The sequence below is a fragment of the Halorussus salinus genome, from assembly GCF_004765815.2.
GTDB lineage: Archaea > Halobacteriota > Halobacteria > Halobacteriales > Haladaptataceae > Halorussus > Halorussus salinus.
The window spans coordinates 171,323-219,066 of record NZ_SBIS02000012.1; the positions used below are offsets into that span (position 1 = coordinate 171,323).

31 protein-coding genes, 1 pseudogene and 1 CRISPR repeat array (1 of these 33 cut by a window edge) are annotated in these 47,744 nt (G+C 55.9%); of the genes and pseudogenes, 15 read left to right on the forward strand and 17 right to left on the reverse strand.

Annotation, left to right across the window (positions count from 1 at the left end; translation table 11 throughout):
• The 9 genes from EPL00_RS21750 to EPL00_RS21790 form a co-directional block, all read right to left on the reverse strand.
• Positions 1 to 635, reverse strand: the 5' portion of a protein-coding gene (locus EPL00_RS21750) for a hypothetical protein (protein WP_162224305.1). The gene continues 280 nt to the left of window position 1, outside the view; the window shows 635 of its 915 coding nt (coding positions 1-635); it begins with the start codon at positions 633 to 635; the stop codon falls past the left edge of the window.
• A gap of 338 nt (positions 636 to 973) precedes the next feature.
• Entirely contained in the window at positions 974 to 3,562 is a 2,589-nt protein-coding gene (locus EPL00_RS21755) for a VirB4 family type IV secretion system protein (protein ID WP_135855296.1), read from the reverse strand.
• Positions 3,555 to 4,640, reverse strand: coding sequence for a hypothetical protein (locus tag EPL00_RS21760; protein WP_135855297.1), 1,086 nt, complete (start codon positions 4,638 to 4,640; stop codon positions 3,555 to 3,557). The genes EPL00_RS21755 and EPL00_RS21760 overlap by 8 nt, the downstream gene beginning before the upstream one ends.
• A gap of 2,011 nt (positions 4,641 to 6,651) precedes the next feature.
• A complete protein-coding gene (locus tag EPL00_RS21765) occupies positions 6,652 to 7,011 on the reverse strand; it encodes a hypothetical protein (protein ID WP_135855298.1) in 360 nt (119 codons plus the stop codon).
• Positions 7,012 to 7,061: 50 nt separating this feature from the next.
• Positions 7,062 to 7,364: a hypothetical protein gene (locus EPL00_RS21770; protein ID WP_135855299.1), complete on the reverse strand. Its 303-nt coding sequence runs from the start codon at positions 7,362 to 7,364 to the stop codon at positions 7,062 to 7,064.
• Positions 7,365 to 7,799: 435 nt separating this feature from the next.
• Positions 7,800 to 10,940, reverse strand: a complete 3,141-nt coding sequence (locus EPL00_RS21775; protein ID WP_162224306.1) for a carboxypeptidase-like regulatory domain-containing protein — start codon at positions 10,938 to 10,940, stop codon at positions 7,800 to 7,802.
• Positions 10,941 to 11,438: 498 nt separating this feature from the next.
• Positions 11,439 to 13,286 (reverse strand): hypothetical protein, encoded by a 1,848-nt coding sequence (locus EPL00_RS21780; RefSeq protein ID WP_135855302.1) that lies wholly within the window; start codon positions 13,284 to 13,286, stop codon positions 11,439 to 11,441.
• A gap of 1 nt (position 13,287) precedes the next feature.
• Positions 13,288 to 14,085 (reverse strand): hypothetical protein, encoded by a 798-nt coding sequence (locus EPL00_RS21785; RefSeq protein WP_135855303.1) that lies wholly within the window; start codon positions 14,083 to 14,085, stop codon positions 13,288 to 13,290.
• Positions 14,086 to 14,753: 668 nt separating this feature from the next.
• Positions 14,754 to 15,557 carry a hypothetical protein gene (locus tag EPL00_RS21790; RefSeq protein ID WP_135855304.1) on the reverse strand — a complete coding sequence of 268 codons (804 nt, stop codon included), beginning with the start codon at positions 15,555 to 15,557 and terminating at the stop codon, positions 14,754 to 14,756.
• Between the two features lie 886 nt (positions 15,558 to 16,443).
• Here EPL00_RS21790 and EPL00_RS21795 point away from each other — a divergent pair.
• From EPL00_RS21795 to EPL00_RS21820, 6 genes are all read left to right on the forward strand, one after another.
• Positions 16,444 to 16,818: a hypothetical protein gene (locus EPL00_RS21795; protein WP_135855305.1), complete on the forward strand. Its 375-nt coding sequence runs from the start codon at positions 16,444 to 16,446 to the stop codon at positions 16,816 to 16,818.
• A gap of 485 nt (positions 16,819 to 17,303) precedes the next feature.
• On the forward strand, positions 17,304 to 17,588 hold the full coding sequence (locus EPL00_RS21800) for a ribbon-helix-helix domain-containing protein (protein WP_135855306.1): 285 nt from the start codon (positions 17,304 to 17,306) through the stop codon (positions 17,586 to 17,588).
• On the forward strand, positions 17,581 to 17,862 hold the full coding sequence (locus tag EPL00_RS21805) for a type II toxin-antitoxin system RelE family toxin (protein WP_135855307.1): 282 nt from the start codon (positions 17,581 to 17,583) through the stop codon (positions 17,860 to 17,862). The genes EPL00_RS21800 and EPL00_RS21805 overlap by 8 nt, the downstream gene beginning before the upstream one ends.
• A 153-nt stretch (positions 17,863 to 18,015) precedes the next feature.
• Positions 18,016 to 19,224, forward strand: coding sequence for a DNA adenine methylase (locus tag EPL00_RS21810; RefSeq protein ID WP_135855308.1), 1,209 nt, complete (start codon positions 18,016 to 18,018; stop codon positions 19,222 to 19,224).
• Between the two features lie 456 nt (positions 19,225 to 19,680).
• Positions 19,681 to 20,355, forward strand: coding sequence for a DUF7504 family protein (locus EPL00_RS21815; RefSeq protein WP_135855309.1), 675 nt, complete (start codon positions 19,681 to 19,683; stop codon positions 20,353 to 20,355).
• A gap of 2 nt (positions 20,356 to 20,357) precedes the next feature.
• A complete protein-coding gene (locus EPL00_RS21820) occupies positions 20,358 to 22,424 on the forward strand; it encodes a hypothetical protein (RefSeq protein ID WP_135855310.1) in 2,067 nt (688 codons plus the stop codon).
• 427 nt (positions 22,425 to 22,851) lie between these two features.
• Positions 22,852 to 24,536: direct repeats of the CRISPR family, unit length 30 nt; unit sequence TCTTCAACCCCACAAGGGTTCGTCTGGAAC.
• 177 nt (positions 24,537 to 24,713) lie between these two features.
• Here the strand turns inward: EPL00_RS21820 and EPL00_RS21825 are convergent.
• Complete coding sequence (locus tag EPL00_RS21825) at positions 24,714 to 25,058, reverse strand: winged helix-turn-helix domain-containing protein (RefSeq protein ID WP_135855311.1); 345 nt, start codon at positions 25,056 to 25,058, stop codon at positions 24,714 to 24,716.
• A gap of 201 nt (positions 25,059 to 25,259) precedes the next feature.
• Between EPL00_RS21825 and EPL00_RS21830 the strand changes: the two genes are divergently transcribed.
• Positions 25,260 to 28,967, forward strand: coding sequence for an NACHT domain-containing protein (locus EPL00_RS21830; protein WP_135855312.1), 3,708 nt, complete (start codon positions 25,260 to 25,262; stop codon positions 28,965 to 28,967).
• A gap of 351 nt (positions 28,968 to 29,318) precedes the next feature.
• Here the strand turns inward: EPL00_RS21830 and EPL00_RS21835 are convergent, their stop codons facing one another.
• Both EPL00_RS21835 and EPL00_RS21840 read right to left on the reverse strand, forming a co-directional pair.
• Positions 29,319 to 29,588 carry a MarR family transcriptional regulator gene (locus tag EPL00_RS21835; RefSeq protein WP_135855313.1) on the reverse strand — a complete coding sequence of 90 codons (270 nt, stop codon included), beginning with the start codon at positions 29,586 to 29,588 and terminating at the stop codon, positions 29,319 to 29,321.
• A gap of 413 nt (positions 29,589 to 30,001) precedes the next feature.
• Positions 30,002 to 30,271: a MarR family transcriptional regulator gene (locus EPL00_RS21840; RefSeq protein ID WP_135855314.1), complete on the reverse strand. Its 270-nt coding sequence runs from the start codon at positions 30,269 to 30,271 to the stop codon at positions 30,002 to 30,004.
• A gap of 335 nt (positions 30,272 to 30,606) precedes the next feature.
• On the opposite strand from EPL00_RS21840, the gene EPL00_RS21845 reads away from it, so the two are divergent.
• The 8 genes from EPL00_RS21845 (at position 30,607) to EPL00_RS21880 (ending at position 36,363) form a co-directional block, all read left to right on the forward strand.
• Entirely contained in the window at positions 30,607 to 30,933 is a 327-nt protein-coding gene (locus EPL00_RS21845; protein ID WP_135855315.1) for a helix-turn-helix transcriptional regulator, read from the forward strand.
• Positions 30,930 to 31,325: a hypothetical protein gene (locus EPL00_RS21850; protein ID WP_135855316.1), complete on the forward strand. Its 396-nt coding sequence runs from the start codon at positions 30,930 to 30,932 to the stop codon at positions 31,323 to 31,325. The genes EPL00_RS21845 and EPL00_RS21850 overlap by 4 nt, the downstream gene beginning before the upstream one ends.
• Positions 31,325 to 31,702: a helix-turn-helix transcriptional regulator gene (locus tag EPL00_RS21855; RefSeq protein WP_135855317.1), complete on the forward strand. Its 378-nt coding sequence runs from the start codon at positions 31,325 to 31,327 to the stop codon at positions 31,700 to 31,702. The genes EPL00_RS21850 and EPL00_RS21855 overlap by 1 nt, the downstream gene beginning before the upstream one ends.
• Positions 31,702 to 31,875, forward strand: coding sequence for a hypothetical protein (locus EPL00_RS21860; protein ID WP_162224292.1), 174 nt, complete (start codon positions 31,702 to 31,704; stop codon positions 31,873 to 31,875). The genes EPL00_RS21855 and EPL00_RS21860 overlap by 1 nt, the downstream gene beginning before the upstream one ends.
• Before the next feature lie 313 nt (positions 31,876 to 32,188).
• Positions 32,189 to 33,250: a hypothetical protein gene (locus EPL00_RS21865; RefSeq protein ID WP_135855318.1), complete on the forward strand. Its 1,062-nt coding sequence runs from the start codon at positions 32,189 to 32,191 to the stop codon at positions 33,248 to 33,250.
• A 923-nt stretch (positions 33,251 to 34,173) separates the two neighbouring features.
• Positions 34,174 to 34,494 (forward strand): hypothetical protein, encoded by a 321-nt coding sequence (locus tag EPL00_RS21870; protein ID WP_162224293.1) that lies wholly within the window; start codon positions 34,174 to 34,176, stop codon positions 34,492 to 34,494.
• Positions 34,495 to 35,104: 610 nt separating this feature from the next.
• The gene (locus tag EPL00_RS21875) at positions 35,105 to 35,977 is read left to right on the forward strand and encodes a ParA family protein (protein WP_135855320.1); all 873 of its coding nucleotides are present in this window, start codon (positions 35,105 to 35,107) and stop codon (positions 35,975 to 35,977) included.
• A complete protein-coding gene (locus tag EPL00_RS21880) occupies positions 35,974 to 36,363 on the forward strand; it encodes a hypothetical protein (RefSeq protein ID WP_135855321.1) in 390 nt (129 codons plus the stop codon). Before EPL00_RS21875 ends, EPL00_RS21880 begins: the two co-directional genes overlap by 4 nt.
• Positions 36,364 to 36,924: 561 nt before the next feature.
• Here the strand turns inward: EPL00_RS21880 and EPL00_RS21885 are convergent.
• From EPL00_RS21885 to EPL00_RS21905, 5 genes and pseudogenes are all read right to left on the reverse strand, one after another.
• The gene (locus tag EPL00_RS21885) at positions 36,925 to 37,440 is read right to left on the reverse strand and encodes a hypothetical protein (RefSeq protein WP_135855322.1); all 516 of its coding nucleotides are present in this window, start codon (positions 37,438 to 37,440) and stop codon (positions 36,925 to 36,927) included.
• Between the two features lie 2 nt (positions 37,441 to 37,442).
• Entirely contained in the window at positions 37,443 to 45,500 is an 8,058-nt protein-coding gene (locus EPL00_RS21890; protein ID WP_135855323.1) for a hypothetical protein, read from the reverse strand.
• A gap of 478 nt (positions 45,501 to 45,978) precedes the next feature.
• Complete coding sequence (locus tag EPL00_RS21895; RefSeq protein WP_135855324.1) at positions 45,979 to 46,899, reverse strand: hypothetical protein; 921 nt, start codon at positions 46,897 to 46,899, stop codon at positions 45,979 to 45,981.
• Between the two features lie 86 nt (positions 46,900 to 46,985).
• Positions 46,986 to 47,348 (reverse strand): helix-turn-helix domain-containing protein, encoded by a 363-nt coding sequence (locus EPL00_RS21900; RefSeq protein ID WP_162224294.1) that lies wholly within the window; start codon positions 47,346 to 47,348, stop codon positions 46,986 to 46,988.
• A gap of 181 nt (positions 47,349 to 47,529) precedes the next feature.
• Positions 47,530 to 47,744 (reverse strand): annotated as a pseudogene (locus tag EPL00_RS21905) (hypothetical protein); the annotation flags it as partial.

Consider the following 47,744-nt stretch of genomic DNA (forward strand, 5'->3'; position numbering starts at 1 on the left):
TAGTATGTCTCGAATACTTCCGCGACACCGCGGGCGTGGCGCTCGGCAATCTCCCGATACGGCGAAAGTGCAAGGACACGAATCCGAGTGTAGAAGCCGGGTTGTCCGCGCTGTTTCGCAATCTGCTCGCCCGCTTTCTTCATCTTCCGCGAAGCGTCCTTCACTTCGACCTCGCCTGCGACTTGACGACTGAGGCTGTCCTTCAGTCGGCCGTCCTTCAGTTCCATACCGCGGTCCTCGACGTCGACTCCGAACGGGAGTTTCTGACTCCACGTCCGCTTCGCTGGCTTGAACACTACCTGCACCAGCATCCGGCAGTCGTCGCTGGCGACCTGCTGGCCGTCGCTCGTCCGCTCCTCTTGGACGACCATCTCGCTTGTTAATGGGCCGTAGGGGTCTTCCTCGAACGTCTCGACACCCTCTACGGGCGTCTTGATCGGAAAGTAGAACATCTTCCGGAGGTCCATCGTCGCCCCCGCAACGAAATCACCTTCTTCGACCTTGGGAAACCGCGTGTGGTAATTTTCGATTTTGCTACCGGGATGCTTGTCCAGTACCTGTTTCTCGAAGCGCTCGCGAAGAACTTCGTTGGCGGGCTTGAACAGGAACTTGACTTTCGACTCGTCGTACCACACCTCAAACGATTGGACCGGCGACTCGTTACGGTAGTCGAGTTGGCCGGTCCTGACCGTGTAGAGCGTATTGACGAGTTCACGGGCCGCATCGATTCCATCGTTCTCGGGACGGGGCGCTATCTTCGTCAGCGGGATGTTAGGTTGCCGGGCCTGAATCGTATCTGCGAGGTCGGCGTCCACGACGGTCGTCTCGAAGGACTCGCCAGTAATGCGGTCCCATACGGCGTCTTTTATTCGGGTCGTGATATCGCTGGAATTCATGTGTGAGGCTCCGGTCCCGGAATCGAACCGAGAAACTGCCAACCCGGAGCAGACGCATAGCCGAAATCGTCCGGGCGCTACGCGGTTGACTCCTCGGTGCGGGTGCCGAAGGTCCGCTGCACGTCCGCTGGGTCAACCTCAATGTCGAAATCGAGAACGCGGTCCATCTCGCGGAGCTTCTCGACCACCGCGTTCGCGATTATCTCGTCGGGATGTTGGTCCGCGTCTTCAGCACGCTCCAACACTCCGTAGGCTTCCTCGACCGACAGCAGGTTGAGGAGTGCTTCTTGATCGTCGGTCAGATGGCCGTCTGCGCCGGGGAAATCGCCGGACAACGGCTCACCTTCGTCCACGATGTGGGTGGCCTCGTGGTCGCCTTCGCGAAGCCTCTGCTGGAGTTTCTTGGCGAACGCGGACTGCCGGGCTTCCCGTCCGCCAGGCAGGTCGTCAAGTGAGTCTTCGTCGGTGTCGAAGTCAGCCACTGCGAGTTCGCCTTTGAGCGGTTCGATTCTGGCCGGGACCCACCGGTCGTTGAACTGGTAGAGTGCGTTCGAGTACCCGCCGTCGCCCGTGTTGGCATTCTTCACGAACTGGACCATCTGGTCGTTCAACCCGAGTTGGTCGGCCCACTCGTCAATCTCCGAAATTCTATGGAGGACCGTGAACGCCGAGTTGTTGATGATGGCCTCGGAGTGAGGGTGCTGGAAGAAGTCGTTGACGTCTTGCGTCACGAACCGGACGCTCGTGTCGAAGTGACGAGCGTGCCGAATCCGCTGGCCGAGCCACGCGAGACTCGTGCTGTTCTTCATAATCTTCTGGGCTTCGTCAATCACGAAGATGACGTTTTTCGGCGTCTCCTTCGCGCGTTCGTACACCATCGAGAACAGCAACTGCATCATGAGCGAGGTGCCGCCAGCCTGTTCCTGCTGGCTCAAATCAAGATAGATGATATCCTCGTTCTGAAGGTCGAACTCCGAGGACTGAGCAAGGTTCTCGTACTGGCCACCTTCCCGGAACGGTCGGAGGAACGTTGCGAGGTCCCGAGCGGCCTCCTCAACATCGTCTCTGTCCGCGTCTTTCGCCATCACGGCGTACTCACCCGGATTCTGCTCCATATCGTCGAGGACCTCGAAGACGGTCTGAAGCGTCGGACTCTCACGATGATGGGTAGCCGGGTCGCTCGTGATTCCCTTCCGCTCGTAGGCTGTCCGAACTGCGTCTTGGAGGAAGAACCGTTCATCGTCAAGCTCGACGTTCTCGATGTTCGCGTACGTGTCGAACATCCCCATTACTTCGTCAATCTTCGCTGAGAGCGGGTCCTTGTCTTCACCCGTTACTCGGTCCTGTTTGTGGTCTGGCGGCTGGCGAATCTCCAGCGGGTTTAGGCCACGACTGCCACCGACTGTAATCCACTTCGCCCCGAGTGCTTTCGCAAGCCCGGTCAACCCTTCGAGCGGGTCCAGAAAGATGAGCATCGTGTCTTCGGTGGCCTCGCGCGTCCGGAGCGCGTTCAGTTTCGTATTCAGGCTCTTGCCCGCACCGGAATCGCCCATCCACGTATGGTTGTAATTCGTCTCACTCTCAAACGGATGCTTGATAATCGGGCTATTGTTGAACGCGTGTGACCCCCATTCGATCCCATTCTCCTCGATCAGAGTACTCCGAGAGAGCGAGGCGAATAGTGCCCCGACACCTCGTCCGAGGACTTGCGTGCTGAATCGATCATGGAAGTCGAGGGGGTTGCGGCCGTCCGGTGCAAGTGCTTGCAACGCCTGCTCCTGTCTCCCGACCGCGGTTTCGAGGCCGATATCCGCGGGTTCCCGCCAGAACGTATCTTTCAGTTCATCAGCCTGCCGTGACAGTTCCTCCTCGTCCTCGCCTCGTGCGGCCACCCAGAGCGAGATTTCCGCTGGACGTTCACCACTACTGATAGCGTCACGATAGGCGCGAAGCTTCCCGATCTCCTCGGAGGTCTCCTTCGTCGCCTCCTCGTCCTCGTCACTATCGAACACGCCACTCTGAACGGCTTCCAACCCTTCTTTCCGCATCTTCGCGTCACCCTTCGCCTCACGACGGTCTTTCGGCCGGACTTGAAGCGTCAGATCGAACTTGAGGTCGGGATTCTGGAAGACGTTCTGAAGCGCCCCCGGAGCGATAACATCACTGAAATCGTTTGGTTCGGCGAAAAATACGCGCCTGTAGGTGTCGCCAGTTCGGACCGACCGGTATGACTCGTCGATGTCGATAGGCGCGACTGCCTGCTGATGGAGACGGTCAACCTCGTCGCCCGGATCATCGGGCGCGGGCAAGCCGCCTTCCGGAGCTGTCTCTATAGTCTCGTCTTCGAACTGACTGACCTGCCGTGGCACACCCTCAGTCGCTGCTATCGAACCAGTAGCCGATTGGCTGGCGGTGGTCTTCGACTGAGAGGGGTCGGCTACTCCTTCATCGGTAGACTCCGCTGTGTCTCCGGACGTGGAGTCGTTGGACCGACTGTAGAGGTAGACCGCGAAAATGCTCGTCGCCACGAGGAGGTAGAAGCCGAGACCACTAAGCGGGACTGGGCATGTCGCGGACTTGCAGACCGACTGAGTCTGGGGAAGCCACCCGAACAGTCGAGTCCACACATCTGCTGGAAGTGATATAACAAGGGCAAGCCTAAGCATCGGAGTCCTCCATGCGGATACCGTCGCTCGCCGGTTCGTTGCGAGGCTGGACTGCATCGTTCGCGGCATCGACCTCACTCGGCCGCCAGAACCCACGCTGTAGGCCGAACGCTTCCGCGGTCGAGAGTTGGGCAAAGTCGTACTCTTCGAGTTCCCGGTTGAGACTGAGAACCTGTTCGAGGCGGCGATTCAGCTTGCGAAGCATCTCTGACCGCCGCTGGTTGTCCGAGAGATCTCCTTGTCCCGCGACGTAGTACTGGATGACCTCGAACACGACACCGATTTTGTTGATACGGGCGAGCTTTTCGAGAGCGGTCTGGTCGGTCGCTGACGAGGTGGTGACTTCGGTCTCCTCCAGTGGAACGATGAGATAGAAATGCGAGATCTGTGTTCCGGCGGCCTCGAACTGCGTTGGGCGTTCGGATAGTCGCTCCTCGAGCAACGCTCGCAGGTGGGGGTTCCCAAGGACATCGGAGTCGTCAAGTCGGTCGTCTAAATGTTGGAGATGTTGCTCGATTGGGAACGGTTGGTTGGTAACGTGGATGTCGTAGTCGAAGTCGATGCGGTTGTTGAACCATGTCGCGATGGAAACCATCGTCTGGTACCAGTCGTCGAACTCGGCGAAATCACGGTGGGGAGGGTCAAGTTCGACGAACGCGACGAGTGAGCCGTCTTCTAGCTCAAGAACGTGGTCGCGGGGATAGAACCGCGCTACACCAGTTAAATCTTGAGTTGACTCTGTAGTGTCGAACGCGCTGTGGTCGGCGTCGACCGCGGCTTCCTCGATGCTGTCGTAGTGGGTCGGGGATTTGGCGTAGTGAAGGAGTGTTTTCGTCCACTGGACTGCGGTCAAGTAGCTCGGAGCGGCGACGACATAGAGGCTTCCGAGGCCTAGAGAGGCAATTGGGAGGCTAAGACCGAGGTAGCCCATATCGAGGAAGAGCCAGCAAAGTAAGCCGATGCCTCCGGGCAGGAGGACCGTGTAGAAGTCGTGAGTGTTGATTTCGATAATTGGGACGACAGATGGCTGGCGGAACGTTGGGACTGTAACCTGTCCTAATTCTTCTCGGGTGGACATAATTGAATCTCTTCTCGATTATTCATCTATACTCCTAGTCTATGTAATTTAATTAGGTAAAATTAACTATCTACCCTATCATCGTAGCAACCGCCATGGCGGCCACGTCTCAGCCCCCGGCACCCGATTCAAAAAATACAACACGAGCAACAACGGCACGACGAGAGCAAGAATAGTACTGAGAACTCGTCCCAAGCCAACAGCGCCGAAGATTCCGGACCGAGGAAGAACGCGCGCTCGATCAGACAGATAAGCCACGTCCTCGGCCCACCACGACGCAGGCTCATATTTCGCAGTCACCAGTCCTGAGTTCTGTACCGTCACAATCGCCTCACCGGACTTGTTCGTCTCAATTTGAGCTCCCCGAAGACGTACGAATCCACCTCGGCCGGTCGTGTTGATCGGGTCGCCAGTCCGGTTCTCTCGGAGCGTCACACGAACATTCGCATACGTCGAATTCCAATCGGTCACTGAGAGAGTGAGATTTGCCTTCCGGACTTCAACCGGGCCCCCCGACTGTGTAATATCAGCCTCGACTCCTTGGACTACGCCCGTTGCAGATGCGGATTGACTGAGATTCGAGTATCGTACAGCGATAGTCCTCGTCGAATTATACGGCTTACTCGTCACCGGTACGGACACGTTCTCGGGAAGTGACGAAGCAGGACTCGAATATCGAGAACTGTCAAATGCCGATACCTCGTAGAGATTCGTCCCACGGCTGGTAGTCGTCGTCAGACCGAACCGACTCGGGAACGCCCGTACTTGAGCTGGTAGCGTCGGCGACGCACGCCACGAAGTCTCGTTCCGCGTCGAGGTACCTAGTCGGTCCCAGTCGGAATCACGCATCGAGAAGAACCGCCACTGAGTATGAATTGAAGCCCGTGAACCGAACTCGATACCGTTCCACCGGTCTGACGACTGAATAATCACGCCGCGGTCGCCATCCGGAAATTCGGCGGTTCGCAGGGCCGTCCGTAACTGGTAGACGGTTGCAGACACTTGGTCCGAGACTATCACACTGTCCGTAACCGAAGTCGATTCCGACGACCACCACGTCTCCGTGACCGTTTCACAAACCGTCTTAATACCATCACCCGTATCGATTTTCCGGCATTCCTCCTCGGATTCCGTATGCTTCGTGAGAACGGTCTTGTTCACTACAACTTCGACTTCGGCAACGAGTGAGATCGGCGTCCCCGAGGTAGTTTGGGTCCGGGCTGAATACGACATATTCACTGCATGTCCCGGATCATTAGCCGTTCCAATACGAGGTCCTGACCGCTGACAACCGCCCGCTTGCCGAGGAGCGCTCGGACCTTGAACAACGCAGGCTGACTTGATCTCGTGGTGGCGGAGCGTCCAAAGGACCTTCCTGCCGTCCGAGCCGTCCGTATCGTCCGCGGGCATCTGCACGCGATAATCGACGAGACCACGCACTCGTCCGTCAGGTGCGATGTAGTGGACCGTCTGATTTGGAGTCTGATAGAGCCGGGTCGATGGCTGAATCCGGTAGAGCGTCGCGTGAGCGTCCTGTATCCATCCCCGAGAACTCTGGCGGAGGGTAGCGTCTTCCGGATGCACTGACCGGGTACGGGTCGTCGAGAAGTTCCGAGCGTACGCAGCCCAGTCCCGCCGGTTCCACTGGCTCGGAAGCTCGGGTGGGGACGTCCAAATATAGTCAGTCCCGTTTAGGAGAGCCTCCATCGCAGTCCGGTTTTCCCCTGTCAGATTTCGATACTGAGATTGGTTGATGTACTCGTCGTCGTCCATCGCCCAGAGCTTTGCAGTCTCGTTCGGTGAAATTCCGTGGCCTCCTCCATTGGAAGGTTGGTCTGCAGTGACGATGTGACCGCTCGCGAGTAAGGTGGCAGCGATGGCGATTAGGACTACAAGCTGGCGCGAAGTGTCCGTATCTATGTTGATAGTAGGGGTTTGTCTCATCGTACGAAAATCCGGAAATTGGGTTGCTAAACAGGACAGCTATTGACCCCCAGCAATTCCACCCGAATTACCACGGGATGAAATTGATACACTTTGCAAGCGGGAAGCCTGCCTGCTTGGCGTACGTTACACCAATAGGTAGACCGATACAGATACTCGCGGCCGAAATCAGGGCTTCCCCGCGCCACTGCTTGAATTTCTTCTTGCGTTTCTTTCCGATGGGGAGTGAGCTGATGACGCGATCACCCAGAATAGCGATGACAGCGATTGGTGAGAAGCCGACGACCAACCCCCGAATCATGAGGTTGACCGAGTTCTTGAAAATGCCAACCTTACAGAGGAACGACTTGTCGTTTCCTGCTGCTGCTGGACCGACGAAGAGAAAGAGGAACACAAGTAGCTTCCCGTACAGTTTGAGGCTTTTCACCAGTGGTCGGCTTGTACTCCGTGTCATTTCCGATGTGGATGAAGTTTCTGTCATGTTTTGGATTCTTGCTGGGTGTTTGGTTCGTTCGGCTTGTCATGTTGGCCAGATCGAGGACTGAACTGGCAGAATTCTGTAAGGCTGTGGGCGCGGTCGAGGATCTCGTCGACCGTTACTTGGTCGCTCTCCTCGATGGCTTCGTAGTGTTGCTTGACTTCCCGCGGAGAGTAGCCGCTCCGTCGGATTTCGCGGTCGATGGCATCGCGGAGAAGACCTGCACCATTGACGCGGTCGGTCAGTCGCAGAAATACGTCTTGGTACGGGTCGACGCCGTTCGTTCGTGTTACTTTACCCATAATGCTTCTCCTGTTGAACAATGTGGTTTGACATTGGTATTCAGCAGTCTACCCAACTCCAAATAGTCTTATTTACGACAAATACTTTTATTAGGGAATTTTATTAACTAGAATTAGTAGACTCGCGGGAGAGGCGTCACTCAACGAGTTCGGGAAGACGATTCGGCTGGCGATCACTGATGAACTCTCGAATCTCGTCCATCATCGCCAACATCGGACACCGACCGTCCGGATTCGAACTACACATCGGACACGGACCCGGTGCAGTGACGTAGCTCGCGTAGACGCCGTATATCTCAATCAGAAGGTCTACCGCGACATCCACATCGTCTCGACCATCACGAACGGGTCTGGACACTCCCAACTCCGACCGCTCTATCCCATCTTCCGTAGAACGAACTTCGGTTTCTTCGGAGTATTGCATTGTTACGATACTTAACTCGAAGTGGTGTTGGTTCTGGCCACCTGTTCGAAAGTGCTGTACTGGTAGGTCAACCCACTTCCCTCGACGAATGCGTAGACCTGCGAGGAGTCGGCTGTCTTCACGCGAATTATGTTTTCGCCTTCGGTGAACCACTCTGCCGGTAACTCCGTGGTCACATTTCCGTACAGCTGGCCGTCAACGAGTTTCGACATGGGTATTCTTTTGGAATACCGTTCGTCGTTCGCATTCCTGACGACGATTTTCGGTTCGTAGGTCTGGGACCGCTCGCCGTCATAGCTCACCGAAGCAGCAGCCTTGGTCGTGACTCCATCGACAGGTTCTGTGAGTATTTCCAACTCGTTTGCTCCAAGCGACAACTCCGAAATATTGAGACCTGACGGAGCCGAGAGTCCAGTGTTCTCTTGCGAGGTCTCGAACTCGTCTGGGTAGGTGTACGCCTGCCCATTGATTTGGACCGTCGCTTCTTCGGGGACGGCTCGAGCCTCGTACGTGAACGTGTAGTTCACAGGCCCGCTTTCAGTCTTCAATTCGAGAGATTCTATTCCAGCTTTCGAGACTTCATGAGCCGGAATATCACACGTTTTTGTCTCCTTGAGAACCCCGTTGAACGAACAGATTTTGTTCCCTCCAAGTTTGACTATGGGACTACGGGTTCCCGTGCGCTCAGTCCGACTGAGACTGTATTTGACAGCACTCCCACCAGATGTCGAAACCGAAATCGTGTTCTGACCGGACTCTAAGGGAAGCGAAATCGATTCTGTTTCTCCTGCCGAGAGCGACGATGTTCGTTTTGTCTCACCGTTTACCGAGACCGTTACACGGCCCGTATCAGCTTTCGTCACCACTCCTTCATCAGAACTATACACGTTGGCGTATCCAGCGTCTCTCGCTTTCGTTTCGACGTCGATTGACTCACCTTGTTCCAAGTACACTCGTTTAGTGATTGTCCCTTCTCGGGATTCCTCCTCTCCAGCCATCGTATACACGTCTTTACTGACTACAGTCTCACCTGCTATGCTGATGTCTATTGAAGCGTACCCCCCAATATCGTCCCCCCACGTTCCCATGGTATACGCTCGAATGAACCACGGGATATTGAGGTGATAATACCCGTCTTCCGGCGCTTTGAACAGCGTCTTTTCCGTTGTTTGATATCCGCCTTCCCACACGTCTCCACTTGAGCCAGGCCCCGGTGTTTTGTAAGCAGTTTCTACACTATTTCGCCCTGTTAACGTCATTTCTACATCAGTCGGGGAAAGATTCCCATCGATAGTCACGGACTTCTTTGACGAAGTACTCCCCTGATAGGTTCCGACCCTACTGTCGGTGAATTCCACATAGTTATTTCCAAATCCGTCGGCAGAAAACACTAGCTCGTCTCCTTTCTCAACGGTGACAGTAGCTTCAAGTGTACCCCCTCGTCTGTTCCCCCAGCGTTGCTTGTACCCGCCAATGTTGTTTTTATTTATACTTTCGACGGTACTGCACCCGCCATTCTTCTTGCATACTTCCAATGCGACAGAACCACTGAAGGACCGTGAATAGTATGGATTATACATTTTCCAATCTGCCGCTATTTTGTACGTCCCACTTCTAGGCACGGTGATTTTACCTTCATCGTGTTCATTTTCCCAACCATGTGTACGGGGCAGATTGTAGAGATTGAGTTCTGTGGGTATAGTACTCGTTTTGAATTTCCCGTTGTCAGTTACCTCCGTTCTTGATAGAGTCGAAGCCAGGTCTATCTCAAGGTTCCGTGGCTGGAGATTCCCTCGAACGCCGAGATTCGGGGAATTTCCACGGTAGGTGCCAGACTGCGAGACGTTTTCAGATGTTGGGACTCCCCACAACCGCACCCGTTGATTTGTCGGGCGCTGAGTCCCGTCAATCGAAAACCGAGTACTATTCTCGGTGCCTCGAATCGTAGTGATCTGTCTACTCAAGGTATTCACTCCTCTCAATCTCACAGTCAGATTATCTGCGTTCCGCGGTTGCTCGAATTGTATCGTTGAACGAATATCCGTTCCTTGACCCTCTACTCGAATCGGCTGTTTCGAGGGAACGACCAGTTCCAGTTCGTTGTCAGTGATTGTTCCATCTTGAGTTTCGAAGTAGATAGCGTTCGGATTGCCAAGTATGGCTACCGACCCGTTCTCGAACATCCGGAACCGAACGTCGTCTGAAACTGCCAGTTTTCTGTCGTTCGGAGGTTCGACGTAGATTCTGTGTTTACCAGCGGAAATATTCCTAAACTCGTATGCTCCCGAGGAGTTAGTGGTGATCGTCCGAGAGGACGAGGAGAGATGGACTGTCGCTCCACTAAGCGCGGTGTCGTTCGAGTCGTAAACAGTGCCCCGGAGAAGATGCAGTTCATTCTGGGTAGAGCCGGTTCGATTGGTAACGTCATTTGACTCAGTTCGGTCGTCTGTTTCATCTAGATCCGGATGTTCGATTCCATCCCAGTGGTACTCGTCTGGTTCCGAATCACTTCCATCTGGGTCCCAGTCCTCTAAGTCGGATTGAACCTCCTCGACCGGAATGGGGTCGACGCTCGGGAGACTGCCGGGGAATTGGTCGTCGTACGACTCCCAGATGATAATCGCGCCTTCTGCGTGAGATTTGTTCTCGTAGAAGAAGGGGTCGTCGCCATACGTCGCGTTCGGATAGAGATAGACGACACTCCCGTTGATTTTGCCACCAACCACATAGCTTCCGTTATGCTCGAAGACGGACCAGTTAGTCGACCACCTGCTCTCAAGTTCGCTTCCGGAAGGAGCCTCTGGTTCTGGATACCGCGTTTGGTTCTGGTCGTGTTTCGAACTCCACGCGAGAACTGAGTTCCGAACGTTTGGCCGTAGATCGTAGAAATACGGCACCTGAGTAACATTTCCGTTCGGTTCCAAGTAGACTATTTCTCCATCAATTTTACCGGTTACGACGAATTGACTGTTGTACTCGTAGATCGTCCAGTTTCTCGTCTCGTTATAAATATTAAGTGTGGGGTCAGAAACCTCCGTGAGATTCGCGTATGCTGCCGCGGTGCCTGACGAACTATTCCCGAATGGTATAGTGAGAAGACCGGAGAACGCGAGGAGGCCTGCGATAGTCACTAATCCGATGAACGCTGCCATCAGAAGTGTAGAGCGGTCGGGCTCAAGAGAGACATCGAAATCGAAGCGGAACGACCTGCGGGCCGTAGTAACGGCCCCTGAGAGTAGTTCGAGTAGCCCGGAATCGTCGCTGGTAGCCGATTCGAGCTGGCGGCGAATTTTATTGGGTGGCACCTGCTCGGTGGAACAACCGCCATTTGGACACCGACTCGCGTAAATGAGTTCATGCTCGTGGTCATCGTACTGGCTGGCAAGTCGGGATAGCGGTGCGAGTGGGCCTTGGCAATTCGGACAGCGAAGGTCTGAACGGTCGGTTGTCATGGTTCGAGTGTGTTTTAAGAGAGGTTGATTGTCGGACGGATTACTTCAATAAAAGTATTCCAATCAGTCTTTTTAACCATTTATTAGGGATATTTAACTAACCACGTTCCCGTCGGGCTATCTCAGAACAGCTAACCAATGAGCCGGTAGATCGAGAACATCCATTGGTTAGCCAAACGAGAGTGAATCAATAGCATATCACATCCGCCAATCGGGAGGCGATATTATATCCTCGACTTGACTCGGATCAAGAGACACTTCTGCTTGTTCACGCCCGGATTCCCGTGCAAGCTGAACATAGGACATTTCGTCCATCTTCTCTTTCATCACATCCTCGCCGTATTCATCCTGTATGTTCTCCATGAGAATCTGCGCACCTTCAATCGAGAGATCACTTTCATCAATCATCCGATCAAACGGCTCCTCGCCTTGCTCTACTGATTCCGGGTCTATCGGTCCCGAGTTTACCGTTCCGGGGTCTACCGAACCCGGTTCTACTCCTTCAATCGAATTTCTCTCTTCTGCGTCAACTCCACCGCTTGGCATCTGAGACTCCTCGGCGATCTCCTCTATCGACCTACCGGATTCCCGAACTGACCCCATCGTCCGTGCAATTGACTTGCCGGTGTTCTCATCTTGGACTAACTTGCGTTCAAACCAGTTATCCCACTCCCCAAATTGATACGCAGCCGTGTCAGTATCCGGTCTTTTCTTTCCCATCGAACCAACGTTCCCACGGTCGCGGCCTTCTCGACCTTCTGTTTCTCCCCGTGATACTGCCTTCGACGCGGACTCTGGGACATTCTTGTAAGCAGATAGCTTGTTTTTTGTTGCTTGTGCTGCCTGCTTGGCTTTGGATAAATGGGGAGTTGAGGAAGGGGCCACTTCACGAGCGCTTTGGTGTTCTCCCTTCATCATGCGAGGTACCTTCTTCGGATTCTTTGCCCATGTCGTAGCTCCAGAGGCATAATGTAATCCTGCGCGCTTCGTCATGTTTGCGAGAGGCTTTGAACCCTGTTGGACGCGATTCTCTAGCTGGGCAGTCTTCTCCTCGACGAGTCCACCGTACTCGTCGCTGGACGCTTCGCCGAGGTCACCAACAGCCGTTCCACTCGCCGCTGATTCGACTTTCCCGAGTGTTTTGGACATCCCGGACAGCATCGCCCCCTTGAGCGCGAGATGGTAGAGGCCGAGCGAAGCGGCTGGTAGCACCATCGAGATAGTAGCTTGAGCGAATCCGCCGAGGTCTGGGAGAAAAGGAAGACTTTCCGACGAGAAAACGGTTGTTGCGAAGTCGAACATGCCAGCGACCAATATTGGAAGGAATGATAAAGCGATAAAGATCTCAAAGATTTTTGTGGTGATTCCGTTCAGGACCGGAACGTCAAGTAGGTAGATGACAGCCAGCAGGTGGATGTACTGCATTACGAATATCAAGAAGAGAATTCTGAAGAGATACGCTAACACGGCACCGATAAGGAGAGCGCCATCGAGACCGCTGACTCCGAGTGCCAGAAAGTTTCCACCGGGGGTTGCCGCCGCAGTGAGAAGTGCAGTGAGTTGTGTCGTAACGATAGGAAGGAGTTCATCGGGAGTCGGCGCAAGTGCTTTCGTCAGTCCGGAGAAGAAAACGAGGACGCCTGCGCCAAACGACCACGAGAACGGAAGTGTGACGAGCGCTCCGAAGATGCTAGTCTGGGCCTGACGGGTTTTCTTTTGTGAGATGCCGGGAACAGCCTCGAGAACGCGAATCACGAGATAGAGAACGAACAGAATGGTAACTGCGGTTGGCATAACCTCCGACCACGCAGTCTTAAACACGCTCGGCCACGGCGGATTTGCTGGCTTCTGGACGAGTGCAACGGTCGTTGGACAGTTCGGATACGACTGACTCGCTCCTTTGACACACCGTTTTGGAACAGGTGTGTATAGGATAATCTCAAGCCCAGTTTGGATAATACCTTCGAGGCCGTCAATGAAGCCCGGTAAGAGCTTTTTGAATATTCCAAGAAGTGCTTTTATGAAATCGGCGACTAAGTTAGCCATTTTACTGAGGTTTCAGGTATTTCTGACAGGCTTTCTGCGGATCATCTGAGTCTTCTGTTACAAGACGATATTTGTTTTCGATATTTTCACCGATTTTTGTTGACAAAATGACGGACAGTTCTGTAGACTCACCGCATGTAAATTCGGAACCGAAGAGGAATGGTCCGTTTTGGGTCAAGAGTTGCTTAGTTTCTCCAGGCCGGATTGTGACATTCTCCAGTTGTTCATCTTGAAGTGTCTGGAGGCCAGAGAACAGTGAGGTGGACTCCTTTGACCATGGATTCGGCACCCCCGGCATCGTGACGAAGGTTATCTGTTGGGGAACCGTTCCCGTGTTAGAGATTTCTAGATAGGCCTGATAGTGTTTTGCTCCGAGCGGCCACTCCACATCATCGGTCTGAAACCATGTCGCTACTCGGTCGATTTCTACGTTCGGTTGGAGGTCTACCGAGGCTTCACCGATGACGTTGTCGGATGAGATGGCGACTACTCGATGGGTGCCACGGGGGACCGACTGCAAGATGTTGAACGACGCTTTGGTTGACCCGGTCGGAATCGATTGCGACCCGAGCGATGGTGAACCGTCCGGCCCGATGACGTTCACCTTCTCGACGTCTGCTTCTGGGGACAGCGAGACGACGAGTTTCGTTCTATCGATTGACGCCTTCTCGATAGCACCTTGCGTCTGTGTCGTAGTGGTGGTTGAACCTGATTCTGTGTTGGAAAGCATTCCGGCACATCCTGCAAGAGCAGTAAGCGAGGTGGTACCAGCGACTTGGAGCAGCGTACGTCGATTCATTTGTGCCTGATTGTGTATCCTTTATTCAACCTTTTAATACTTAATTAACTGAAGTTAACTATCAGGAAGGAACCCGTCTAGTCTACGCACGGTTCAACTAGTGGGACGAACGGGGACATTGTCTGTTGGCGGTGTCGCTAGCTGGTGTTCGCCGACGTTGAGACCGTATCCGTCGAGCAGATCCTCACGGACCTGCCGGAGCGAAGGGGCATCGAGATGCTCACTCTCGGGGCGGCCGAAGTCGTCGTCGGTATCCGACCTCGGTGGAAACGGTGCGCGCCCTACTAACCAATGAAGCGGTTTTCAGACAAGGACTCATTGGTTAGTAGAGTTGGTGGTGCAATCCGCTTTTCTCGCTCCGAGACAGGCACGCGGGTGTTCAAGCAGTGAGAGGCAAAATGCGGCCTGCGGCTAACCAATGAGTTCTATTCGGTAGACGGCGTCATTGGTTAGTAGCCATGCGACCCGGCGCTCGAACCAGATACGCGAGCGCGGTCGCGCTCGAGCGCAAGGTGTTTTGCAAACGTGGACACCGCGTGATGTGTGCAATTCTCGGCGTCGATTTCTGAGCGTGCGTGACCACGAGAGGACCACGAAAAGTAGTCCGACTCTAAACGTAGGGAAAAGCGATTGTTGGTGTTGGAGCCGATTCAACGCGACGGCGAGCCTTACTCGTCAGGTGCTTCTAGCGTGAACTTCTGTACCGTGCGGGGGTTCGAGAACGTGGTGTTCGTCAGGCCAGTCCCCGTGATATCGATGTCGTACTTTTGGCCGGGATTCATAACGATCTCGAAGCGGGCGTAGACGGAGAACTCGGCAATTCCGGTCGGGTCCGAACCGCCGAAACCATCCCACTCGAACGTCCTCATCGAGCCGTCCTTCGTCAAACCGACTAGTCCTGTAACGAACTCGCCAACATCCATCACCACGTTGTACGCGGTTCCAATCGTGCTATCGGCGGCGTCGATAGCTAAGCCCGCGACTTGCTTTCCGGTATCCGACAGGAAGTCCAGTGCTTCGTTGTTATTTCGCTCTTCGTACGTCCCCCAGCGACCGACCCAGTCACTGTCGTCTCGGAACTGAGCGTCATCTTCCGCTTTGTCGGGGTAGTCAACCTCGATGTCTGCTCCTACGAAGTTCTTGGACGCGCTACCATCGTCGTATGCCATCACGCCACTCAGGTCGGTCTCGACGCTAATCCGCCACTCTCTGTCACCGTCGTTCTGATACGCGTCGAAACTTACGTACTGGGACAAGACACGGTTTCGGGTGCTTCTTCCGATAGAAACGGAATCTTCGAATTCTTCGAAGGTTATCGTTTCTGCCGAGGCATCAGGGGAGGGTTTTACGTGTTGCCGGTCGTCGGCACTCACACTACCTGCCGAACCGAGAATGCCTGTTGCACCGACCGACGCGCCGAGCGATTTGAGAGTGGTTCTTCTGGAGACCAGACGATTCTGCTTCTGAGTCACAAAAATCAATAGTTGTTAGAGTATAAAATATCTTTTTGCATATTAATGATATTAACAATTATACTGTGAGAGTTATCATTCTTAGATATAATTATAAGTAATTATAATAAATTTTATTTTTATATTCATAGTAATATCAGATGGGAGAGAGTCCAGACAACGTTCCCGTGCCGAAGCCCAGCAACAGCGGTACGCGCCCTGCCAGTTCTGTCAGCGTATCCGTGACGCTAGCCGGGAGGTGAGTAGCTAAGGACATCATTAGTTAGTACCAAGTCACCTCCAAGATGCAGTGTTATCTTGGGTGTCGCGTTGGTCCTATACTACGCTAACCAATGCAGCTGGACGAAAACCATCTTTCATTGGTTAGCGTGGCATACATCAAGGAGTTGCTTGGATTTTCGTGCGTGGTGTAGAACGCGATTTAAGTATGATTCGAGTAGTGTGAAATGTTCGTTTTCTCGGGATAGAAGTGTTCTAGCTTGTGTTTTGCTTTCAATAGTTTTAACTTAGATAAGTACCTAGTAATAGTTAAGAAAGCCGGGGCTATTCGGACGTGTTCTCTCTTCTCGGAGAACGGTCCACGGGTGTTCCAGCACCCGAGACCACGGCTTTCCGTTGGATGGAGAAAGCCATGTTCGAGTCAACATTACGCGAAGAAAAGCGTATCGCCAGCGAACTGCCTGCGGTCTTTTCCGAGGGGGTGTAAGTATGGGGTGTCGCAAGTGCGGCTGTCCCACTCAGTACCGTATGTGTCGAGAGTGTGAGCGTATGGAGCGCGCCGAAGAACAAGCGCGGCGCTCGGATCTCGGGCTTGACGTTGCGGACTGTCCTGAGTGTGGCGGTGAGACGAGTGGTGAGGGCGTTGTCTGTTGGAGGTGCCGGTAGGATGGCGTATGCCGAACCCGACGGCGAGACCGTGCGCGTCGAAACCGACATCGAGCAGGTGTTGACCGGCCTGCAAGTCGGGGTGGACGGTGCGAGAGGCACGTGTTGCTGTTGCGGCCGGGACCTATATGACGGACATTATGTGACCGTCTACGCGTATCGCACCGCCGGACACGACCAGTGGAACCTCCCACGGGCCTACTGTCGCGAGTGCAACGGTGGCAACATCGAGATACCCACGCTCGGGACAAATGAGGTCGTCGCGACCACGTTCCTCGGAGTGATGCAGGCGGCCGCATCACAGACGACGCGGTTGGTGTTGACGGGCGTCGAGATAGAGGAGTACAGCGGGCCGGACGACGGGAGCGAGGCGTAGCGGACGGACCGGGGTGGGGCCTCCTTCTTGATTGCTAGCGGATGGTACTCGATTAATTAGTCCAGTAGACGGGGAACGTCGAGGCGGAGAGTATCTCTCGCTAACCAATGAAACCGATGCCCGGAAATCGCTCCATTGGTTAGCGGTATTGCTGATACAATCCATCTTCTCGCTACTTAATGACCAAGCCGATGTTTTCCGAGCGGAGAGAATCAAAATACGGCCTAGTGCAAACTGATGAATGCTATCTAGAAGCGGGCGTCATTGGTTAGTAGCAATGGGACTTGACGCTCGAATCGGATACGCGAGTGCAGAGCAATTTCTGAGCGCGCCGTTGAGATGGGGTCAGTGACGCCCGAGGAGATCGCCGAGGTGCTGGATACCGAGGAGTTGCCGGTCGAAGCCGAGACGAACTGGTCGGTCGGAAGTGAGTGAACGCTTCACTCGGCGTAACCGTTATTGCTACACAAATTCAACACACAGCCATGTCCGAGGCCGATACTCCTCCCGATAAGACGACCGTGAACATCCGGATAACCGAGACGTTTCTCGCCGACGTGGACGGGACGTGGAAGGAACTGGGCTACAACAGCCGGAGCGAGTTCATCCGAGACGTGCTGCGCGACGCGGTGAAGCATCCCGACTTCGACCGCGCCGACCTGAAAGCGATGCTCGCCAGCGAGGTGGACATCCAAGAAGGGCGGACCAGTTCCAGCGACGAGGTGAAGGACGAGTACGACCTCGGCGACGGTGCGACGGACGATGAGTGACGAGTGGGACTGGCGGCTCACCGACAGCGCGGAACGGACCTTCGACGGCCTCGACGACTACGCCCGCGAGCGCGTCGTCTCGAAGCTGGACGAAGTAGTCGAGGACCAGTGGCGAGACCCCGACGATTACCTCGAACCGCTGGCCGGTGTACCACACCAGAAGCTCCGGGTTGGGCCGTTTCGCGTCGGGTGTCGGCTGAGTCGAAACGAGAAGGTTCTGTGGGTCTTGACGATCAAGAAGCGCGGTGGCGACGCCTACCGGAGCGACGACTGACCCGTCTCCGGACCACTTTCACTTTCAGCGTACTATAGAACGAGCTTCATTATGGATCCGGTTTCTCGGAGAAGTGCATGGTAGCTACGAACCCCGAGGAGACCGGTACCGAGCGAATCGAGCGACCCATCGGCGTCGAGGAGGTGGTCAGTCGTGCCTGACGCGGTGTTCCCGTTCCCCGGCGGGAAGTCGCGGCTCGCGTCGTGGATACTGGAGTACGTGCCCGAACACACCTGCTTCGTGGAGGTGTTCGGCGGCGCGGCTGGCGTGCTGGTGAACAAGGACCCCGACCGAAGTACCGTCGAGGTGTACAACGACCGGGACGGCGACCTCGTGCAGTTCTTCGAGGTGCTATGCGACCGCGAGGAGGAGCTGGTCGAGTGGCTGGAGACGGTGCCGTACTCGCGGGAGGTGCATTCGGAGTGGGCCGACGCGTTCTACAACGGGTATCGGCCCAGCGACGCGGTCGAGCGCGCCGGGCAGTTCTTCTACCTGCAGTACTCGCAGTGGGGGTCCGGCTACGCGACTATCAACGGCTTCGGAACGAGTAAGGTGACGAACGAGGCCCAGAGCTACGCGAACAAGATCGACCGACTCGGGGAGTTCGCCGAGCGGTTCGACGACGTGGTGCTGGAGAACCTCGACTGGTCGGAGGTGTTCGAGAAATACGACGGCGAGGAGACCGTCTTCTACTGCGACCCCCCGTACGTCGGCAAGAAGGGGTACTACCCCGTCTCGGACATCGAGCATTCGGAGTTCGTCTCGGCGCTGGTTGAGGAGGGCGACTGGCTGGTGTCGGACGCCGAGCTACCCGGCGGGTTGGACGACTATCCGGGTGTCGGGCGCGGCGAGAAAAAACGTCATGGGCAACGGAAAGTCCGGGAGCGCGAAGAGGACGCGCTCGACCGCGGCGGCGCAGTCGCCCACTCGACGGCCGACCTCCTACCGCTTCAACGTCTCGCTCGCTACGACGATGAAATGCTCGCGAGCGTCACAAATCGGAAGCCAGACGAGCTTACCGCCAAAGCGTGGCGGGAGCGCGACGATCCCGGCCGCTATCAGTTGTGGACGAGCGGGAGCAGTGGGTGGCTTGTCTACCTCAAATCCTCCGACCTTGCGGACTGGATTCGCGCGAACGAGGAGGGTGTCTCGAAAAGTTACGCCCAAGAACTTGCTCAACGGACGCTCGACGCCATGCAGGAACTGAGCAAGCATCGGCTCATCACCACTCAGAAGAAACGCACCGCGGACGGCCTGACATACAAGGAGAACGTCGTGGTGTTGACCGAGGAGGCCGACCTGCCGGGCGAGCGGTCGCTCGGTGAGAGTGATGGTCCGGCAACAGACGAGGTGGCCGGATAGCGGAGTGGCCGGACGAAATTAGACCCCGAGAGGGCCGTCTCTCGCTCCCGAACCACCACAATCAACCCCGAACCGAATTCGCTACGACATGTAGCCCACCCCTTAGGGCGGCTCCTCGTGGCGGTGACACCTGACGACTACCTGTCGGTCTATCAATTCCAGCGGCATCCAGCGGCAAACATAGAGAGGTGGAGGTGAGAGAAGGACCGCCAACAGCGTCTGTGGCCGGGGCGGAATGAATCTCGGAAGATTGAAGTAGTGTGTTAGTTGGAACCGGTAGGAGGTAACGAGATTGGGGAGCAGCGCCGTTGGAACGCTCCAAGGATACCCAAGAAGGGGAGTGGTGCCACGGCAAACCTGTAAACTGTTCTCGATGCACCCGAGTTGGAGAGAACCTCGAACGTATTCCGCAAATAGAATATATAAGATTAAGTTATAGAGTTTGAATTTCATAATATGAAAACAACTCGTAGTAGCTGCCATTTGTTTCGTGGGGGTGGTCAGGAAACCGCGCAAGTATTTGCACAGCGTCTTGAAGAGTTGAAGCAAACAGGGTGTAGTATTCTTGTCACCGGAACAGTGGACTCGGAGGGGTTTACCGAACAGTTATCGCTGTCGTTCGGGAATCAGACATGCAAGCAGGTGTTAGTGTCGCCGTATCAGCTTTCAACTCCCGACCAGATGCTGCCTGCAGACATCTCGCCAGATATGGAGACGGTTCGCGTGGTAACCGGTGAGCAAGCGCGGAGTACTGCAACAAGAGGACGTGTTGGTAGTGTGGACGACCTCGCAGCGCTACGGGAGGCTGTTCTCGACGCGATTACGGAATTGAGTGACGAGTTCGAGTTAGAGGATAACGACCTTCGGGTTGGAGTGCAATCGCTTGACCAGTTTAGTGACTGGGCGGATGGGTGTGGTGTACGGCGGTTTGTGCAGGCGGTTTCGAAGTACGTCGGTCTTGTGAATGGGACGTTATATTGTCAGTTCCGGGGTGACAGCGCGCGTGCCAGCGAAGTGCTTGATCTCGGGCTGTTTGACGCGCGTATCGAGTTGCGGTCACAGCAAGGATGTGTCGAGCAACGGTGGCATCTCTCTGATGAAGATATTACGACAGAGTGGGTGTCGTTGTAGGTATGGAGCCGACGGTGACGGCGTTGAGAGAGAGGCCGGGCGTTCGGGTTGTCGATCCGATTGAGAGCGCGCAGTTTGATCTGTGGACGGCGTCGCCGGTTAGGCCGATGTCAGTTTCACCGGACTTGTTCCGGTTCCCGGTTGGGAACGCAGTCGAGATCTCGGCGAATCGGGTAGTGGTGCCGGAGTTGACGAGTATCTACCTGCACGGAGAGGATGGGTTAGCGGGGGCGTTTGACCCGTCTGACGGACGGCTTCGAGTTGAGGGGGCGCGGACGCTCGAAATCAATAGTGCGCCGACGAAGCTGTATTTGCGAGTTGAGTGTCCGCTGGTAGTTGAACGAGAAGAGTCGCGGGTGATGGTTCGGTTTGACAGGAGGGTCGATGTACAGGTTGGGGTACGGTCGTTGCATGACCAGCCAGCGGGGACGATTACGACGCCGGAGAGTCCGGAGGATGTGATGCGGGCGGTGTCGTTGTTGGGGTCGGCGTTGAAAACGACATCGGCGGAGCGGTCGTTTCCGACGTTGCGTGGGCATCCGCCATTGATTGAGACGGGGGACGTGTTTACGGTGCCGGATGGCATCGAGCGGCCGGAGACAGGGGTTCGGGTGGAGGTGCCTGCCGAGTATGAGTACGTGTATCCGGCGGTGTCGCTGGCGTATTATCTCGGCGCGGAGGTCGTGCCGGGCAGTCAACCACGACTGGTGACGGAGGGTGGATTCACGTATGATTTAGAGGGCGATGTAGGGTACGAGCGACGGGTGGGGCGTGTCCTCCGGCAGGTGTTCGTATTGGATTGTGTGGTACGGACGGAGGGCTACTACCAGATTGCGTTGCATGAACGCCACCGACTGGAGGAGCGGTTGGACGTGGATGCTGGCTGGCTATACGAGTTGCCGCTGGCGGCGCGGCTTGAACAGTATCTCGACATGCCGTATGACGCGGTCGCGGATGTGGTTCCGGCGTGGCCGTTAACTGTCGATGTCGATCCGTCTGTGTCGAGTCTCGACGCAATGCCGTTTCTCGCTGACGAGTTAGCCGTTATACGGACAACTCCTGACCAGTCGAGGTCGGCGACACCGACACCAGATATGATTACGGACTTCCAACGCACCGACTCTACCCCTGATTTGGAATCTAAGGGAGTGTCGAGTGAGTTTGTGACGCCGGACCCAGTGTCGTTCGACACGGTTGGTCGGGCGTGGATCGGAGATGATGTACCGGTCGGCGTGACCAAACTCACGTCTGAGTCGCTCCACCGTAGTCTCGACGTTGACCCAGACCCCTCTCCAATCCAGATTCACGTCGTCTGCAACGATCCAGCGATGCAGGCCGAACGCGCGGTCTCGGAGTACTACCAGCTGAACGAACGCCACCAATTCGACATCACCGTCCACACCAATGTTGAAACAGAGGAGTTGCGGGCATTGCTCGCCCAAGATGCGGACTTCCTCCACTACATCGGCCACGTCATCGACGACGGTATTGTTTGTCCAGACGGCCACCTTGACACCGGGACGCTCTCGAACGTCTCGGTGACAGCATTCCTCTTGAACGCCTGCGACTCCCACGAGCAAGGCCTACAACTCGTTGAGGCCGGAAGCCTTGGCGGAATCATCACTCTCTCCGACATCGCCGACACCGTCGCCACACAAGCAGGCACCCAACTCGCCCGCCTCCTCGCCGCAGGCCACACCCTCCACACCAGCACCACCGTCCTCCAAACCCACCTCCTCTCCGGCACCAACTGGCTCACCATCGGCAACCCCACCCTCTCACTCTGTCACTCACAAAGCGGGAATCCACTCTACTTACGCATCACTGACATTGATGATGGGATTTTCAGGACCGAATTCTACGCATTTGTATCGCCAAGCCATGGGCTTGGCTCTGCTCTCAAACTGCATATTGACTCGGAGACTCGCTATTTAGCGAGTAGCAAACTCGATACGCTGGACCTCTCGGAGATAGAACTTGACGAAATACTGGAAAGGAATATTCTAGCGATTGATTACAATGGAGAGCGGTACTGGAGCGATGAAATTTCGGCGTCTGATCTAATCTAGGGACCGGGGTGCGAGTCCGCTAGTGGGATGATGTCGGTGGTCAGTATGAGTTGTCCGCCGAGCAGGCTAGCGGTAAAGACTGCATTAGTTAGCTTTGGGTGGTTCCGTCCGAGGGTAGCTAGTTTCGATTGCATTGCAAGCGGAGTATACCCGTCTACTGTAATACTATTAATGCAAGTATTATGGATTTTGACAGCAGTTGGTGAACACCTTCACCAAATCACCCGAAGCTATTCTACTCGGTACGTCTGAAACGGGTCACGTCGGCGCGATGGACGTTAACAATGTCGGTGTTCTCTTTAACCTCATAAAGGTACATCTGGAACTGAGTCGTGGGACTCCTCGGGAGGGTGGGACGTGTCGCTCCAATCTCATAAGGGTACATTTGGAACTCATCGAAACAGCCGATTTGGTCGTTGCCGGGGTCGCTTCAACCCCACAAGGGTGCGTCTGGAACATCTTAGCGAATCGCTTCGCCAGCGGAGTGAACTGCGCTTCAACCCCACAAGGGTGCGTCTGGAACGAAGGCGTTGCCGGAACCGTGGGGGTCGCTGTTCGAACTTCAACCCCACAAGGGTGCGTCTGGAACGAGACGTTCATCTTCCCGGTTTGACGGGAATAGACACTTCAACCCCACAAGGGTTCGTCTGGAACGATGATGCCGCGCATCCCGCTGTTCTTGCCGTCCCACACTTCAACCCCACAAGGGTTCGTCTGGAACGGTTCGAATCAGCCGAAATCGAGGAGTGGCTGGATGAAACTTCAACCCCACAAGGGTTCGTCTGGAACCCGATGATGCTCCGGTGTTCACCGTCCACGACCTCACTTCAACCCCACAAGGGTTCGTCTGGAACAGATTCAACATATCTGGCTTATCGCCCCTCGAAAAGACTTCAACCCCACAAGGGTTCGTCTGGAACACATCGGCGACCGGATGACGACGACCATGCGGTCGGTACTTCAACCCCACAAGGGTTCGTCTGGAACGAGCGTGGCGGCCCTCGTTGTCGGTGAGTTCTTCGAAACTTCAACCCCACAAGGGTTCGTCTGGAACCGGGGATGCACGCACCACTTAACCGCCACGACTGTCCACTTCAACCCCACAAGGGTTCGTCTGGAACACCTCCGGGCCGCGAGCGGATATCACGGACCTCGTCACTTCAACCCCACAAGGGTTCGTCTGGAACGTCGTGGGTTTCGGCGAGTCTGGCGATGACTTCGCCACTTCAACCCCACAAGGGTTCGTCTGGAACACGCTCGACGCCGACCACACCTGCCCCGGATGCATCTTCAACCCCACAAGGGTTCGTCTGGAACCACGGCGGTTGGTCCGGGCGACCTCGACGAGACGGACGGTCTTCAACCCCACAAGGGTTCGTCTGGAACGCCCGAGATACGGCGACTCGACCATTCGAGGACGCCTCTTCAACCCCACAAGGGTTCGTCTGGAACTCGAGGCAGTCATCATCAACGACGAGGCCCACGATCTTCAACCCCACAAGGGTTCGTCTGGAACGGTGACGAGAGTCGGGTTGTCGGGGTCCGTCTCGTCTCTTCAACCCCACAAGGGTTCGTCTGGAACCTAAGATGTGGTCCTCCGGTTCGCCGTCTACTCGGTTCTTCAACCCCACAAGGGTTCGTCTGGAACTCGATTTCAAGACCTACGACCCCGGTTCCGAGGGAATCTCTTCAACCCCACAAGGGTTCGTCTGGAACCTGATGTTCACCTCGCCGTGGAAATCGTAGCGCCGTCTTCAACCCCACAAGGGTTCGTCTGGAACCTGCCGAACATACTTCCACCCGATCACGGTGATCGGCTCTTCAACCCCACAAGGGTTCGTCTGGAACCAGTAGCGAGTTCGCGGCTCTCGACCGAGTGAGCAGTCTTCAACCCCACAAGGGTTCGTCTGGAACTCCGCGTGCAGCCGGATAGCCTGGAAGAACTGGTGCTTCTTCAACCCCACAAGGGTTCGTCTGGAACACCGACGACGGCACTCAAATCCCCGCGGATGACCTTCTTCAACCCCACAAGGGTTCGTCTGGAACCCCGAGGAAGATTTCTTCCGCGAGTTCTTCGAGGTCTCTTCAACCCCACAAGGGTTCGTCTGGAACCATGCCGGATTTCCCGGCCTCACAGGCTCTCGTGGCTGAACGCATACAAGTGTTTCCGTCGACCCTCAATTCCCCCTGAACCCCCGGGGGGTCGACGGAGATCGAGAGGAGTTATTTGGTTCTCGGTGAGGCGACTTCGACTGGAATAGGTAACGCATCGAGCCGAGCAACTGCGGGCTACGGTTCTGCGACGCCGTAAAAGTCTTCGATGGCGGTTTCGGTGTCGTTTTCGAGGGCATCGAGTCGGTCGTGGTGGAGGTCTCGCCATTCTTGGCCGACCCGAGCAAGCTCCGAGTCGGCGAGCTGGTAGCCGTCGATGCGGCCGAGCGAAACGCGGTCGAGGAGACCGAGTTCGACGAGGAGGTCTTTGTGTTGGTGGACGGTTGACTCGTCGAGGTCGGATGCGGTGGCGAGTTCGCGGACGTTGAACGCGCGGTTGGGGTTGGCGAGCGCGGTCTCGACAATCTTGAGTCGAGCGGGGTGGCCGTAGATCTTCGTGAGCGGGCCAGCATCGCCAGTCATGTCTCTTGCTGGTACCTCTCCACGACTAAACCTTGGGTTCTCCTACTGAGATTTTCCAGCGATGCATTATCGTGTCTCGGCTAGATCGTTTATGTCTGTGACCACAGGTTTTAATCTATGGCTCTTTTGTGAAGCACCAGCCAGCAAACGCATACCAATAACACTGAAGTGGTACTACAACTCTACAATAGCTAATTAAGAATGTCATTAGAGACGAAACTCACTGAGATGGGCGACCCAGGTCGGTTTGAGAAGCTTTCAACAGAAATTCTTCGTTGGAGTAATAAGAAATACAGATCAGTCATCCAGACCGGTGTCAATACAGAAGGGAAGCCGATTAGAGACCCAGTGGATGGCTTAGGACAGGCTCCAGATGCTAATCCACCTCATTTCGTCTTTCTAGAGTTTACGACGACTAAAAAGAGTGGGCTGGAACGAAAATGGCTCGCCAATCCAGATCCAGAAACCGATAAATCGAAAGGCGACTTAATCAAAGCTGCTGAGCAAGCAGAGGATATTCGTGAAGATGTCCCTCATGCTGACTTTACAGTAGTTTTAGTCTCAAATCGAGTGTTAGATAGCGACCTTATGAGAGCCGTCTTTGGCACTGCTAGCTCCTTTGATATCTCTGTTGATGTTTGGGACGTTCACCGGCTCGCAGGGTTCCTACAGACTGATCCTAATGGTCAATATTTACGGAGTAAGTATTTTGGAATAGATGAGGAACGGCTCTCCGAACCACTTTTGTTGGAATTGTCGAATGACAGCCTTCGGTCCTACGAAGAGAGCTTTCGTATCCCTGTGGATACGGCAAAAGTTGAGCGTCCAGAGCAGTCTACAATTATAGAAAGCGCCCGAAGCTCTGGAATGGAGAGTTATTTCATTCCTATAGTTGGTAATTCAGGATTCGGAAAAACCGTCATTTGCCATCAGGTGATGGAACAATGGAGAGCAGACGAAAAGCCAACGCTGAGGCTAGATTCGGAAGATATTGAAAATGCAAAGACATTAGCACAAGCACTGCAGTCTGGACTCACGCGTCTACAACCAAGTTTGGAGTCTACTGCGGGTCAAAAAGCAATTCAACTTGCTCAAGACACTTCCCAGCTTTTAATCGTAGTTGATGACCTCAACCGTGCAGATAATCCTTCCCAACTATTGTCACAACTACAAAATTGGATGGGAGGCGCACGAGAAGTAGCTTCAGATGGATCAGGAAATGGAGAGTCCGCTGACATAGGTGGGTTACCAGTCACTATTTTATGCCCACTGTGGCCCCGAATATGGGCCAAACAAAAGCGGAATATAAATCAGAACAAATTCGCTAAAATCATCGAGCTTGGGCCGCTTTCTGCCGAAAAGGCCGGTCATCTCATTCAAGCACACGCAGATGCGCATGGGCACGATTTTACCGATGAGAAGGCTCTTAGTCTCGCAGAGAAAGTTGGTCGGGACCCCCATCTAATTGGTTTACTTGGCCAGCTAATGCATACAAAGGACACTATTGACGATCTACCGGATACATCGAAAGAAGTACTGGATGAGTATTCCGAGTATGCTTACGAAACAGCAACTGAAGCATCAGATGGATCATTAATTGTCCCAGACTATGAAAGAGCAGTTGAAGAGTTATCGCTCGGTGTGATGGAGAATAAGAATTTAGCTCCGACATGGAGAGAGGTATGTGACCTGTCATGGTCTACTTCACAGACACTGGATGGAATCCGAACGCTATCTAACCAAGAACAAATATTCTCAATTCTGAAACAGCGTTCTGATCGAATTCTATCTTTTAGACATGATCGGATTCGGGATTTCCTTTTAGCTGAATCTAGTCTGAGCGAGATTGAACGAACCGGTAATATACCTGCCTGTCTGACTGATCCGTACTATTACTCGATTATAGGGGTGGGAATTGCGTTTTTCCGTCCCTCAGAAGCTATCCTTTCAGAGTTGCGCGAGAAGAATCCGATTGCACTACTTGAATCTCTCCGTAGACTCGGCGGAGAGGCCCCAGAGTATGAACAGAAGGTAGGAACAGAGTTTCAACAGTGGCTGGATGAACAGGAGGATGACACGGAGATTCCTAACAGCATGCTCGGTGAAATAATGGATAACCTCCAGCAAACAGACTCGAAACAAGTTCTAAAAATCGCTGATTTTCTGCCACAATTTCCCCCAGTTCTACTAGCACGGTTCCGAAATGGAGACTTAGAAGCTGGAATCCAGTACTGTACTGGAGGAAGAGGGGGACAACCAAGTCTGAACAACCCTCAACGGGATTCTGTATTCGCCGACGCAATGCAACAAAATGGGAATCGATATACACACAGCCTCTCGGAAGTCTTGTCGTCAGTAGAAGGTGAACACGTCCAAGCAACCCTCCGTCTCGCCGGATTTTTCGGCCGGAGTGAACTCGGACCCGCCCTCAAGAATTGTTGGGAAAACCATTGTGACGATCCGGAACTCTTACCAGCATTTCTCTGGGCAACATTCCAGTGTTGCATTCCAGAACACCGCGACCTCGTTGATCAGGTAGTCGGTCAATGGGCATCTCTGCCGAGTGGGAACTCCATCGATGATACAACCGTTGAGTTCGGTGCTGGAGATGTATATTCGGAAATACAGCACTCCCTCACTCAAGACATTTCTGCAGATCAAGTGCAATACTTAATTGAGGCAGCAGATGAGTTCACGGGGGTAGACAACTATATTACATCGCTGCTAAGTAGGCTGCCAGATCCAGATGCATTAGAATTCGTGGTAAAGAAGCGAGCCGAGAACATGCAAGAAACGGATAAGATATCTCCATGGGCTATGAGTCTACTCGACCATTGGAGTCCTAGCCATCTACGTGGGGATTCCCTCCCGCTTGAATTAAAGGGCCGAATGAAAGAGGTTTGGATGGATGATGAGAAGATCGACGAAATGCGAACGAGTGCGTTTCAGCTCTGGGCTCGAAACGCTGAGGAAAACAATCTTGAGGAATTGAAACGTGCAAGCGAAAATGACCTATTCGAGTACACAGCCTACTATCACCGGATGCGATTAGGTGATGTAACAGCTGTTACATCCAATTCGATTGATTTTGAGAAAAGGGACACCCTTCTCAAACCGCTATCTAATGTTTGGGGTTCTGAAGCCTACAGTCTAGTTGACAGTTTGATTAACGACAATTCTCCGGGAGAGTCAGGGAATTTGTTTCACAGTTTGGGAGATATTCTGTTCCGAATACCACCAGACGATGCGGAGCAATTGTTAGATACGCATTGGAAGAAAGTGAAAAAGCATTCAAAATTCTTCCAAGCAGCACTGTATACTGGAACATCTTTAACGGAAGAGCTTGCGAGGGCCGTATATGAGGATAGTGATGATCCGGAAGGACTATTGAATCATATAGGAATGAATTTCGGGTTCAATACGTCGGGGAAATCCCAACTCATTACTGAACAACATCTGAAATCTCTTGAGCCGTATATTTCTGATATTCCTAATATGGATTTGATAGGAATCGTGGAGAAGGCGGATGAACTTGGAATGAAAGATTGGGCCGCAAACCACGTACAGCCTCATTTGCCAAATGACCAGCGACCGAGGCACTTTCCGACTAACGACGACTTCATAGAGGAACTCAACGAGATTAAAGACAACGACAATAAAGATATCAGGGGTTGGATGACAAGATTTGATCAACGGTCGATATCAAAGTCTCGTGTCTTTGGGGTTCTAGAAGAATGGCTACAAACTAACCCAACACTGGAAACATACAGAATATCTGTGGAGGTAGTAAAGAACTGGGGGACCCGTGAGGAACTCAAAATCTTGGACGACATATCGATTGAAGACGAGAGTGCCCAGCGATTCTACAAAGATGCGGAATTCGGAGTGAAGGTTCGTACACTGAATTGATTATATTTGAAACGATGTCACAATCTAACTGCCACTAAGAAGCTACTCTCTCAGGCAATAATATAACACATATTATGCAAAATTAGACTGTCTTGTCTCAATCCAAGACACCTCTGGATTCTAAGCAAGACAAAATTACAGAGTCAAAACGATTAAAAATACCAAGCGGCTCTATACCTGATGTAACGGTTCGCAGGAAGACCAACCGCGATGGGTCCAGCATCGCGGCTGAGTTCGCGGGCCTTGGTTGGCACAGGCTCCGCGAGGAGTCCTGCACCGAGTAGCAACAGCGTTCGCCACAGGACCATGCAAGACTCCCGAATCCCACCCCAAGAGCGTATCGCTTTCCAATCAGTCGAGCGTCAATTCGCCCTCAAGATAGACGCGACCACGGGCCGTGATTTCGTAATATCCCGGCTCCTCGCGTTCAATCAATCCCTCCTCTTCGAGTTCACGGCAAATTCGCACGATGTAACTGCTGTTCTTATAGCCGGTAGAACGAGTGATAGAGGTCGGATTAAGGCGCATTTTCTCAGACCGACCGCTCGATGGTGGCTCCAACGCAAGCAGTTCAAGGACAGTCCGGTGGGCATCCGTTGGACCATCCTTCTCGATAGCCATACGACATTGTTTTCTCTACCTAACTTTAGTGTAGCCGGAATCCCTCCACAAGTAAATACCTGTTATACCGAGTCAATAGGTATTGAGTTAAGTTTAAGTTGCTACATTTACCACTCGACAAGTAACGGGAACGAGACGCGGATTCACCACTTTCGGTTGGACGCATCGCAGAAACGATGCGGACCCGATGGTGGAGTCATCGGGGTCCGCGGTTCGCTCCCGTATCCACGGTACGGAAGCATGCACGAATTCACCGACGCGGGACTTGAATCCCCCGCACGACTAGCGGATAGTCTGTCAATCGCACGCGCCAGCGGTCGGGGAGGAGTGGCGGCATGACGGCCGAGTCGGTCACGTCGCTCAGGACCATGCCCTACTCCCGAATTCCAATTCAAGAACCTACTATCTTCCAATCAGTCGAGCGTCAATTCGCCCTCAAGATAGGCACGGCCACGCCAATTAATCGAATAATAGCCGGGGTCCTCCCGCTCGACCAACTCGGCATCACGCAATTCTCGGCAGACAACTCCGATATGGCTAGAGTCTTTGTAGCCAGCACTCTGGGTGAGACATTTTGGAGAGAGCCGCATTTTATCGGAGCGAGAAGAAGGCGGGGTTTCGAGCGCCAAGAGTTCGAGAATGGCTCGATGTGCGTCAGTCGGTCCATTCTCTTCCAAAGCCATGGAGAGACATTCTTAAGCCCAGAATTTAATTTGCGTGATTTAATCCCACAATCACTTACTTGGGTTCCTAGGCATTCAGATGAGTGTATAGATTTAAGTTGTGTTAGTTATGAATTGAGAAGCAACGGGAACGAGACGCGGATTCACCACTCTCGGTTGGACGCATCGCAGAAACGATGCGGACCCGATGACTCCAGCATCGGGGTCCGCGGTTCGCTCCCGTATCCACGGTACGGAAGCATGCACGAATTCACCGACGCGGGACTTGAATCCCCCGCACGACTAGCGGATAGTCTGTCAATCGCACGCGCTAACGGTCAGGGAGGAGTGGCGGCATGACGGCCGACACAGTTGCGTCCCTCACGGACTTGCGGGCGTTCGAGCGCGACCTCCTGTACGCGGTCTGCGCGCTCGAAGACGATACGCCGCCGAAAGGACTCACAATCAAAAACTATCTCGACAGCGAGTACGGCGAGGACCTCAACCACAGCCGGCTCTACCAGAACCTCGACCGGCTCACCGACAACGACCTCCTCACCAAAGGCCAGAAAGACGACCGCACCAACGAATACGCGACCACCGACCACGCCCGAGAACTCCTCGCCGACCACGCCCAGCGCCGCGCCAGCGCGGTCGACCTCAACGGAGGTGGCCCCGCATGACCCACGCCATCGAGTTCGGTCCCGACCTAGACGACGCCATCCCCGAGACGTTCGACATCTGCGACGACTGTGGCACGCCCACCGTCCAGCTCTCCTCGCACACCTGTCCCGACCCGGACACGGTTGCCGACCCGTCACGGGCGGAACTCGACCGGCGCGCCGAACAGGACCCCTTCCCCGACTCCGAGACCGTCCTCATCCAGCAGGCGCGACGAGCAACGAGCTACGCCTACCACGAAACCGACGCGAACAACCAGCCGCTCTGTCCGGCGAACACCACCAGCGGATTCGAGCAACTCACTCGCACCGACGCCCAAGCTAAACGGTATGCCCCCTGCCAGTTCTGTCACCGCATCCGCGGAGCCAACGCAGACAACGGAGGTGACCAGTGATGAGTGCCCGTCGGAGACAACTGGCGAGCAACCTGACGAGCTACAAGCGCGACTTACTCTGGGGCGTCCATCGCGCGAACCGCGCACACGAGACCCCCGTTGGCGCAGACGTAAAAACAGAACTCGAAGAGCTAGGCCAAACCAACACCGAGGGCGGCCAATTCTACCCCCGGCTCAACGAACTCGTCGATGCCGGTCTCGTCACGAAAGACGACCATCCAGATGACGGACGCGGATTCACTGTCGACTTGACCGAGGAGGGCAACGCTGTGTTGACCGAGTTAGTCCTCCGAACCGTCGAGTCGCTGGATGTGGATGTCCCCAGATGTGCCCTCCCAGATGCTGATGCTCGGCCGCAAGTTCGAGGTGAAGGCTAATGGCAACTAGCGAGTTCTATGCCAACTCCAGCGGAGAAATCATCTCGATGACCGACGCGGCCGCCAACCGGGACCAGAACCGAGACCGGGACAGCCCTGAGGGATCGAATTCGCTCCTCGTGGCGGCGCTCCATCGGCTGTTCGCCTGTCCAGCGAAAAGACCCGGCAGTTGAGACGTTCTGCCCGAACCACCAGACCAGCCACGGAGGCGACGATGCCGGACCGGACACCGGATATCGGGAGAGTCGTCGAGATGCCGAGCGGCGAGTGCGGCGAAATCCCCACCGACCACAAGCCCACTCCCGACGCTATCCGTGTCCGACTCGATTCCGGCCGCGAACCACGGTATAGCAACGTTGAACCAGTCTCCCCCAACCGAGAAACCACTTCCCAGCAATGACCGCGACACGGACCGACTCCCCCACGACCAGTACCGAGACACGAACTAGCCAAGTTTTCATTCGCACGAATAGCGAGGAGAAAGCGATGGCGGAAGCCGCCGCCGAATACTATGGTTGTTCGCAGGCGGAAGCCGGACGGCAACTCTACGAAGCGTGGTTCCAGAACACGTTCGGCGACGTGGACCCCCAGCTCGTCGCCGACACGAACCTCGATGCCGAAGACTTGCAGAATCTCGCCGCGAAAGATCTCTCCGAAGACGAACTCCACGCAGAACTCCGCCGACACGCAACCTCGGACGACTCCGACACTACGCCGACGAGCTACACGGCGACGGTCGTCCCGGCCGAACTCGAACGCTCCGGCCCTGAACTCGACTACGAGGATCTTCGGGAAGCCGTCCAAGACCCCGAAGACGGCGGCTACTGGAGCGACAATCTCGAAATCCACCCCGACCGCGTCGGCAACACAACGCTTCGAGCGAACCACTTAGTCACGAGTCGCGTCCTCGCTGCGATGGCGCGGTCATGCGCAAACGAGGGCGTTTTTCACGAAGATCCACTCACTGACCTCGTTCAACAGTACTGTTTGCATCTCACGGATCGGTTCAACGCCGACCGTGGGAACCAGTATATCATCGAGACCTACAAGAACAACGTTAAACGACTACTTTGGACCCACCCTCGTCCGAGTTCCAAGACGTTGTTCACGAGCGAGGAGTCCTACTACAGTGCGCTTCCCGGCCTGATGAACGACTGCGAGACCACGCTCAGCGGCTTTGCCGATATCATCCTCCAGCGAGAGGAGTGCCTTGAGACGGACCTCGCTGGCCCGCTAACCGCTTCGCTTGCGGAAGTCGAAGACCTCGATGACTGGTACGGCATCGTCGGTGAAGCACTCGAATTCGTCGCGACGACAAGAAACATTATTAGTGGAATCACTGACCCAGATCAGTTCCTTGAACAGGCCGGGGATGACGCCTTCGACTTTGGTGTCCGACCTGAGGTGGACGGACCGTTTGGAGAGCTAGCGAAATCCCAGAAAGAGTTCATGAATCTTTACGAGACGAATCTGCATGTTCACGTTCAAGAGAAGATAGAGGAGAACCACGTTTCCCCCGAAGTCCAGAATATGCTCAGACGGGAGTAGCCAGCTCGTCACGGGTCGGTCCGCATCACGCTGGATAGCGGCTACTGTAGCTTTCCCTTTCTTGGTTCGGCCATAGAAGCAGTACCAGTTCCTCGGTGACTGCGAAGAAGTAAGTTCTCGACATTTTCACAGCGATTTCTTGGAGCAGTCCGTTCATTAACCGGGTAGATGACACTGATGGACCGATTCGTCGAGGCGATCAATCGGCATTAGGGCGATACCGCTTGCGGTTAAGTTAGCTAGATTGGAGAAGCAGAGCGAGAAATAGCGTTCCGTCTTGCGATTAACAATAGACCGCTTGCGGAATTCGGCCCGATTTTCTCGTTCTACAGAACGGCATTAAGATAGAAAGATTGGTGGAAACGCTCGGTAGCGGGGCGAGAAGTAGAAATCATGCGCGGTTCATCGTCTGCAAGAATACCGATTGAGAGACGGTCATGAGCGACGCTACGGAAGAACTCTGTTCTTCCTTCGCTTAGAAGCCGACAGTACGGATATCATTGAAATTATGGATTTAAAAATATTTTGATTCCAGTAGTTTATCAGGATAGAACATACGATACCAGTTATTAATACATAGAACCGCGTTCTTAATAACGGGCTTTCCGGAGCGTTAACCGTGTATCTGGTTTTTCAGGTCTTCTCGACCACGCTGGCGGTAACCATACCGTCTTCTCACGTCCTTTCGGTCTCCCCACCCGTCCAACTCGCTGACTTACGTCTAAGAAACGAGAAAATCGAATCGAATTCCGCAAGCGGATCTCAACAACGTGCTGGTGCAGTTGAACGAAACTCCCCTTCCGTGTCGCATCGAATCTTCCCGCTGCGAGTTGCTCCCAGCGATATTTTGATATTATAGAGCGTATTAAAATAATCTAATGCGTCGAACACCAGATTCCGTTTCTGCGTCGTTAGACCCGCCGATGGACATGGCTGTTGAGTTGTTCCTCGAACACGGTGAACGAGCAGATTTTATTCGGGACACTCTTCGAGAGGAGTTTTTCGGTCGTGAGCCGGAGTCTATCGACGAGTATCGCGTTTTGACTGAGCTGGCACGGCAACACATCAGGGAGTTAGATGCCGACATCGAACGGTTAGAGAACGAAATCGCCTCCAAGCGGCGACAGCAAAAGAAGTATAGAGAGTACGTGGATCGCTTGGAGGAGCTAAAGTCGGAGATTGCAAAGAAAGACGCAAAAGAAGAGATGAATCGACTTGACCAAGCCGATCCAGTAAACAAGTAGCTGTTGCCATCACGGCCTCCACCGACAAACTAAGATAGAGAGACCATCGTTTCCAGTGCTTTTCCAAACTGAAGCGTGAGTCGTTGCAGTGGCGGTCGACATTTACTATTCTTGTCAATCGTCAATTGCGGGGTGTCAGCATCGGCTTGGCTGTCTTGTGTCGCGGTCAAATGCTTCTCATCCTCAACTGAGTCATCGTCGTTCGGTGTTCTCTAGAACGACTCCCTCCGCTGGGGTAGCGGTCTGTCCTCTTAGAGACTTACCTCCAACTAGGGCAGTATAGTGTACGTGACTGTCTTTCATACAGGAATAGTCCAAGTAGTATTCTTGTTTGGTGTTACTGTCTAGTGTTACTGCTTGGTATTGCTGTCCAGTATTATTACTTGGTGTTACTAACCATTGACAATAGCCAGTACAGTTGACCAGTCTATCTGGTTAGCGTATTCGACAGGTACGTGTACTCAATGAATCTGATGAGTACATCTGGCTAACCCACCCCCCAGTGTTTCTAGATAGTGTTACTAAATAGTATTACTGGACAATTTTACTGGACAGTGTTACTGGCTTGTCTGACGAGTCTTTTTATAGCAGGGGTGGGACATCTCAATTGATGATCTCGTACACCGTCTGGAGTGAAGCAGGCGGCATCGGCAAAACAACGACCACCATCAGCCTCGCCGCTGCACACGCCCGCCGCGACCAAGACGTTCTCGTCATCGACATGGACCCACAGGATGGGGGCCTCACCCATCACTTCGGCGCAGAAGACTACCGCAAAGACCCTGACGTGGACAACCTCGTCCGACACCTCGTTGAACGTCCGAAAGGAGACTTCGGAGATATCATCCGAACTGTGGAAGACGATATTGACCTTGTCCCCAGCCACAACATGCTCAGCGACCTCGAACAGAACCTCTCTCGGGCAGCGAAAATGGAGGAGTCCATGCATGACGCCAATTATCGCTGGCCGAAAGAAAAGCAACTCCGGCGTGTCCTCGCTGACGCCGACATCCCGAACGAGTACGATGTGATCATCGTGGACCCGCCTGCGACGGTTGGTCAGCACCTCTATAATGCTGTGTACGCCACCTCGAACTTGTTCATCCCTGCAGAACTCTCCCCGAAGGGGAAGCAAAGCGTGGACGGGCTGCGTGACGTTGTTGACGGCATTGAGGATACGCTCGGCGATATCGAGGTCGGCGTCCTTGGAGTGGTCCCAAACAAAGTCTCTGATACGACCCTCCAACAGGAATACGAACAGCGACTCGCCGACCAAGACCTCCCCGTTGCACCCGTCTCGATTCGAGAGCGCGGGGCGATGCTGAGTACTGCATGGGAACACCAAGTCAGCATCTTCGAACTCGCTGAAAATGATGACTACCGCGACCTCCGCGACTACGAGGAGCAGACCTTGGAGAAGTTCCACCAGCTCGCCGACTACATCACGACACAGTTCGAGAACCCTGAGGAAGTGAAAGCATGAAATCCGGCGCATCAGATCCATTTGCTGACGACGATGACTCGACTGACGAGACGAAACAGGAAACAGAGACGGACTCGGTAGTGTCTGAGCAGTCAACCGACCGAGTTGACTCGGCAGATGAGGTCAGTAATACTGGTCAGTTTAACCGATCAGACTTACCATTCAAACTTCGTCGTGACAAGGTGAAAGACGAACGAGAGAACGTCCATCAGTTGTTTGTCCAAGATGCGACTGAAGCGGACGAGCAGGATGCTCGCCGCAATCTCGATGACCGCTTCGATGAAAGCGTCTACAAACTCGACGCCCGCGAGGCGATTTATCTCGCAGGAATGCAGAATATCGACGACGCCGAAGACATCCTCCGAGAGTGGGGCTACGACCTATAGCCCACTCCCGCTAACCAATGTTGACCTAGCCATAGATGCCATCATTGGTTAGTTCCGGTCGTTGTCGCCGCAGCTTGGAACACCTTCATCACCCCTCATTCGTCGTTCAGTCCGTCGTAGTCAGTATCCCGAACCGTCGGGATTACTCACCAGCGCGTAGTACTCCCGCCCGTGAACCTGCTTGCGTGGCCCGATCTCCTCGCTGTCAGTCAACCTGTCGCCGTCGGTGTCGTAGCCAGTCTTGTGTGTGTCGGTCTCGACGGCCTACTTGATTCACCGTTGAACCCAACTGAGTGAGTACGAGCTGGTTAGCTGTCGCGGTTAAATTCGGCAGATGTGAGGAAGTCGGCAGTTGTTGGTGGCTCCCAACCGCCTTCGGTCTACGGTTCGGAAGAGGGGAGAACGTCGTCCTCGGCTAGTTCGTTAACTGGTGGCTGTAGGTCGTCTGCTTCCTTTAAAGGCTCTTCGTCAAGTTCCGATGACGAGCCGTACGCCCGGAGCAATTGGCGGATCTCGTCAGTCGGTAGACCAAATGTCTGTTTCAAACTGCATTTCTGAATCCTACCGACGGTCTTCGACAGTCTCCAATAGCTCTTGAAGTTCCCGAATCTGTCTGTGATCTCGAACGTCTTCATTTGTGGCAAATATCTTCTCCAACGATTCGTTCCCGAGACGAATCACTTCCTTGGTGAACGCCTCCTTCGTTATGATGACTTGAGGTTCGATGGACATCCGTTCGTGCGGTTCATCAGCGCTCTTTTTGGAGAAACATTGTGCGAAGGTCATCGTTTCGTCATCGCGTGGATCAAGAACGAGATACGTTGGCCCATCGGCCGTCTTGATGACTCTCTTTTCACCGTTTTCGATTGTCTCGACTGCCTCTAGAGCCTGACCTAAGAAGTTAGTCAGGTACACACCGGTATACCCTTTCTCAGCCCCGGAGATAGACACGTCTCCTGCTTGGATTCCGAGTGAAACACGCGGATTGTACGCGCGTCCCTCACCGGTGACCTGCCGCTCGAAATCGTCGTCGAACTCAACCGTTAGCCGGAATCGATCAAACACTGGGTCAGTCATCTCTACTTCAGTCTATCTTTCCAGTCGTTCGCTTCGCCGATCCATTGTTTTACTGCCGATCCTTCGCCTTCAGGGAAGGCAGAAACCAACTTTCCGGTGTCCGGATCAACTCGAACCGTGATTTCGTCAATACCGTCTATCGAAGGTTTATAGATGTATTCTATGTCACCTGTTGCCCCTATTTCGGGGTTGTCACCTCGTTTCACCGCGGTATACACGAGTTCTTTTACCTCCTCTTCTGAAAGTCTATTCGGCAAGTCGCGCCCCTTAACAGTTTGACCTATAGGGAAGAACGAGGTTAGTCTTTTCTCATCCAACTCAATCGTACCGTAAACGTGACGACCGCGTATGTGTGTCCAACCGGTATCTCGGTCACCCAGTTCAAGCGACACTACACCGGTGTTATCGTTGAACGATTCATCCGGCGAAGTAACGAATTCAGTTTTACTTAAGTCACCTCCATCGGCTTCAACTTTGAGAAGTTGTTTAGCAGTGATATCACTATCTGCGTAGTACTTTGTGTTGTCGTCGTCAATCAACTTCGACGCCCGCTGAAGGTCGTTCCCGTCGATATCGTCACGCTCGTAGGCCTGGATAAGCGGGACGATGTCTCTTTGAGCGGTGTTTCGGAAGAACTGCACGCCGAGAATCTCGGTCTCTGATAGAACTTCTTTGAATTCTCCGCCAAGCCCATCGTCAACTAAACTTTCGTGTTTCTGAAGAACGTTCTCGATATCCCGACTACTTAGGTCCGCACCGTCAGCCCGCCTCGCTTGGACGAGTACTCGCTGTGAATCAGCATCCATCCGAACGAACTGATTCAAGGCGTCATCGTCCAGTTCGCTCGCCACCTCGACGCCATACCGACTGGTATGAACGAACGCTCGTCGAGCGTTTGCAGCACTCACGTCGGTCTTCGCTAACCGCGCGCTGAATTCACTCGGGTCAACATCCGCCGCAACGACCGCATCATTATACACTCGTTGCTCACGATCATTCAGATCCGTACAGTCACCACCACCGACCCGCTGGGTTCCGTATCCACCAGCACTACACGCCCGTTGGAACAGGGCTTTCACGTCTTCGTCGTCCAACTTTCGGAGGTCGTCTGCCCCATCCTCCCCGTGGCGCGCAAGGAACCTCGTCACCCGCTTCTGCTCAACGTCCGATAGGTCGGCGGTATCAACCTCAGCCTTCTGCTGAAGTTTCCACAGCCGATAGGTCGCACCCGCCGATTTCGCCCGCCGCAGTAGTGGCCCCGCCGCTTTCTTCCCACCTTCGGCCAGCCCGGTGGCCACGCGCGCCTTGCCACGGTCGTAGGGTGCCTTCAGCCGCATCGCGGTCTGGCCTGCCCGCGTCGATTTGGCGAACGACTCCATCTTTTTGAAGTACGACGTACTTTTGACGAATGACCCGACTTTCGCTCCTGCAATCGCTTTCGTGAGGAATCCGGCGACATACCCGCCGTACCATGCGTGCTTGTACTCGTCGTAGTACTGGTCGCCCTTCGAGTAGGGGTTATTCGTCTGCTGTTTGTCTTGAACACTTGATAGCATCGCCTCCATGAACATATCGAGCAAGCCGGTTCGGTCGAGTACTTCGATTAACTGTCTAAGTTGCTTCACGAACCCGAAGGGGTCGTCGAAGAACCCGAGGAGCGACTGAATACTGCTTCCGATGTTGGCTTGGAAGCCCGAACATGCGCCTAAATAGCCAGCGAAGCCACCGTTCTGTCTTCCGGTCGCGCTCATCCGCTTGGCTAACTGTCCGCAGTCGTTCGCTCGACGAATCGCGGTAAGAGACTCTCGATTCCCGTGGCTATCGGTCGCCGTCACCTCGACAGTAGACCCGCTAAGTCCAGTGTCTCCTATCTGGCTGATTTCGACGGTCATCGACCCATTGTGGTGGCTGAAGACGCGTTCGGGTGATTCGCGATAGAACGTGTTCCCGTCTTTTCGAAGCGTCGTCTGTTCGACGCCACTCGGGTCGGCGACGAAGTAATCGACGAGATACGTGCGTTCGAGAGCGCTGTAGTTTTCGATATAACCGTACTTGGCGAGGCGAATGTCCGGCCCCCGGTAGTCGTAGAGGGTCGGGTCTGCACCGAAATCGCGCTCGCGGCCGTCTTCGAGACCGTCGCCGTCGCTATCTCGGTTATCTGGATTCGTCTGGTACAGCCACTCCTCGCGGTCCGAGAGGCCGTCCTCGTCGGAATCTCGGCTGAGGGGGTCCGGACTCACCCACGGCCGGTAGAGTTGCGCTTTCTTTTTGCTCGGACTCTGCGCGCTAAGATACGTCCGCGACTTCTCCGGACTCCGCGTCACCGCGAGATGGTATCCACTTTCGACCTCCTGCTTGTCGCTCAGTCCGTCGTGGTCGGTATCCCGGACCGTCGGGTTGCTCACCAACGCGTAGTACTCCCGCCCGTGAACCTGCTTGCGCGGCCCGATCTCCTCGCTGTCGGTCAACCCGTCGCCGTCCGTGTCCGCGAGGTACGGGTCCGTATCCAGACATTGCCCGCGGCCGTCCCAGAGGCCGCAGGTCCCGCGCTCGACGCTGTCGTAGAGACCGTCGCCGTCGGAGTCGTAGCCGATTTTCAGCGCATCGATCTCGAAGGTCGCGCGCCCGACCGTCACGACCCGAATCGTGACCTGTTCGCCCGCGAACTGCGAGAGGTCTTGTTCGACCGCCTCAAACTCGCCGCGGTCGCCCTCGCCGCCGGGGATGATGCCCGTCGCCTTGACCGTCGAGTTGTTCGCCGTGCGAGCGATGTGCGAGCGGTCCTCGCCGTAGACACGGATGCGCTGGTCGTCAGGACCGATGACCACGAGTTCGGCGACCGACCGGTCGCTGGTGGCCTCGGCTTTGGCGATAGTGCCGAGCGTGACGGTTTCGGCGTCGCGTAACGTGACGGTACGTTCAAGGCTCGATTTACGCGGACAGCCGTTCGGCTTCCAACCGGGGAACTTCGGACAGGCGTCGTTCAGGTTCTTTGTATCGTCACTGTCGTCGTCCTCCGGACAGCCGTCCGGCCCGGAGCCAGCCTCGTCCGGACAGTCGTCGTAGTAGTCGTTGTACTGGTCGTCGTCGCTGTTCTGCGCGCATCCGTCGTCAACGCCGGGCGTATTCGGACAGTCATCGTAGTAATTGCGCGTGCCGTCGTCGTCGCTGTCACTCTTACAGCCGTCACCAGCCCCGACTTCGTACGGACAGTCGTCCTCATGGTTGACTTTTCCGTCGTCGTCGCTGTCGATGGGACAACCGTCGGACCCGAGACCATATTCGTACGGGCAGTTGTCATTGCGGTCCCACGTCTCATCACCGTCGGAGTCATCTCTCGGGTCCGGGTTCGAAACCTCCTTTTCCGTAGTCGTCTCCTTCGTCGTCTCCTCTGTCGTTTGACACCCCCGAGGATTCTGACGACAGTACACGTAGCCCGAAACGGTCTTGGCATCGGTCGTCCGTACCGTAGTCGTCGCTGTCGGCGGTTTGGTCGTCGTGGTCGTTGCGGTTGGCGGTTTGGTCGTCGCGTCACTCGTGTCCGTACCCTGTTCCGTTGGATCGGTGTCTGCCGTCGCGGTCCGGTCGGTATCTATCGTTGCTGTCGACTCGCCCGTCGTCGTCCGACCGGTTGCTCCTCCGTCAGTGGTCGTCACCGTGGTGACTGTTGGCGAACCATCACTGGCTCTATTGGTAGTCGTGGTGTTCGTCGACGTTCCGCCCGTTACGGTAGTGACGGTGCGAGTCATCGTCTCGGTCACCACAGTGGTCGTTCGCTCGGAGGTGGTCTGGGTCCCCGCGGCGTCGGTCGTCGTCTTCGCGTCCGGGACACGGGTGGTCGAGGAGTTCGCCCTGGACCGACCCCCGAGTTGTTTCGTCCGGTCGTCCGGTTTCGTCCAGTTGCGGTTGTCGGGGCGGTCGGTCGTGCCGACGACGACCGCCGACGAGCGGTCGGCGGTATCCGTGTCGCTGGCGGTATCGAGCGATGCTGTCGCACTGACCGTCGCGGTCGAGACTGTGCCGTTTTCTGTCCAGTTGGCGAGGTTGCTGAAGTCGTCGCTTTGGGACCATTTTGCGGGTCGGGTGCGGTTGAACTGTGCTTCCCATTTGTCGGTTGAGATGACCGTATACGTCGAGAAGTGGGGTGTTTCGGCGGTGACGGTGTCGTTGGTGGTGTCGACGGTGGAGTTCTCGACGGCGACGAAGGTTTGGAGGGTTTCGTTGTAGCGGTAGGCGTCGAGCGTCGATTCGTTTGCGTCGCTGACCGTCGACTCGTTGTAGGGGAGGGTGATGTTCGCGGTCGAGAAGTTCTCGCTGGTCTCGAACTCGTAGGTCTCGCTCGCCGTGACGTTCTGGACTGTCTGGGTTTCTAAGACGGGTTCGGAACTGTTGTTGACCGAGACCGTGTCGGCGACGTTGCCCTCGCCGGTGATGGACATCGTGACGCCGGTTTGTTCATCGGTCGAACTCGTCGTGAACGTCTCGTTGCCGTCGAGCGTCCCGTCGCCGTCGGTGTCGGCCACCGTCGGGTCCGTCGAGAGGTTGATCTCCTCGCTGTCGTTCAAGCCGTCGCTGTCGGTGTCGCCCGCCAATGGGTTCGTCCCGTAGATGTCTAGTTCTTCGCTGTCGTTCAGGCGGTCGCCGTCGGTGTCCGACTGGTTCAGGTTGGTTCCGACGGTCCGCTCGCGGCTGGTGTCGAGTCCATCGTTGTCGAAGTCTTCGGCGGCGTCGGGAACGCCGTCGTCGTCGGTGTCCGCCGACTGGGGCGATAGCAGACTGGATTGGGTCTCGTAGCCGTCGCTGAGACCGTCGTCGTCGGTGTCGTTGTCGTAGGGGTCGGTCCCCAGCGCGTACTCGTAGTAGGTAGCGACGGCATCCGCGTCGAAGTCTTCCGAACCATCGCTGACGTTGTTGCCTGCTTCGTTGGTGTCCGTGCGTCCCGAGTTACTGTCGGCGACGAGCGGGTTCGTGAGCGTCCGGTTCAACTCGGTGCTGTCGTTCAGGCGGTCGCCGTCAGTGTCCGAGGAGTTCGGGTCGGTGCCGTACTGGTGGACTTCCGGGCCGTCCCAGATTGTTTCGTTGTCGGTGTCGACGTTCAGCGGGTCGGTCTGGTAGGTGTGAATCTCGGGACCGTCTTCGAGACCGTCGTCGTCGGTGTCCGCGTCGAGCGGGTCCGTACCGTTGGCGACTTCCGGGCCGTCCCGGAGACCGTCACCGTCCGTGTCCGCCACCAGCGGGTCCGTTCCGTGGATGTTCAGTTCGGCCCCGTCCGAGAGGCCGTCACCGTCCGTATCTACCGCTAGTGGGTCGGTGCCGTGGTCTTCGACTTCTGCACCGTCCGCTACCCCGTCGCCGTCGGTATCAGCCGTCAGCGGTTCGGTTCCATGTACCTGAACCTCGGCTCCGTCTTGCAAGCCGTCGCCGTCCGTGTCCGGCGCGCTCGGGTCCGTCCCATGAGTATCGACTTCGACGCCGTCGGTGAGGTTGTCGCCGTCCGTATCCGCGACGTGAGGGTCGGTATCGTGGGTCTGCTCACGCTTGTTGTCCAGTCCGTCGCTCTCGAAGTCCTCGCTGGCGTCGAGCGTCCCGTCGCCGTCCGTGTCGGTCGCCCGCGGATCCAGCCGGTCGTACTCCAACTCGAACCCATCCTGAAGCTCGTCGCCGTCGGTATCTGGGTCGAGCGGGTCGAGCGTCGCGTCGAACTCCTCAGCGTTGCTCGCGCCGTCCCGGTCCAAGTCCTCCGCGCCGTCCCGTCGGCCGTTGTCGCTCTCGTCGGGCGCAGTCCGATTCGAGTCGCTGTCCGGATTGTCCGGCAACAACCCCGCCACCGTCTCGTTCCCGTCCGTCACCCTGTCGTCGTCAGTATCCGCCGCCAACGGGTCCGTCCCATACTGCAGGACCTCCTCACCGTCGGATAGACTGTCGCCGTCGCTATGAACCGCCAACGGGTCAGTGTCGTACTCGTTGACCTCCTCGCCATCCGTGAGACCGTCGCCGTCAGTGTCCGCGACCAACGGTTCAGTGCCGTGGTCGTGGACTTCGGGACCGTCTTCCAGACCGTCCCCGTCCGTGTCTACCGTGAGCGGGTCGGTACCGTTCTCGCGGACTTCCGCCGTGTCGTTGAGACCATCGTCGTCGGTGTCTGCGTCAGTGGGTTCAGTGCCGTACTCGTGGATTTCCGTGGCGTCCGAGAGACCGTCACCGTCCGTGTCGGGTTCGTTCGGATCCGTCTCGTGCTTCTCCACTTCCGCCGCGTCGGTCACCCCGTCACCGTCAGTGTCGACCACATTCGGGTCGGTCCCGTACCGCTTGACCTCCGCGCCGTCCCAAAGACCGTCGTCGTCGCTATCAACCGTATTCGGGCTGGTGTGTTGGACGTTGATCTCGGTCGCATCTCCTAGTCCGTCGCTATCGCTATCGAACTCGGTCGGGTCGGTGTCGTACCGACGTAACTCCTCGTGGTCGTCCAGTCTGTCGCCGTCCGTGTCGATGCCGGTCGGGTCGGTCCCAAGTCGCACCTCGGCGTCATCCGTCACCCCGTCGCCGTCCGTATCGTTGCTCGCCGGGTCGGTGCCGTACTGACTGACTTCCACCCCGTCGGCGATGCCGTCATCGTCCGAGTTGTTGCTCAATGGGTCGCTCCCGTACCTCGTCGTCTCGTTGTCGAGGAGACCATCGTCGTCCGTGTCGGGATTGAGCGGATCGGTGTCGTATTTTTGGAGTTCCGCGCCGTCTTCGAGACCGTCGCCGTCCGTGTCGGGATCGTCGAGCGCGGTGCCGAGGGTCTGCTCGCGCTGGTTGGATAGGCCGTCGCCGTCGAGGTCGCCGCCAGCATCGTCCGTTGCGTTCCCGGTCGCGGTGCTGTCGACCCGCACGGGACTGAGACCGTCGGCACGAATCTCGACACCATCCGCGAGACCGTCGCCGTCCGTGTCGGCCCGGAAGGGGTCCGACCCGACGTGCTGTTCGGCGGCGGTCGTGGCGTTATCAGCGTCGAAGTCCTCCCGGCCGTCGCGGACGCCATCGTCGCCCTCGTCGCTGTCGGTCCGAGCGGCGTCGCTGTCAGGGTCCAGCGGGTCGGTCCCAGTAACTGCCTCCTCGTAGCTCGCGCGAAGACCGTCGCCGTCGAGCCGCAGGACTGCAGAATCGTGCTGGACGAGCGAGACATTCGTCGTGGTCATGGCGACGCCAGCGGTCGTCGCGTTCACGACGATGCGGTGGGGCGCGTCGGTCAGCCGGAGGGTCGCGGTGAACGTCGCGTTGCGACCGGGCGCGCTCGGCGTCGAGACCGACACCGGTCGCCGGTCACCGTCCACGGTCACGGTGACGTTGGTGTAAAGCGTGCGCGCGTCGGACACCACACCGCGGAGGGTGTACGTGTAGCGGCCGTCACGGAACGGGTCTTGCCGTGTGGTGAGCCGCACCTGCGGGTCGGTGGCGCGGTCCAACAGAGCGAGCGCGCGCTGGGCGGCCAGCCAACTCTCCTTGTACGCGTCGATAGCGGCGGCGTACCGGCCGTTCGTCCGGCGTCGGTCGCCGCGCGCGAGCGCCTCGCGCGCCGTCGAGACATGCGAGGAGACTTGGGTGGCGGTCGTGTCGTTTAGCGAGGTTGGGTGTTGGTTGACGCGTTTGATGTCGGTGAGGGCGGTGTCGGCGGCGCGGTGGTCGGCGACGGCGAGGAGGCGGGCGGCGGCGGGGGTTGAGTTTTGGATGTCGGCGGCGACCTGTTGGTCAGTGATGAAAACGTCTCGGCTTTCCGGCCGGGTTGGTCCGGAGATGGCGAGGGTTGCTTTGAGTCTGGCGAGCGCGTTGGCGGTGTCGTTGCTTGCGGCGAGCCGGTCGATGGCGACTCCTCTGAGTTGTCTGGCGTTCGATGTAGAGAGTTGTGTTGCGAGTTCGGTTGTGGTGTTGGGTGGGGATTGGGCGTTGGGTACGGGTGAGGAGGTCGCGGGTGGGGTAGGCGAGGAGGAAGTGGGTGTGCTGACTGCGTTGAGCGGCAGGGCGGCTGTGACGATGAGAAGTGAAAATATTACTGCTAATATCTGACGAGATAACTGCATTTTCCCTATCTGTTAAGACAGTATTTATTTAAAAGTTATTACCTAGTTCTGGCTGATATGATTGGTCATTGAAAACCGCACCACACGGCGGCGTGTCCGTAGAAAGACAATCCCACGGCATAAGCCATGGGCAGGCGACAGATACACCAGCAGTTCGACAACACTGCAAAGCGCACCCTCTCGAAGCACTCGAAGAAGTGACCACCACAACCGCAACCCACAACTACAACCCTCCACGGGAGAGTTTCCCCGGCCACAGACGCTGTTGGCGGTCAAACCGCTCCCTCACCCTCTCTATAGTTGCCGCTGGATGCCGCTGGAACTGATAGACGCACCAGTAAGCGTATCGTGTCACCGCCACGAGGAGCCACCGTTTGGGGTGGGCTACATGTCGTGACGGATTCAGACCGCGGTCGATTACGGTCGGTTGTGGGAGAGAGGTGTCCCTCTCGGGGGATGTGTGGGTCCACCCACTCCGTTATCCGGCCACCTCGTCTGTTGCCGGACCCTCCGACTCACCGAGCGAATGCTCGCCCGGTAGATCGGCGTCGTCCGTGAGAACGACAACGTTCTCCTTGTACGTGAGGCCGTCCGCGGTGCGTTTCTTCTGGGTAGTGATGAGGCGGTGCTTGCTGAGTTCTCGCATCGCGTCAAGCGTCCGCCGCGCCAATTCTTGCGCATAGTTTTTCGAGACGCCCTCCTCGTTTGCGCGAATCCAGTCCGCAAGGTCCGAGGATTTCAGGTAGACGCGCCACCCGCTGCTGCCGGTGGTCCACAACTGATAACGGCCGGGATCGTCTCGTTCTCGCCACGCTTTCGCCGCTAATTCGTCTGGCTTCCGGTTGGTGACGCTCGCGAGCATTTCGTCATCATAGCGAGCAAGTCGCTGGATCGGGAGGAGGTCGGCCGTGGAGTGTGCGACTGCGCCGCCACGATTGAGTGCATCCTCCTCTCCAGGCAAGCGAGCATAGTGGTTGCCGTCGTCTTTCGTGACCCGCTCGACGCGCTCGCCCTCGATGTCGAGCAGTTCGTCCATGATGTTCGGCTCGACGTTGTCATACTGGAGGTGTGCGCTTTTTTCGAGTTCTCGCGATTGGAGTTCCGCGATCATCGACCGCGTTCCGTTCGCCTTCGCTTCCAGCGCGCTCAGGCGCGCATCGTGTTCGCCTTCGACTGTCTCCGCTACGTTTGCGAGTCGCGCTTCGGCTTCCCGGCGTGCGTCACGTTCGTTGGCTAGTTCGTCGCGGAGGTCGTCTACCTCGGCTTCGAGGTCGGCGATCTGTTCGTGGAGGTCCGCGGTTGCTTGCTGGATGCGTTGTTCGACGAGTTCATCGAGCTGGTCGGGGAGTACTTGTTCGGTCGGGGTGTGCGATTCGTCGGTGGGGGTGTCGGTGGTCATGGGTTCTCGGGGAGGTTCGGTGATAGTTGGATGGCGATACCGCTAGGCGTGCATGCGCGCGAACGGACGAACAAGGGCCGACTGAGCTACCCGCGGGATTGCCCGCGGAGACACTCAGTCGGCGGATTCACGAGGAGTTCCGTCTCAGGTATGTCGATATCGAGCGAGGTAGCGTTCCGCACGAACAACTGCGCAACTAGGCTTTCGCCCTCCTCGGTGAGGTTGCAGGTGAATCCACGGGCGTCCTCCGGGTGATCGGTCTTCGTGATGAAGCCTCGCTCGACGAGTTCGTTGAGCCGCGGGTAGAACTGGCCGCCCTCGGTGTTGGTCTGGCCGAGTGTTTCGAGTTCCTCCATGACATCCGTCCCAACCGGGGTGTCGTTCGCTTGGTTCGCGCGGTAGGCCGCGAGTAGGAGGTCGCGTTTATAGCTCGTGAGATCGGCCGCCATCTCCGTTATTGAGCGAGACGAATTCATCGACGGTCACCTCCCGTGCGAGCAGTAAATTCCGTGGGTAGGGTGCAACCACAGGGCTGGAGGGTGTGTTCCGTGGGACTATCGGCAGTGATCGCGGAAATCTTCGAATTACAGCACGGACACTCACCATCCTCAAGCGTCGTCGTGACACTACTCATTGGTCGGTCACCTCCTCGTTCGCACGGCGGATCCGCTGGCAGAACTGGCAGGGTGCGTACCGCTGGTCTTGAGCGTCGGCGCGGGCGAGTTGTGTGAGGTCGTCGTGGTCCACCGGGCACAGCGGGGTATCGTCGTGGTCGGTCTCGTGGTAGGCGTACGTATTCGTCCGATTCGTCGTCCGGACGAGAACGGTGTCACTTGCGGGAAACG

Coding starts and splice junctions, on each gene's coding strand:
- EPL00_RS21755 (WP_135855296.1), bottom strand. CDS start 3,562: ATGCTTAGGCTTGCCCTTGTTATATCACTTCCAGCAGATGTGTGGACT.
- EPL00_RS21770 (WP_135855299.1), bottom strand. CDS start 7,364: ATGGGTAAAGTAACACGAACGAACGGCGTCGACCCGTACCAAGACGTA.
- EPL00_RS21885 (WP_135855322.1), bottom strand. CDS start 37,440: ATGACTGACCCAGTGTTTGATCGATTCCGGCTAACGGTTGAGTTCGAC.
- EPL00_RS21775 (WP_162224306.1), bottom strand. CDS start 10,940: ATGGCAGCGTTCATCGGATTAGTGACTATCGCAGGCCTCCTCGCGTTC.
- EPL00_RS21845 (WP_135855315.1), top strand. CDS start 30,607: ATGACGGCCGACACAGTTGCGTCCCTCACGGACTTGCGGGCGTTCGAG.
- EPL00_RS21795 (WP_135855305.1), top strand. CDS start 16,444: ATGGCGTATGCCGAACCCGACGGCGAGACCGTGCGCGTCGAAACCGAC.
- EPL00_RS21855 (WP_135855317.1), top strand. CDS start 31,325: ATGAGTGCCCGTCGGAGACAACTGGCGAGCAACCTGACGAGCTACAAG.
- EPL00_RS21760 (WP_135855297.1), bottom strand. CDS start 4,640: ATGTCCACCCGAGAAGAATTAGGACAGGTTACAGTCCCAACGTTCCGC.
- EPL00_RS21890 (WP_135855323.1), bottom strand. CDS start 45,500: ATGCAGTTATCTCGTCAGATATTAGCAGTAATATTTTCACTTCTCATC.
- EPL00_RS21850 (WP_135855316.1), top strand. CDS start 30,930: ATGACCCACGCCATCGAGTTCGGTCCCGACCTAGACGACGCCATCCCC.
- EPL00_RS21805 (WP_135855307.1), top strand. CDS start 17,581: ATGAGTGACGAGTGGGACTGGCGGCTCACCGACAGCGCGGAACGGACC.
- EPL00_RS21875 (WP_135855320.1), top strand. CDS start 35,105: ATGATCTCGTACACCGTCTGGAGTGAAGCAGGCGGCATCGGCAAAACA.
- EPL00_RS21835 (WP_135855313.1), bottom strand. CDS start 29,588: ATGGCTATCGAGAAGGATGGTCCAACGGATGCCCACCGGACTGTCCTT.
- EPL00_RS21815 (WP_135855309.1), top strand. CDS start 19,681: ATGAAAACAACTCGTAGTAGCTGCCATTTGTTTCGTGGGGGTGGTCAG.
- EPL00_RS21860 (WP_162224292.1), top strand. CDS start 31,702: ATGGCAACTAGCGAGTTCTATGCCAACTCCAGCGGAGAAATCATCTCG.
- EPL00_RS21870 (WP_162224293.1), top strand. CDS start 34,174: ATGGACATGGCTGTTGAGTTGTTCCTCGAACACGGTGAACGAGCAGAT.
- EPL00_RS21785 (WP_135855303.1), bottom strand. CDS start 14,085: ATGAATCGACGTACGCTGCTCCAAGTCGCTGGTACCACCTCGCTTACT.
- EPL00_RS21840 (WP_135855314.1), bottom strand. CDS start 30,271: ATGGCTTTGGAAGAGAATGGACCGACTGACGCACATCGAGCCATTCTC.
- EPL00_RS21780 (WP_135855302.1), bottom strand. CDS start 13,286: ATGGCTAACTTAGTCGCCGATTTCATAAAAGCACTTCTTGGAATATTC.
- EPL00_RS21880 (WP_135855321.1), top strand. CDS start 35,974: ATGAAATCCGGCGCATCAGATCCATTTGCTGACGACGATGACTCGACT.
- EPL00_RS21900 (WP_162224294.1), bottom strand. CDS start 47,348: ATGGCGGCCGATCTCACGAGCTATAAACGCGACCTCCTACTCGCGGCC.
- EPL00_RS21825 (WP_135855311.1), bottom strand. CDS start 25,058: ATGACTGGCGATGCTGGCCCGCTCACGAAGATCTACGGCCACCCCGCT.
- EPL00_RS21800 (WP_135855306.1), top strand. CDS start 17,304: ATGTCCGAGGCCGATACTCCTCCCGATAAGACGACCGTGAACATCCGG.
- EPL00_RS21820 (WP_135855310.1), top strand. CDS start 20,358: ATGGAGCCGACGGTGACGGCGTTGAGAGAGAGGCCGGGCGTTCGGGTT.
- EPL00_RS21865 (WP_135855318.1), top strand. CDS start 32,189: ATGGCGGAAGCCGCCGCCGAATACTATGGTTGTTCGCAGGCGGAAGCC.
- EPL00_RS21830 (WP_135855312.1), top strand. CDS start 25,260: ATGTCATTAGAGACGAAACTCACTGAGATGGGCGACCCAGGTCGGTTT.
- EPL00_RS21895 (WP_135855324.1), bottom strand. CDS start 46,899: ATGACCACCGACACCCCCACCGACGAATCGCACACCCCGACCGAACAA.